This is a genomic window from Nocardioides sp. NPDC057767 (assembly GCF_042798275.1).
Taxonomy (GTDB): Bacteria; Actinomycetota; Actinomycetes; order Propionibacteriales; family Nocardioidaceae; genus Nocardioides.
Window position 1 is genome coordinate 1 of the sequence record NZ_JBHVKJ010000050.1, and the last position, 42,885, is coordinate 42,885.

The following is a 42,885-nucleotide window of genomic DNA, read 5'->3' on the forward strand; positions in this document are numbered from 1 at the left end:
CAGGTGGCACACCGGTGCCACCTCGGCCGACGTAGCCGACGCCTCGGCTGGACGGGGTCAGTCGTCCTGCGTCTTGCCCGGGAGATCGAGCATCCGCTGGAGAGCCAGCTTGGCGTAGTGCTCGGTGTCGGCGTCGACCTCGATGCGGTTGACGACCTGCCCCTCGACCAGGGACTCCAGCGCCCAGACGAAGTGGGGCAGGTCGATGCGGTTCATCGTCGAGCAGTAGCAGACGGTGCGGTCGAGGAAGACGATCCGCTTGTCGGGATGGGCGGCGGCCAGACGCTTGACCAGGTTGAGCTCGGTGCCGATCGCCCAGGCCGAGCCGGCAGGAGCGGCCTCGATGGTGTTGATGATGAACTCGGTCGAGCCGACCAGGTCGGCCTTGAGGACGACCTCGTGCTGGCACTCGGGGTGGACCAGGATCTGCACGCCCGGGATCTCGGCGCGCAGGTCGTCGATGGTGTCGGGGGAGAAGCGGCCGTGGACCGAGCAGTGGCCCTTCCACAGGATCACCTTCGCCGCCCTGAGCTCCTCGGGGCTCACGCCGCCGCCGGGCTTGAGCGGGTCCCACACGACGCAGTCGTCCAGCGACATGCCGAGCTTCAGGACCGCGGTGTTGCGGCCGAGGTGCTGATCGGGGAAGAAGAGGACCTTGGCGTCGTCCTTCTGCTCGAAGGCCCACTCCAGCACCGCCTGAGCGTTGGACGAGGTGCACACGACGCCGTCGTGGCGGCCGCAGAACGCCTTGATGTCGGCCGAGGAGTTCATGTAGGTCACCGGCACGACCTGCTCGGCCACGCCCGCCTCGGAGAGCGCCTCCCAGGCCTTCTCGACCTGGCCCAGCCGTGCCATGTCGGCCATCGAGCAGCCGGCGGCGAGGTCGGGGAGGATGACCGCCTGTGACGGCGAGGTGAGGATGTCGGCCGACTCGGCCATGAAGTGCACGCCGCAGAAGACGATGTACTCCGCGTCCGGACGGGCGGCCGCGTCGCGCGCGAGCTTGAAGGAGTCGCCGGTCACGTCGGCGAACTGGATGACCTCGTCGCGCTGGTAGTGGTGTCCGAGGACGAACACCTTCTCGCCCAGTTTCTCCTTGGCGGCGAGAGCGCGCTTGACCAGGTCGGGGTCGGAGGCCGCCGGCAGGTCGCCGGGACACTCGACGCCACGCTCGGAGTTCAGGTCGGTGCCGCGCCCCAGGGGGAGCAGCGGGAGGTCGACAGTCGTCATGATGACGATAATACATGTCGAGGGCTGGGACCCCTGGTGGCGTGGGTCACATCGTGGTCGGGGCGGTGTGGTCGTCAGGCGCGCAACGGGCGGACGGCTTCCCAGGCCGGGTCGGTGTCGACCCGGGTGATCACATCGCCGTGGGCCCAGCCGCCGACCGTCTCCTCCAGCCGCTGCGGGGCAGAGGTGGTGGGGTCGACGTAGGCGTGCAGAAGGCGTACGCCGTTGGTGGTCTCGTGAGCCACGACCCGGCCGTCGGCGCCGAGGGTCGTGGCGAGCCGGTCCTCGAGCTGACTCAGCTCGTGCAGCGCGTCGGCCGAGGGGAGGCCGCGCTCGGCGAAGCCGACGTAGGGCACCATCACGCCGACGTGGTGGGTCAGGTTGGGCGCCGTCACCGGGTGCAGCGGCACGACCGCGCTCGCGATCACCGGACCCTGGGGGCTCTCCCCGTGGAGCAGCACCCAGGCCGGGTTGCCGTCGGGGTCGACGTACTCCTTGCGGAGGTTCCGCACCGCTGCCCGCAGCCCGTCGAGGCCGAAGCCGTCACGGGGGCGGGCGGTGGTGGTCTCGACCTCGCCGATCCACAGCTCGGTGCTGGACTCGCCCAGCGTGGTGTCGAGGGCGTGGAAGGCGACCTGCAGCCGGGCGTCCTCGGCGAGTTCGGGGAAGGCCGGGTGGAAGAGGGTGAGATCGAAGTGGGCGCCCTTCTGGCGGGCGCCGACGAGCACGTCGGCGAGCCGGAGCGCGTCGCCCCCGGGTGTGGTGAGCACGGCCTCGACCGGATCGTCGACCGGCGGGCGCTGGTCGCTGAACTCCCAGGGCGAGACGCCGTCGGGCTCGGGCGCGGCGAGCAGCCAGCGGCGCGCGAGCGCGCGATGGTCCGGGTTGCCGCCGGCCGAGACGACCAGCAGCCGCCCGCCCAGGGGGCCGGGGCCGACCTCCCAGCTCAGGCCCGCCTCCATCGCGTCGACCCGTCGTGCCAGCAGGGTGACCAGGGCGTCCTGGTCGTCGGCATCGAGCGCGGCACCGCAGGCCAGAGAGCCCTTCTGGGCCCACCAGGTCCAGAAGGCACTGATCCGCCTGCTCTCTGAGTCCCTGGCGCCGCGTCGCCCGAAGATCCGCACGAAACGACCTTAACGCGACGCATGTGCGTTGGTTACGACATCGACAACGGTCCTGGAGCGCCCCTCGGCTTCCGTACGCGGGTAGGTTTCGGCCATGCGAGTGCTGATCGCCCCCGACAAGTACGCAGGCACGCTCACCGCCTCCCAGGCCGCCTCCGCGATCGCGGAGGGATGGCGGCGTACGGCTCCCCGGGACGAGCTCTCGCTGGCCCCGATGGCTGACGGAGGACCGGGATTCCTCGAGCTGCTGCACGACGTGCTGGGCGGCGACCTCCGGGAGGTCGAGGTCAGGGGGCCGCACGGCGAGCCGGCGTCGGCGCAGGTGCTGGTCGACGGCGGCACCGCCTATGTCGAGTCGGCTCAGGCCGCCGGTCTGCACCTGACCGGCGGGAAGGGCGCCGAGCAGGCGACCTCGTACGGGGTGGGGCAGCTGCTCCTCGCCGCCCGCGACGCCGGGGCGAGCACGGTCGTCGTCGGTCTCGGCGGCTCGGGCACCAGCGACGGCGGAGCGGGACTGCTGGCCGCCCTGGGCGCCACCGCGGACCGGCCGCTCGACGCCGGTGTCGCCGGGCTGGAGGGCGTCACCGAGGTCACGCTGCCCGAGCCGCTGGGCCTCGACATCGTCGTCGCCAGCGACGTGGACAACCCGCTGACCGGACTCTTCGGCGCGGTCAAGGTCTACGGCGCGCAGAAGGGGCTGGCCGAGGAGACCATGCCGCGCTGGGACGGCGCGCTCCAGGACCTGGCGGCGGCGACCTCCCGCAAGACCGCGACCGAGAAGGGTGCCGGCGCAGCCGGCGGGATGGGATTCGCGCTGCTGCTCCTCGGGGCCACCCGCCGGTCCGGTTTCGACGTCGTCGCCGACCTGCTGGGGCTGCCCGAGCTGGCCGCCCGGGCCGATCTGGTGATCACCGGCGAGGGGTCCTTCGATCCGCAGAGCGCCGCCGGGAAGGTGCCGGCCGGAGTGGCGAGGCTGGCCGAGCAGGCGCTGCGGCCCTGCATCGTGCTGGCGGGGAAGGTCAGCATGAGCGGTCGGGAGATGCGTACGCTCGGGGTCGATGCCGCCTACTCGCTCGTCGACAGCGTCGGGGAGGAGCGGGCACTGAGCCAGGCGTACGACTCACTGGTCCAGGTCGCCGCCCGGGTCGCCCGGACGTGGTCCGCCGACCACCGGGAATAACCGCGGATGTGCGACGATTGACCTTGAGACACAACCCGCACCCACGCACAGGGAGCCCAGCTACATGACCGAGCAGACGACCGAACGCCGCGCCGACTCCATCAACCTGAGCGACGTTGCCGCCGCGAAGGTGAAGAGCCTCCTTGAGCAGGAAGGCCGCGACGACCTGAGCCTGCGCATCTCCGTGCAGCCCGGTGGCTGCTCCGGCCTGCGCTACCAGCTCTTCTTCGACGAGCGCACCCTCGATGGTGACGTCGTCACCGACTTCGACGGCGTGTCCGTCGTCGTCGACCGGATGAGCGTCCCTTACCTCAACGGCGCGATGATCGACTTCGTGGACAGCATCGAGAAGCAGGGGTTCACCATCGACAACCCCAACGCCACCGGATCATGCGCCTGCGGCGACTCCTTCCACTGATCTGAGGCGCCCGGCACGCACGCTGGCCGCGTTGCGAGCGCTTCGACGACCGCTTCGCTCCAAGGTCGCCTTCGCGCTCGCGCCTTGCCATCGCACGCACCGGACACCTCAGATACGTACGAAGTACGTCAGCAGCCCCTGCCTCACGGCAGGGGCTGCTGGTATTTGGTGGCCCCGCTCGAGGGGCCGAGACCGGTCAGGTCAGGGCGAGATCGTCGGCGACGTGCCCGATGGCCTCGAGCATGGCGGCGTCGCGCGGCTCGCGGGACTGCATCCGCACCGCGGGCGCAGGCCGGGCGGTCTCGCGTGCCCGTGGCGCGGGTAGCCGCAGCGCGCTGTCGGCGGCGGCGCAGTCGGCGCAGAGCTGCGCGGGGCTGTCGAGGTCGTCGTACGGAACGCGCATGTCTGTCATGCAAACGACGGTAAGCACTACCAACGGGTAGCAGAAGGCCGACTCGGCGGTAATATTCATCTCCCGTCCACGGTCGAGCCTTAACGTCGCCCGACGCCTCGCCGGTAGGGTTCCGCGCATGTCCGGTTCACTCCTGATCGCAGGCTCCATCGCCACCGACCACCTGATGAGCTTCGGTGGAAAGTTCGCCGACTCGCTGGTCGCCGACCAGCTCGACAAGCTCTCGGTGAGCTTCCTGGTCAACGACCTCGAGATCCGCCGCGGTGGGGTCGGTGCCAACATCTCCTTCGGCCTGGCCAACCTCGGCCTCTCGCCGGTGCTCGTGGGTGCGGTCGGTGAGGACTTCGCCGACTACCGCTCCTGGCTCGAGCGCCACGGCGTCAACTGCGACCACCTGCGCGTCTCCGAGACGCTGCACACCGCGCGGTTCGTGTGCACGACCGACACCGCGATGGCGCAGTTCGCCAGCTTCTACCCGGGCGCGATGGCCGAGGCCCGCGAGATCGAGCTCGGCCCGATCGCGGAGAAGGTCGGCGAGCCGTCCTTCGTCCTGGTCGCTCCCGACGACCCCGACGCGATGAAGCGTCACACCGAGGAGGCCCGCCAGCGCGGCTACACCTTCATCTCCGACCCGAGCCAGCAGCTCGCCTTCGGCGACGGTGAGCTGATCCGCGAGCTCGTCGACGGCGCCGCCTACCTGTTCACCAACGAGTACGAGTCGCACGTCCTCGAGCAGAAGACCGGCTGGTCGGCCGAGGAGGTCCTGGCCCGGGTCGGCACCCAGGTCACCACGCTCGGCAAGGACGGCGTACGCATCCAGCGCAAGGGCGAGGACCCGATCCAGCTGCCGGCCGCGAAGAACGTGAACGCGATCGAGCCCACCGGCGTCGGCGACGCCTTCCGTGCCGGCTTCCTGGCCGCGCTGGCCTGGGACTGCGAGCTCGAGCAGGCCGCCGAGGTCGGTTGCGTCCTGGCCGCCTACTGCGTCGAGACCGTCGGCCCGCAGGAGTACTCCTTCACCGCCGAGGAGTTCGTCGCCCGCGTCCGCGAGTCCTACGGCGACACCGCCGCGGACCAGATCGCCTCGCACATCAAGGCCTGAGCCTGCGACCCTGCGAGCGCGGGTCGAGATCCGGGCCTCGCGAAGCAGCCCTCAGCTAGCTCAGACGGCGTATCCGATACACGGGTACGCCGTCTTCTGCCTCCACCTCGCCGACGAACTCCTGCCCGCGCATCCGGGCCCAGGCGGGCACGTCGTGGTGGGCGGCGACGTCGTCGGCCGCGACCGCGATGACCTCGCCGACCTCGACGTCGCCGAGGTGGCGGCCGAGCTCGATGATGGGCCGCGGGCAGGCCTGGCCGCGGCAGTCGAGAGTGACGACCGGCGCGCTCACAGGCCGGCCTCGGCGCGTAGGTCCTTGACGATCTCGGGCAGTGCGTCGAGCACGCGCTCCACATCCTCTCGCGTCGTGTCGCGGGTCAGCGACAGCCGAACGTTACCGTGTGTCAGCGCTCCCATGGCAGCAAGCACGCGAGAGGGCTCGCGGGTGTCGGAGGTGCACGCCGAGCCGCTGGCGACACCGGCGCCGAGGCGGTCCAGCGCGGTGACCAGCGCCTCGCCGTCGACGTACAGTGCCGAGAACGTCACCAGGTGGGGCATCCGGTCCTCGTCGGGGCCGGCGACGTCCACGTCGGGGATCTCCGCCCTGACCCGTTCCCGGACCAGCGAGATCAGCTCGTGCTGGCGCGCGTTGACCTCCTCGCGCTCGGCGACGACCGCCTGGAGCGCCGCCGCAGCGGCCAGTGCCCCGGGGATGTTCGTGAACCCCTGATCCGTACGCGACCACTCATCGCCCGGGAACGGCCAGCGCCACCGCGCCGACCTGCGCACGACCAGCACACCGACGCCACCGGGCCCGCCCCACTTGTGGGCGGAGCCGGCGATCGCGTCACCGACCGAAGGCAGCGGCAGCCGCCCCATGGAGGCGCAGGCGTCGACGAAGAGCGAGACCGGGGCGGCGGAGGCGACGTCGTCGAGCGGCTGCAGCGTGCCGACCTCGTGGTTGGCCTGCTGCACGGCGACCACGTCGATCTCTCCGGTCGCGGCCGCGTCTCGCACCGCGGCCACCTCGACCCGGGCCTCGCCGTCGACGGCCAGCTCGATGACGGGGGAGCGTTGCGACCAGCGCGCGGCGTCGATGACGGCCTGGTGCTCGACGGCACTGTGACCGATGCCACGTGATCCGAGCCCCAGCAGGCCGGCATGCACGGCGGCGGTGCCCGAGGATGTGAAAAGCACCTCATCGCGACGTACGCCCAACGCCTCGGCCACGACCTCGCGGGCGTTCTCGAGCAGCAGACCCGCGTTACGGGCCGGCCGGTGGAGGCGGCGGGGGTCGGCGTACCCCTGCTCGGCCGCGGCCAGGAGCACGTCGCGGGCCGCCGGATGGAGCGGTTCGGCCGATGCGGCGTCGAGGTAGGTGAAGCTGTCGGTCACAGAACCCAACGGTAGCCATACGCGACATGAGGAACCCCTGAAGATGAATCCAGAGGCGCTCGCGGTAGTCTGCCGACATCTGAGTGTTCGCATGAGAGAGAGGCTCGTAGTGGGTCTGCACTTGCCAGGGGCCGGATCGACTCCGTCCCACTCCCGCGCCCGACGTGGTGCGCTGGTGGCGACGCTGACGGCCGGCGCCCTCCTGCTGAGTGGTTGTTCGGACGAGGCGGCGCGTTTCGGCTTCCCCGAGCCACGTTCTGAGCAGGGGGAGCACAACCTCGCCCTGTGGCAGGGCGCATGGATCGCCGCGTTGATCACGGGTGTCCTGACCTGGGGGCTCATCTTCTGGGCGATCTGGCGCTACCGGCGCCGCAGCGACGCCGACATCCCGGTCCAGACGCGTTACAACCTGCCGCTGGAGATCTTCTACACGATCGCTCCGGTCCTGATGGTGATCGTGTTCTTCGACCACACCGTCAAGGTCCAGAACGAGATGCTGGACGACGGGTCGCCGACCAACGTGATCGAGGTCACCGGCCAGCAGTGGCAGTGGACCTTCAACCACGGCATCGGTGAGCTGGACGCGAGCGCGGACGACAACCTCGTCGACGACGAGTTCCCCTACGACAGCTACGGCTACGTCGTGGGCACCGGCTCGCACATCCCGACGCTGGTCCTCCCGGAGAAGACCACCACGCGGTTCAACCTGCGCTCGGCGGACGTCATCCACAACTTCGGTGTCCCGGACTTCGGCATGAAGATGGATGTCGTCCCGGGTCGGGTCAACCACTACTCGATCACCACGAAGGAGGCCACGGCCACCTTCAACCCGGGTGCCAACGACCTCATCGAGGGCAAGACCTTCCGCGGCGCCTGCTACGAGCTCTGCGGCGTCTACCACGCCCGGATGATCTTCAAGGTCGCGATCCTCTCCGAGAGCGACTACAAGTCTTACGTCGACGAGCTGGCGCAGAAGGGCTTCGAGGCCGAGCGCCCGCTGCTCGGTGGTGGCAAGTCCACCCGCACCACCGACGACATCGCGAGCCACAACGAGGAGGAGGGCGAGTGACCGCCACAGCTGCGCGCCCGGTCACCGGGGGCCCCAAGCCGCTCGGTAAGCACATCTACCAGCTGCTGACCACCACCGATCACAAGCTGATCGGCAAGATGTACCTGGTCACGTCGTTCGTCTGGTTCCTCGTCGGCGGCCTGATGGCGCTGCTGATGCGCTCGGAGCTGGCCTTCCCGGGTCAGCAGGTCGTCAACGACGAGCTGTTCAACCAGCTGTTCACCATGCACGGCACGATCATGCTGCTGCTGTTCGCGACGCCGCTGTTCTTCGGCTTCGCCAACGTGATCATGCCGCTCCAGATCGGCGCCCCTGACGTCGCGTTCCCGCGACTCAACATGTTCAGCTACTGGCTCTACCTCTTCGGTGGTCTGATCGCGGCCAGCGGCTTCTTCACCCCGACGGGCGCGGCCGATTTCGGATGGTTCGCCTACACGCCGCTCTCCAGCGCGCAGTACTCGCCGGGTGTCGGTGGCGACCTGTGGATCATGGGCCTCTACATGGGTGGTCTGGGCACCATCCTGGGCTCGGTCAACTTCATCACCACGATCATCTGCATGCGTGCGCCGGGCATGACCATGTTCCGGATGCCGATCTTCACGTGGAACGTGCTGATCACCGCCCTGCTCGCGCTGATCGCGTTCCCGATCCTGGCCGCCGCGCTGCTGATGCTCGAGTCCGACCGCCAGTTCGGCTCCCACGTCTTCGACGCCGCCCACGGCGGCCCGATCCTGTGGCAGCACCTGTTCTGGTTCTTCGGTCACCCCGAGGTCTACATCATCGCGCTGCCGTTCTTCGGCATCATCTCCGAGATCCTCCCGGTCTTCAGCCGCAAGCCGATCTTCGGCTACGTCGGCCTGGTGGCCGCGACCCTCGGTATCGCGATCCTCTCGGTCGCGGTGTGGGCGCACCACATGTTCGTCACCGGCGCGGTCAACCTGCCGTTCTTCTCCGGCATGACGTTCCTGATCGCCGTCCCGACAGGTGTGAAGTTCTTCAACTGGATCGGCACGATGTGGGGCGGATCGGTCAGCTTCGACACCCCGATGCTGTGGTCGATCGGCTTCCTGACGACCTTCCTCTTCGGTGGTCTGACCGGCATCATCCTGGCGAGCCCGCCGCTCGACTTCCAGGTCTCCGACTCCTACTTCGTGGTCGCGCACTTCCACTACGTCGTCTTCGGCACCGTGGTGTTCGCGATGTTCGCCGGCTTCTACTTCTGGTGGCCGAAGATGACCGGCCGGATGCTCGACGAGCGCCTCGGCAAGGTCCACTTCTGGCTGCTGTTCGTCGGCTTCCACGCGACCTTCCTGGTCCAGCACTGGCTCGGTGTCGAGGGCATGCAGCGGCGTATCGCCGACTACCTGCCCAGCGACGGCTTCACCTTCCTCAACCAGTTCTCGACCGTGGGCGCGTTCCTGCTGAGCCTGTCGATGCTGCCGTTCTTCTACAACCTCTACGTCTCGCGTCACGCGCCGATCGTCGAGGTCGACGACCCGTGGGGCTGGGGCCGTTCGCTCGAGTGGGCCACCGCCTGCCCGGCGCCGCGCCACAACTTCGTCTCCATCCCGAAGATCCGCTCGGAGTCCCCGGCCTTCGACCTCCACCACCCGGAGATCGCCGCGCTGGAGCACGATGACGACGATCTCGTCTCCAACAAGGAAGGCTGAGCCCGATGAAGTCTGAAGCCTGGATCTTCGGGGTCTGCACCGCCTTCATGGTGCTGGTCACCCCGGCCTACTGGTTCGTCACCGCGGCCTCCGAGGAGGGTGGCGACTGGACCGGCACCTCGGCGCTGGTCATGTGCACGCTCCTCTTCCTGATGATCTGGATCTACCTCGGCTTCCACGCCATCCGGATGGATCCGCGGCCCGAGGACCGCGAGGACGGCGACATCGCCGAGGGCGCCGGCGAGTACGGCTTCTTCCCGCCGTTCTCCTGGTGGCCGCTGTGGGCCGGTCTCACCTTCGGCCTGGTGGTCCTCGCGGTCGCGATGGCCGCCTGGTGGCTGGTCATCATCGCCGCCGTGCTCGGCATGCTGGCCACCGCCGGCTGGAACTTCGAATACTACCGAGGCGAGTTCAAGCACTGAGCCGTGCACGTTCGCGGGGCCCGATCCGAGACCGGATCGGGCCCCGCTGCCGTTCTTGGGCGGCTCTTGGCAATGCCCGATAGGGTTATCGCGCCCGCGTCCCGGTTCAGAGCGCTGGGTTCACAACTTCAGGTCTGGAGCAGTCTCACCGTGTCAACGCAGTCACCGTTTCGCCGCCCGTCCCTGCTGGCCCGCCGCGGGGTGCTGTTGACCACCGCGACAGCGGTCCTGACCCCCGTGCTCGCCGCATGCGGGGCCGACCCGGCCTCGAAGGAGCCGAAGAAGCCGGCCGAGCCGACGGTGCAGATCACGCCCAACGTCGAGAACGAGGCCACCGGCGTCGCGGTCGACAAGGTGGTCAAGGTCGACGTGGCCAAGGGACGTCTCGACGAGGTGATGCTGAAGGGTGCCAAGGGCACGAAGGTGCGGGGCACCATCACCGAGGACGGCCTCAGCTGGAGCGCCGGCGAGGTGCTCGAGCCGACCGCCTCCTACACCCTCTCGATCACCGCCACCGGCGACGACGGGCTGGAGAAGAAGAGCCAGATCACCTTCTCCACCGAGGACCTCGGCCTGGACCGCCAGACCTACCCGTCGATCGCACCGCTCGACGGCGAGACCGTCGGTGTCGGGATGCCGATCATCGTGACGTACGACCTTCCGGTGAAGAACAAGGCCGCCTTCGAGAAGAAGATGGTGGTCGAGTCGACGCCCAAGCAGGAGGGGTCGTGGTACTGGGTGAGCGACAAGGAGGTCCACTACCGTCCGCGCACCTACTGGCAGGCGAACTCCACGATCAACGTGAAGCTCAACATCAACTCGGTCCCCGCCGGTGGCGGCATCTTCGGCCAGAAGAACCGCGAGATCACGTTCAAGACCGGAGATGCGCACATCTATCGGGCCAACGCGAAGACCTACCAGATGGAAGTCTTCAAGAACGGCCAGAAGATCAAGACCATCCCGATCACGACCGGTAAGGAAGGGTTCATCACCCGCAGCGGCGTGAAGGTGATCATCGAGAAGTTCAAGCGCAAGACCATGAACTCCGAGACCATCGGGATCAACCAGGGCGACCGGGAGTACTACAACATGGAGGGCGTGAAGTGGGCCATGCGGCTCACCTTCTCCGGTGAGTTCATCCACGGCGCGCCGTGGTCGGTCGCGCAGCAGGGCAAAGCCAACGTCTCCCACGGCTGCACCGGCATGAGCGACGAGAACGCCAAGTTCCTCTACGACATGACCCGTCGCGGCGACGTCGTCGAGACCGTGGGCACCAACCGCGAGATGACCTTCAGCAACGGCTGGGGCGACTGGAACACCTCCTACGACGAATACCGGGCGGGGTCTGCGCTCGCCTGACCGGGCGCCACCACCGCGCAGCCTCGGTCCGCTGCGCGGCCTGAGTCGATGTTCTGCACTGCACGAAAAAGCGCGCGACATCAGGCGGTCGCTGCTTGCCTGCGGCAGCGTCTTTACCTACGTTCCACATACACGTAATCGCGTTGCGAAGGGCTGACCCCACCGGCCCGTATCTGGAAGGTGGACTCGTTGCCTCGGCCGGTGTTGGTGCTCGACCTGGACGGCACGGTGTGTCTCGGAGACACGCCTGCTCTTCTCTACGCCGAGAGGGTTGCGGGCCTCACCAAGGCCCCTGAGGCCCTCCTGGAGACCGCTGTGGCCTTTCTGGGGCAACGGCTGCCCGAGAGCGCGCCGAAGACGCTCACGGGCGCTCAGGACGGCTATGAGGCCGTCAAGATCCTCGGTCTGGCCGCCGGTGTCACCGAGGAGGAGTTGAGCGCTGCGTACGTCTGGAGCAGAGCGGAGATGAGCGCGAACCCCGGGGACATCCACACGCCCGAGGGGCTGGTCGACCTGCTCGCCGGGATCGACGCGCACCGGGTGATCCTGACCAACTCGCCCGGCAGCGGGCTGGACGCGGTCCTGGACCACCTCGGCGTGCTCGACGTGGTCGACGAGGTGCGCACCGACGCGCTCAAGCCGACCCGGATGAAGGGGCATCTGGACACCTTCCTCGACCACGTCGGTGCCGCCGACACGCCGGAGTGGTTGATGTCGGTCGGCGACATCTGGCGCAATGACCTTGCTCCGGCCGTCGAGCGTGGTTGTGTTGCTGCGTACGTTGACGCCTTCGACCGCCGGCAGGGACCGGCACATGTTCGTGCAGGATCGTTCGTCGATCTGTACTCCGCGGTCTCGGACTGGTCGAATGACCCTTCGTCCTTCATCGCAGCTCATCCCCTCAAGGAGTCTGTCCAATGTTGAGAACCCCCAGGAACCGGTTGCTGGCGGTCGGTGCCGCCGCATCGCTCGCCCTCTCGCTCGCCGCCTGTGGCGGCGGTGAGGACAGCGCCGCGCCCGCGGAGGATCCCGATGAGATCGTGCTGTCGCTGGTGCCCTCCGGCGACGTCGACTCGATCACGCAGAGCGCGAAGGGCCTGGAGTCGTTCCTCAGCGACAGGATCGGGATCCCCGTACGCGCCGAGGTGACCGAGAGCTATGCCGCCGCGATCGTGGCGATGAAGGCGGACCAGGCCCAGGTCGCGATGCTCGGCCCGATCGGCATGGTCCAGGCCGAGGATCAGGCCGGCGCGGTGCCGGTCCTGCAGTCGGTGCGCTACGGCTCGGGGACCTACCACACGCAGTGGTTCACCAACGACCCCGAGACCTACTGCACCGACGAGGTCAAGGTGGTCGAGGGCTTCAAGTACTGCAACGGCACCGATTCCGCCGAGACCGGCCCCGCCGGCGAGGAGGCGATCGCCAAGCTGAAGCCCGGCACGTCGATCGCCTTCGTCGACCAGGGCTCCGCCTCGGGCTACTACTACCCGGCCACCCAGTGGAGCCAGGTCACCGGTGGCGACGCGCTGGTCGACCTCGACGCGCAGTTCGCCGGCGACCACGACGCGGCGGTGCTGGCCGTTGCCCGCGGTGACTACCCGATCGGGGTCAGCTTCGACGATGCCCGCGAGGAGGTCGCGGTGGACGAGCCGAAGGTCGCCTCCGAGGTCGTGGTCTTCGCCTACTCCACCGAGATCCCCAACGACGGCATCGTCGTCGCCGGCGGGCTCTCCAAGGAACTGCGTGGCAAGGTGACCGACGCGTTCATCGCGATGGCGAAGGACCCCAAGGGGCTCAAGACGCTGGAGGCGGTCTACGAGATCGAGGGTCTCGAGAAGGTCGACACGGCAGCCCTGAAGAAGGCGAAGTCCGTGGAGGAGAACTTCGGCGAATGAGCGGCTCGAACCCCGGAGGCGGGCCCGCTGGTGGTCACAGCATCGTCTTCGACGATGTCTCGGTGGTCTACCCGAACGGCACCCGGGGCCTGGACCAGGTCTCTCTGACCATCCCGGCGGGGGAGTTCGTCGTGGTCGTCGGGCTCTCCGGGGCGGGCAAGTCGACGCTCATCCGCACGATCAACGGCCTGGTCCCGGTCACGTCGGGCTCGCTGTCGGTGGGCGGGACCGAGGTGGCCACGGCACGCGGCCGCCGGCTGCGGCGGCTGCGCGCCGAGATCGGGATGATCTTCCAAGGGTTCAACCTGGTGACCCGTCGCTCGGTCATGGGCAACGTGCTCACCGGTCGGCTGCACGCCCAGTCGTGGCTGCGCTCGGCCGTCGGGCTGCACACGAAGGCCGACAAGGAGATCGCCTTCGAGGCGCTCGAGCGCGTCGGGATCGTCGAGAAGGCTTGGGTACGCGCCTCCGAGCTCTCCGGCGGCCAGCAGCAGCGGGTCGCGATCGCCCGGGCGCTCGCGCAGCAGCCCTCGGTGGTGCTCGCCGACGAGCCGGTCGCCTCGCTCGACCCGCCGACGGCCAACCTGGTGATGCGCGACCTGCAACGGATCAACCGTGATCTCGGTATCACTACCGTGGTCAACCTGCACTTCCTCGATCTCGCCCGACGCTACGCCGACCGCATCATCGGCATGCGCGCGGGACAGGTGGTGTTCGACGGCCCCGCGGCCGACGCCGACGACGCGATCTTCGAGAAGATCTACGGTCGCTCGCTGACCGCCGAGGACGTCTCGGCATGACCCTGGGCACTCTCGAGCGTCCGGGCGGCCGGCCTCGCCCGGCCCGCCCGGAGCAGCCGCCGCCGAGCCCGCTGCTCGTCGGTGGCGTTCTCGGCGCCGTCGCGATCACGGTGGTGGCGGGCTGGGCGATCGACTTCTCGCTCGCCCCGGTGATCGAGCAGTGGCCCAAGCTGACGATGATCCTCGAGGAGGTGGTCCGTCCCGAGTGGAAGGAGATCACCGACCCGTCCTCGCGGCTGTGGACCGCCCTCATGGAGACGGCAGCGATCGCGGTCATCGCGACGTTCGTGGGCTCGCTGATCGCTCTCGGGGTGGCGCTGCTGGGCTCCAAGGTCAGTGCGCCGCCCGCGGTCTACCGGGTCACCAAGTCGGTGATGGCGGTGATCCGGTCGCTCCCCGACATGGCCTACGCGCTGGTCTTCGTCGCCGTCGTCACCGGTCCGCTCCCCGGGATCCTGGCGCTGACCATCTTCAACATCGGCATCGTCGCCAAGCTGACCGCGGAGAGCATCGACGCCGTCGATCCAGGGCCCCTGGAGGCGCTCGACGCCGCCGGGGCGACCCGCTGGCAGCGGGCCCGCGCCGCGATCGTGCCGCAGATCCTGCCCAACTACGCCTCGTACGTCCTCTATGTCTTCGAGCTCAACATCCGCGCCTCGGTGGTGCTGGGTGCGGTCGGGGCCGGCGGGGTCGGGCAGCTGATCATGCTCTACTTCAACCGGGCCGACTACGCCCGGCTCGCGGCGGTCGTCATCGTCATCTTCGTGGTCGTCATCGCGATCGACCTGCTCTCGCAGCTCCTGCGCCGGAGGCTGGTGTGACCGCGGAGACGGTGACGCGGCCGACGCCACCACCGAAGTGGCCCTACACGCTGGCCGGGCTGACGCTGATCGGCATCGTGCTGGTCGCCGGCTGGTCGCTGGACGACGCCAAGTGGGAGCGGCTGCCGCAGTTCCCCGGGGAGATCCTGCAGTACGCCGGCCAGATGCTCGACGGCGTGCTCACCTGGCCGGGGGTTCATCCTGAGGGCCAGGCCGACCCCGAGCTGACCTACGGCGACTGGTGGCTGCAGGCGCTGAAGCTGATGGGGGAGTCGGTGGCGCTCGCCTGGATCGGCACCTGCGTCGGAGCGCTGTTCTCCTTCCCGCTGGCCTTCCTGGCGGCCTCCAACACCGCGCCGCTCGTCCTGCGGGTCCCGGTGCGGCTCTTCTTCAACGCCATCCGCGCCGTCCCGGAGATCCTGCTCGCGGTGATCGTGATGCTGCCGCTGTTCGGGCTCAACCCGATGGCAGGTGCGATGGCGATCGGCGTCCACTCGATCGGATCGCTGGGCAAGCTGACGCTGGAGAACATCGAGGCCGTCGATCCGCGCCCGGTCGAGGCGGTCGCGGCCGCGGGTGCGTCGTGGTGGCAGCGGGTCCGGACGGCGGTGATCCCGCAGATGCTTCCGGAGACGGTGGCCTTCTGGCTCTACCGCTTCGAGGTGAACATCAGGGCAAGCGCGATCCTCGGCGTCGTGAGCGCCGGTGGAATTGGTGCGTTACTAAACCGTGTCCTTCGGGGCCGGGAGTGGGAATGGGGTGGAATCATGCTAGCTGTGATCATCATCGTGACGATCCTGGTAGACCAGCTGTCCGCAGCGCTGCGTCACCGGATCCTGCACGGCGCCGAAGCCACTGTGGTGGCGGCATGACGAGTGCGCCGGTCCTTCCAGCCATCCGAGCCGCGATGCCGCGGCTCAACCCGTCCGAGCGCGCGGTCGCCGAGGTCGTGCTCACCCGCTCGGAGTGGGCCATCGAGGCGACGACCGCCGAGATCGCCGCCGAGGCCTCCGTCTCGACCGCGACCGTGGTCCGTGCCGCGCAGAGGCTCGGGTTCCGCGGCTTCCCGCACCTCAAGGTGCTGCTGGCGCGTGACCTGGGTTCGGCCAAGACCGAGACGACCGAGGGAGGCAGCCCGCTGACGGTGGTGCGCTCCTTCTTCGCCGACATCGCCGACTCCGCCTCCGACATGGTGGGGCTCCTCTCCGAGGAGCAGGTCAGCCGGGCCGTGGAGCTGCTCGCCGAGGCCCGCTTGATCCTTGTCGCCGGCACCGGGGTCTCCTCGCCGGTGGCTCAGGACATCGCGATGCGGCTGGGCTCCCAGGGGCTCAGCACGGTCGCGCCGAGCGACCACCTCGACCAGCTGATCCGGGCCCGACTGCTCCAGCCGGGCGACGTCTGCGTCGTCGTCAGCGGCACCGGCGCCACCGCGCCCACGATCCAGGTCGCCCAGGCGGCCGTCGCCGGGGGAGCGGCCGTGATCGCGCTGACCTCCTTCACCGGCACCCAGCTGACCAAGCTCGCCGAGGTCGAGCTGGTCACTCCACAGGGCGGCCGGGCGGGGTTCCGTCAGGAGCTCGACTCGATCATCCGGATCCCGCAGCTGATCCTCGGCAACGCCCTCGTCGCCGCCGTGGCGGCCCGTGACCCCGAGGCCGCGGCCAACGTACGCGCCCGGGTGCTCGAGGTCGTCGGCGGCGAGCTCGACCCGCAGGGCTGAGCCCCTCCAACCACGCCGAGTCGGCGCGTTAGAACGCGCCGACTCGGCATGCTTTCAGAGGTACGCCGCGAGCAGCTCCGCCTCGGCGCGGAGCTGCTCCGCCTTCTCGCCCGCGCCGTGGGACTCCAGGTCCGTCGCTGCGCTCAGCCGCTCGGTCTGCTCCGCGGAGATGATGCGCCGGACGTCGTCGTCGGTCAGGTCGCGTCTCGCGGCCTCGGTGGCGCCCGCACCGCTCGCGGCGCCGGCGATCGGTCCGTCGCTCGAGAGGGCGGCCTCTGCCACCGGTAGGGCCTCTGCATTGGCGATGGCCGACAGCGTCGAGCGGAGCACGGCTGTGGCCGCGGTGTCGCGGGCCTTGCGGGCGGACAGGAGGTCGGCTCGGAGTCGAGCCTGGAGGCCGGTCATGTGCCGGACCCTAGGGCTCGCCTCCGAGCCTGGGCAACCGGGTTTCCTGCGGCAAAACGCAGGTGGCGCCGTCCCCCGGAGGGAACGGCGCCACGTGGCGTACCAGCCGTGGTCAGTGGCTGAGAGGCTCCTCGATCGCCGAGTGGCGGTGATCGTCGAAGTCGTGACCGTCGACCTGGTGACCCTCGTGGGCGGCCAGCGCGTGGGCCTCGTGCTCGGCGTGGTGGTGTGCCTCGCTGAGCTCCTCGGGGGTCGGCTTGTCCACGTCGTGGTCGTAGTAGAAGGCGCGGAGCTTGGCGCGGAACGACTGCTTGCCGTTCTTCTTCAGCTCCGGCTCCTCGCCGGCCCGGCCGCGGTCGCGGACGGTCATGGCGTAGGCCTCGTCCTCGGGAAGCGGGAGGTGCTTCTCGTGGTAGGCGCCCTCCGGCGTACGGATGACCGTGCCGGTCTCGTAGCCGTGCAGCAGCTTCTCGTTGTCGTGACGCTGCAGCGAGATGCACCAACGACGCGTGATGATGAACGCCGCGATCGGACCCAGGAACACGAACGCCCGCAGGAAGTAGGTGATCTGGTTGATCGAGAGGTCGAACTTGATCGCGATGATGTCGTTGCCGCCCGCGGCCCAGAAGCCCGCGTAGAACGTCATCAGCGCGACGAACGTGGCGGTGCGGGTCGGAGCGTTGCGCGGGCGCTGGAGCAGGTGGTGCTCGCGCTTGTCGCCGGTGATCCAAGCCTCGATGAACGGGAGCATCAGCACGACCATCCAGGCCGCCATCGGCAGCACGATGACCGGGAAGAAGATGTTCCACGACCAGGTCGAGCCCCAGAAGTGCGACTCCCAGCCAGGCATGATGCGCAGCGCGCCGTCGGGCCAGCCCATGTACCAGTCAGGCTGCGAGCCGGCGGTGACCTTGGTCGGGTCGTAGGGACCGAACTTCCACACCGGGTTGAGCGAGAAGAAGGCACCGAGCAGGGCGGTCACACCGAAGGTGATGAAGAAGAAGCCGGTCATCTTGGAGATGTAGTTCGGCACCATCGGGTAGCCGACCACGTTCTTCTCGGTGCGGCCGGGTCCAGGCCACTGGGTGTGCTTGTGGTAGATCAGCAGGATCAGGTGGGCACCGATCAGCGCCAGCAGCAGCGCGGGGATCAGCAGCACGTGGATCGTGAACAGGCGCGGGATGATGTCATCGCCTGGGAACTCGCCTCCGAACAGGAAGAACGAGATGTACGTGCCCACGATCGGGATAGCCATCATGAACCCGTCCGCGGCCCGGATGCCGGTGCCGGAGAGCAGGTCGTCAGGCAGCGAGTAGCCGGTGAAGCCCTCGAGCGTGCCGAGGAGCAGCAACGTCGCGCCGATGACCCAGTTGATCTCACGCGGCTTGCGGTGCGCACCGGTGAAGAAGACGCGCATCATATGGATCATCATCGAGGCGATGAAGAGCATCGCGGCCCAGTGGTGGACCTGGCGCAGCAGCAGACCGCCGCGTACGTCGAAGGAGATGTCCAGCGTCGAGATCATTGCCTCGGACATCGGGATGCCGCGCAGCGGGGCGTAGGAGCCCTGGTAGACGACCTCGGCCATCGACGGCTTGAACCACAGGGTCAGGAAGACACCGGTGACCAGCAGGACCACGAAGCTCCACAGCGCGATCTCACCCAGCATGAACGACCAGTGGTCGGGGAAGATCTTGCGGGAGAGGAACTTGCTCAGGCCACCCAGGCCCAGGCGCTCGTCGGCCCAGTTGGCCGCCGCGCCCGCCTTGGTCGGCTTGCCTGCCGGGGCAGCGGGATCGGTGCCGTTACTGGCGGCAACCTTGGACGTGTCGGTGCTCACTGTCCGCCCTCCTTGTAGCCGTACTGCTCAGCATCGGCGGCGTGGTCCTTGGACCAGTCGTCGAAGATCTCGTCGATGTCGTAGGTGTTGCGCTCCCAGTAGCTGACGCCCACAGGCTCAGGGTAGTCGGAGAGGGCAACAAGGAAGCCGTCCGCGTCGACGCCCAGCGGCAGCTGGGGCAGGTGACGGCCGGCCGGACCGAAGATGACCTTGCCGTGGTCGGCGAGGTCGAAGGTCGACTGGTGGCACGGGCACAGCAGGTGGTGCGTGGTGCGCTCGTTCAGCGAGATCGGGCAACCGACGTGGGTGCAGATCTTGGAGTAGGCCACGATGCCGTTGACCGACCAGTTGCGGGTCACGTCGTTGGCGATGTCGTTGGGGTCCATCCGGAGCAGGATGGTCGCCGCCTTCGACTTGGCGATCTGCAGTGGTGCGCCGTGCAGGCTGCCGTCGAAGATCGTCGCCGGCTCGGCGTTGACCAGGTCACCGATCTCCAGGTCACCCGGGCGGATCGGGGTGCCGACCACGTCGCGTACGACCCGCACGCCGGCGTCCCAGACGGTGTGCTCGAGGCCGGCACCGGGGTAGGGCTGCTCCTCGGTGATCTGGGCGTTGGTCTGGCCCAGGTCCCTGAGGATGACGATCGCGGGCAGCCCCAGCAGGGCGGCCGAGCCGATCATCGCGTTGCGGATGAACGGGCGGCGAGCCATGCCGGACTCGTGGAGCGCGGCCTTGAGCTCGGCGACGGCGACCTCGCGGGTCGCGGGGGAGGAGGCGGCCGGGTGGCGGTCCTCCGCGTGCTCGATGTCGACGACGAGCTTGCGGGCCCACTGGATGACACCGATGCCGAGGAAGAGGAGCGCGAAGCCGAGGGCCGAGCCCAGTGCCAGGTTGGAGGCGCCGTAGCCCGCCCAGACGTCACCGTCGTAGCCGGGCTCGATGGTGAAGTAGGCGACCACGAACAGCACCGAGCAGAGCGCGGAGAGACCGAAGAAGAGGCTCACCTGACGCTCGGCGCGCTTCTCCGCCTTCGGGTCGACGTCGGTAGGACGCCAGTGATGCTCGTGCATGCCCGGGTCGGGCAGCAGCGCGTCCGTGTGCGCGTTGAGCTCGGGGTGCGAGTCGTCGTGCTTCTCGATCTCGCTGAGGTCGCTGCTCACTTGGCAGATCCCTTCTTGGTCTGGTTGGTGCGCGTGGTGTGCGAGGCGATCCACACTGCGAAGGCCACCAGGACGCCGAGACCGACGATCCAGGCGACGATGCCCTCGGTCACCGGACCGAGCGCGCCGTTGTTGAAGCCGCCGTAGTCGGGCTGGTCCCTCATCGACTCGACGTAGGAGATGACCGCCTTCTTCTCCTCCGGGCTGATGTTGCCGTCGGAGAAGGTGTCCATGGACTGCGGACCGGTCAGCATCGCCTCGTAGATGTGCTTCGGGTCGGTGTTGAGGATGCTCGGAGCCTCACCACCGCGCGGCATGGCGCCGCCGGCACCGGTGAAGTTGTGGCACGCGGTGCAGTTGGTCAGGAAGATCTGGCCACCGAGGGTGACCGCCTCCTCCTTCTCCTTCTCCGAGGCGTAGGTCTCCGGGTCGTACTGCTCCTCGTCCGGGATCGCCGGGCCGGGGCCGAGGCTGGCGACGTACGCGGCCATGGCGTCGATCTCGTCCTGGTTGAAGCTCGGGTCCTTGACCTCGACCTGCGCGCCGGGCTGAGCCATCGGCATCCGGCCGGTGCCGACCTGGAAGTCGACGGAGGCGGCACCGACACCGATCAGGGAGGGGCCGTAGAGCTTCCCGTTCTGGGTGGTGATGCCCTCACCGTTGGAGCCGTGGCAGGTGGAGCAGTTGATCATGAAGAGCTCTTTGCCCTCGGCGACGAGGGCGGCGTTGTCCTTCTCCTGCTCGGCCTGGGAGGCCGGGGCGAGAGCGGCGTACGCACCGCCGGTGCTCAACAGGGCGACCAGGAGCACGGCGGCACCGGCCAACGGGCGGCGACGGTGCCGCGACAGTCGACCGACGGAGCGGTTCAGTAGACGCACATTCAGTCCTTGGTCACTTGAGGAGGTAGATGGTCGCGAACAGGCCGATCCACACCACGTCGACGAAGTGCCAGTAGTAGGACACGACGATCGCGGAGACGGCCTGCTCGTGGGTGAAGCGCTTGGCGACGTAGGTCCGGCCGAGCACGAAGAGGAAGGCGATCAGACCGCCGGTGACGTGCAGGCCGTGGAAGCCGGTGGTCAGGTAGAAGACGGAGCCGTAGGGGTCGTCAGGACCGGTGATGCCCCGATTGAGGGCGATGCCTTCCTGGACCAGGGCCGCGTACTCCGTCGCCTGGCCGGCGATGAAGACCGCGCCCATGAGGTAGGTGAGGATGAACCACTCACGCAGACCCCACAGACGGATCGCGAGCAGGGAGCCCTTACGTCCGACCTGGCCGCGCTCGGCGGCGAAGACGCCGAACTGGCAGGTGAACGACGACAGCACGAGGATGGTCGTGTTGACCGCCGCGAACGGGATGTTGAGTCCCTCGGTGTTTGCCTCCCACACCTCGGGGCTGACCGCGCGGATCGTGAAGTAGGCCGCGAACAGCGCCGCGAAGAACATCAGCTCGCTTGCGAGCCAGATGATCGTCCCCACGCTGACCATGCTCGGACGGTCGTGATGCCCGTGCAGGCGGGCTGTTGGAAGAGTCGATACTGTCGCCACGCCCGCCATTATGTCCTGCCCCATTCCCAGAGTCTTCTTGGGACCCTGTGTGTCGTGTTCGAGGGTGCCTTCACAACCCTTGGACACCGCTCAGGTTCGGTGTGTGACATGTGGCCGTGGACCCTGGTGTTGGCGCTAGCATCGGGGTGTGACCGACACCACCTCGAATTCTTTGAAGATCCTCGTCTACAGCGACGACGTCGACGTACGCAAGCAGGTGATCCTCGCTCTCGGACGCCGCCCGCACCCCTCTCTTCCGGAGGTGGAGTACGTCGAGGTGGCGACTGAGCCGGCCGTGCGCGCGCAGCTCGACGCCGGTGGCCTGGCGCTGGCCGTGCTCGACGGGGAGGCCGCTCCGGCCGGTGGGCTGGGGATCGCCAAGGCGGTCAAGGACGAGGTGGCGGACGCTCCGCCGATCGTGGTCCTCATCGGTCGTCCTCAGGACGCGTGGCTCGCCACCTGGTCGCGTGCGGAGGCCACTGTCGCCCACCCGCTCGACCCGTTCGAGCTGGCCCGGACGGTCGTGGGACTGCTGCGGCCCGTTAACGTTGGCGCATGACGTCCGCCCCCAACTCCTGGCCCGAGGTCCTCACCACGCTGGTCGCGCGACGGTCCCTGTCCGCGCACCAGGCGGCGTGGGCGATGGGGGAGATCCTCTCCGGTGAGGCGACGAGCGCGCAGATCGCCGCCTTCGCGGTGGCGCTGCGCGCCAAGGGCGAGACCGTCGACGAGCTCGCCGGCGTCGCCGACGGGATGCTGGCCAAGGCCAACCCGATCTTCGTGCCCGGGCGCGTGCTCGACATCGTCGGCACCGGTGGTGACCGCTCGTTCTCGGTCAACATCTCCACGATGTCGGCGATCGTCGCGGCAGGGGCCGGCGCCAAGATCGTCAAGCACGGCAACCGGTCCGCCTCGTCCAAGTCGGGGTCGGCCGACGTGCTCGAGGCGCTCGGGATCCGGCTCGACCTCGATGTCTCGCGTGTCGGTGAGGTGGCCGAGGAGGCCGGGATCACCTTCCTGTTCGCCGCGGCGTTCCACCCCGCGATGCGTCACGCCGCCGCCGCGCGGCGTGAGATCGGCATCGCGACCGTCTTCAACCTGCTCGGCCCGCTGACCAACCCGGCGCGCCCCGCGTCCTCCGCGATCGGCTGCGCCGATGCCGCCGCCGCGCCGGTCATGGCCGGTGTCTTCGCCCGCCGAGGCGTCGATGCCTGGGTCTTCCGTGGCGACGACGGCCTGGACGAGCTGACCACCACGACGAGCTCCCACGTGTGGATGGTCTCGCAGGGCGTCGTGACCGAGGCGAGCGTCGAGCCGCTCGACCACGGCATCGCCCGTGCCACTGCTGAAGACCTGCGCGGTGACGACGCCGCCTACAACGCCTCCGTCGTCCGCCGTCTGCTGGCGGGGGAGAAGGGCGCCGTACGCGACGCCGTGCTGCTCAACGCCGGCGCCGCCCTCGCGGTGCACGACGCCGGTTCCGGCACTGTCGACGAGCGTCTCTCCGGCGGCATCGCCCGGGCCGCGGATGCCATCGACTCCGGGGCTGCGCAGGCTGTGCTCGACCGGTGGGTCGAAGCGACCTCGCGTTGATCTAGATGATCACGCGCCGAGTCGGCGGCACACGACGGGCTTGCGCCCGTTGCGGCCGTCAGTCCAGGCCGATGGAGAAGGCGGCTTCGAGGTCGACCTGGGAGTAGGTGCGGAAGGCGATGTGGGTCTCGGTCTCGAGCACGCCGGGGACCTTGTTGATCTTGTCGGCGACCACGGTGGCCACCTCCTCGTGGGCACGGACGCGCACCAGGGCGATCAGGTCGATCTGGCCGGTCACGGAGTAGACCTCGCTGACGCCGTCGATGGCGGCCACGGCCTCTGCCACCTCGGGGATCTGGGAGACCTCGGCATTGATGAAGACGATCGCTGTGATCACGCAGGTCACGTTAGCCGATCGGCCTAGAGGCTCGCTGCCCGCCGGCCCGCGCCACCGATCGGGCAGGTCCACTCACCCTCGATGTGGGCCAGGCGTACGCCCGGGGACTCCAGCCAGCGCAGCACCAGCTCGGTCTCCTCGGCGCTCGCGGCCGGCACCGGCCCGGGCGCGTCCAGGACCGTCTCCGCGCTGAGCTGGAGGTCGGCGACGTAGGCGTGCGCGTTGGCCTCGCGGGGGATCACCCCGGCCGCTGCGAGCCGCCCGTGACGAACGACGTGGACGGCCCAGCGGCCGTCGTCCTCGCGCCGGATCGCGGTCAGGTCGGGCAGCCGGGTCAGGCCGCTGAGTCGCTGGGTGCGCGCCGCGGCACGCAGATAGGAGGTGAGCCGGTCGCGGTGGACGGCCGCCTCTTCGAACCGCTCCTGCTCGGCCAGGCCGGTGAGCCGCTCGGTGATCGTCTCGACGACCTCGTCGGGCCGGTGGAGCAGCGACTCGCGGACCCGGGCCACCAAGGTCGCGTACGTCTCTGCAGGGACGCTCTGGTCGCACGGGCTCAGGCAGCGGTGGAGCTCGGCGAGGACGCACGGGGTCTTGCGTGGGAGCAGCGGGAGCCGGTCGGCGCACTGCCGGATCGGGAAGGTGTCGTGGAGCGCCTGGAGCGCCTTCTCGGCGACCTTCTTGGACCCGAACGGCCCGAGGTAGTCGGCGTCGTCGTCCAGCACCCGCTTGACCAGCGAGAGCCTCGGCCACGGCTCCTGGGTTAGCTTGACGAAGTGCATCTTCTCCGGCCGCCGTGAGCGGCGGTTGTAGGGCGGCTTGTGCTCGCCGATGAGTCGCAGCTCGCGCACCCCGGCCTCCAGCGCCGTGGCGCACTCGATGCCCTGCACGGTCGCCGCCAGCCCGACCATCTCGCCCATTCGGGAACGGGTCTCGGAGGCGGTGAAGTAGGTGCGTACGCGCGTGCGCAGATCCTTCGAGGTGCCGATGTAGAGCACCCGGTCCTGGCTGTCCTTGAACAGGTAGACGCCGGGCGCGTGCGGCAGGTCCTCGGCCAGGTGGCGCTTCTTGCGCTGGGCGGTGGTGACCTTGGCCGAGAACGCCGCCAGGTCCTCGAGGGTCAGCACGCCGAGGTTGCCGAGGCGCTCCATCATCCCGTGGAGGACGTCGACGGTCGCCCGGGCGTCCTGGAGCGCGCGGTGGTTGGGGGTCGTGGGGGAGCCGAAGACCCGGGCGAGCGAGCCGAGCTTGTGGTTGGGTGCCTCGTCGCGGGTGATCACCCGGCGGGCGATCTTCACCGTGTCGAGCACCTCGAAACGCGGCCACGGCCGCTCCTGCTTCGCAGCGAAATGCTTGAGGAACCCCACGTCGAAGGGGGCGTTGTGGGCGACCAGCACGCAGCCCTCGGCGAACTCGAGGAACGCCGGCAGCACCGACTCGATCGTCGGGGAGGAGGCGACCATCGAGTTGGTGATGCCGGTCAGGACGGCGATCGACGGCGGGATGCCGGTGTGCGGGTTGACCAGCGTCTGGAACTCGCCGAGCACCTCACCGCCGCGCACCTTCACCGCGCCGATCTCGGTGATCATGCCGCCGTTGTCGGGGCTGTTGCCGGTCGTCTCCAGGTCGACCACGCAGAAGGTGAGGTCGCGCAGCGGTCGGCCGAGCTCGTCGAAGCCGCGCTGCGCCTCCCAGCGGCCGGCGGTCTCCTGGTGCCGGCGTGCCACGGCTCGGGCGCGCAACTCCTTCCGCGCCTCACGAACCGCCGCACTGCTCATGTTCGAACACACTAGCGGGAGCCGCCGACAGTGTTGTTGGCGATTGCTTCGCAATTCGCGCAGCGCCTTCGCTTGATCCTCGTCTTCCTCCGCTTCGTTCGTCGCTGCGCTCCTCACTGCGCTGCGTCCAGACGAGGGGCGCTTCGGCGCTGGGTCGGATGCGATTGCTTCGCAATTCGCGCAGCGCCTTCGCTTGACCCTCGTCTTCCTCCGCTTCGTTCGTCGCTGCGCTCCTCACTGCGCTGCGTCCAGACGAGGGGCGCTTCGGCGCTGGGTCGTTGGCGATTGCTTCGCAGTTCGCGCGCAGTGCAGCGCGGTCAGCCCAGGAGCGGGGAGAGGGAGGAGAGGGGGACGGTGCGGGCGCCGGCGCGGCGTACGTCCTTGATGATCTCGGCGTCGTCGGTGGCGACGAGGACTATGCGGCCGGCGGGCTCGGCATCGACGAGGTCGCGGATGACGTCGTCGGCGATGACGCCCTCGGGGGAAAAGAGGACCTTGACGCCGCGGGGAGGCACGGCGGTGGGGCGTACGGATGCGGAGTGGGCGTCGAAGACGACGGTCGTCTCGGCGCCGGTGCGGGCCGCGATCGGGGCGATCGCGCGCAGCAGCCGCAGCCGCTGGGCATCGAGCGCGGAGTCGGGCCACAGGGCCTTGGAGACGTTGTAGCCGTCCACGATCAGCCGGACCCTGGGCATCGCCAGGAACTGCTCGAGGTGGGCGCTGCTGGTGACGCCGGCGCCCGCGGCGGCGTCGGCGGAGGCCAGCTCGGCCTCGACCCGCTCGCCCGGGGTGCCGGTGACCGGGGGCAGAGCGAGCTCGCGGCGGAGCCCTCCGGCCGCGTCGAGCAGGGTGTCGAGCAGGAACCGGGCCCGCAGCGAGGCGTCCTCGCGGTCCGTCTTCGAGGTGCGCCGCTCCGCGGCCGCCTCGCGCTCCAGCTTGTCGACCTGGCTGCGGAGCTGGCGCAGCTGCCGGTCGCGAGCGGCCAGCTCGTCCTGGGCACGGGCGAGCGCCTCGCGTGCCTCGGTCAGGGCCTCGTCCAGCCCGGTGCCGGCCTCGCGGGCGGCGGCGCGGGCCTCGCCGAGCTTGCGCCGCAGCGTGGTGTTGTCGGCCTTGAGCTCGTCGAGACGTGCCTTGCGGTCGGCGCGCACCTCACGGATCTCGTCCTCCGCGGCGGCGAGCTTGCCGCGCAGGCGCGCGACCTCGGCATCGACCGCCGGGACCGCGGCCGCGTCCAGCCGGTCCAGGGCCTCCTTGAGCGAGACCTCCCAGCCGTCGGGCCGGACGAGCCACACGACGGCGGCCGCCTCGGCCGGATCCTCGGGCAGGGTGAGGTCCTCGACCGAGCCCTCGGCGACGTACGCCGCGCGCAGCTGGCTCCCGACCTTCTCCCGCACCTCGTCGTCGGTCTCGAGCACCGAGGCGATCATCGCACCGCCGGCCTTGGCGCGCCGGGCAGGGGCGAAGTCGGCGATCCGCTTGAGCGCGGGCGGGAGGCGCACCACGTCGGGAAGCACCCCGGCCGTGAGCGCGACGATGCGTCCCCGGACCGTGTCGGGGAGCGTCGCGTACGCGGAGACCTCCATACGTCAAGTGTAGAGACCGGGCCGACGATCGCCGCGTCGAATACCGCGCTGCGATGGTGGTGACACGCCGCACGCAACCGTACGAAAGCAAAAATGTCGGTGGTCGGTGAGACCGTCGCAGCATGACGACGAGAATCGACTGTGACACCTGCCTCGTGCGCGGACTGGCGTGCCACGACTGCGTGGTCACCGTGCTGCTGGGCCCGCCCCCGGAGCTGACCATCGAGGACGAGGAGCGCCGGGCGCTCGACGTGCTCGCCGATGGTGGGCTGGTCCCGCCGCTGCGGATGGTGGAAGGGATGTAGCCGAACTTTTGGGCGTGGGTGGTTGGCAGGTGGGGGATCCGGTCGGCTAATGTGCGCAGGAACTTGGCGCTCGTGGGAGTGAGTCAACCGACTCACGCGAGTGTCGCGCTTAGTCCAGGCCCGCTTCGGGGCGGGCCAGGAGCCGGGGAACCACACCGGTCGTACGCCGCAACACGGAGTGCGATCACCTGGGGTGCATCCGCCGCAAGGGCGATCTGGGGGACCAGGTCGAGGAGCGGTGGTAGGGCAGGTCGTGCCTGAACCCGTCAGCTCACCCGGTAGGCGTTCAACGACTACACAAGGAGACCGTCCGCTCGTGACACGCGACCGGAAGCGACTCATTGCCGGAGCAGCCGGCATCGCCGCCATCGGTGTCGCCGGGATCATTCCCGCCGCGACCCCCGCCCAGGCCGAACCAGACATCGACGACGTTCGCAAGAAGGTCGACAAGCTCTACACGCAGGCCGAGGCGGCCAACGAGGACTACAGCAACGCCAAGCTGCGGCTGCAGGACCTCAAGGACCAGCTCGAGGACCTCAACGCCGACGAGAAGCGCCAGAGCAAGGAGCTCGACAAGATCCGCGCCGAGCTCCGCGACTCCGTGCTGCGGCAGTTCGAGGGCTCCGACGTCTCTGCCGTCGGCCAGGTGATCACCTCCGAGGACCCGCAGGAGTTCCTCGCCGGTCTCGCCACCGTCTCGTCCTACAACGCGCTGCAGTCCGACCTGCTGGCCCGCTACAACACCGAGGCCGAGGCCCTCCAGGTGCGTCGCGAGGCGACCGAGGACGCCAAGGACCAGATGGCCAAGGTCAAGACGACCATGCAGCAGAAGAAGAGCGAGATCGACGAGAAGTTCGAGGCGGCCCAGGCCGAGCTCGACGAGCTCGAGGCCGATGAGCTGGAGGCCATCCAGTCCACCGACACCAGCATCCCGTCCAACCTGCCGCCGCCCTCGGGCCGCGCCAAGGTGGCCGTGGACTACGCCCTCGCCCAGGTCGGCGACGCCTACGTCTACGGTGCCACCGGCACCGAGTCGTGGGACTGCTCCGGCCTCACCATGGGTGCCTGGGGCCAGGCCGGCGTCTCGCTGCCGCACTCCTCCTCGGCGCAGTACAGCAGCGGTCCCCAGGTCTCGCGCGACCAGCTCGCTCCCGGTGACCTGGTCTTCTTCTACAGCCCGATCAGCCACGTCGGCCTCTACATCGGCAACGGCCAGATGGTGCACGCGTCCAACCCGAGCACCGGTGTGAAGGTCTCGCCGATCGACGAGATGCCCTACACCGGCGCCGTCCGCCCGGGCTGAGTTGACCCAGGACCCCGAAGAGGCCGATCGTTCGCAGGTGCGAACGGTCGGCTCTCCTCTTTCCCGCCTCCAGGCCCGCCCCGCCCTCATCGGGGCCGTGCTGGTGCTGGTGATGCTGCTCGCCGGGTTCGTCGGGTGGCGGCTCACCGGCGGCGGCGAGTACGTCGCGCCCACTCCGACCACCGGGCCGGTGGTTCGCGCCGACACCGCGGGCGCGCGGGCCTCGCTGGAGCAGCTGGTCACCGGCGTACGTGAGGGGGCGGAGCCCGACGGCGAGGACACCGCCTCGGTCGCGGTGCGCAACGCGAACGCCATCGGCCTCGAGGACGTCACCGCGAGGTACATCGCCGAGGCGGGCAACGTGGCGCAGGACGGCTCCTTCACGGCCGATGTGGAGATGTCGTGGCGCACCCCGGGCGACCCGGCGCTGACCGAGGAGCTCAGGGTCGGCTTCGACGCCGACGGGGCGATCACCGGCTTCTCGGCGTCCCAGGGCACCCGGATGCCGTTGTGGCTGAGCGGTCCCGTCGAGGTGCGCCGCAGCGGCTCGAGCCTCGTGATCGTGCAAGCCTCGGCCGCGGTCGCCGACCGCTACGCCGAGCTGGCCGCCGCCGCGGTCACCCAGGTCCGCAAGGTGATCCCCTGGGACGAGCCCCGCCTGGTTCTCGAGGTGCCCACGACCGGCCTCGACTCCGCGCTGGGCGCCGAACAGGGCACCTACACCGCCGTCGCCGCCGTGACCGCGACCGTCGACGGGTCCACGAAGGCCGAGACACCCCTGCACGTGTGGGTCAACCAGGGCGTCATCGGCGACCTGGACGCGCCCGGCGCTCAGGTGGTCATCACCCACGAGGCCACGCACGCGGCCACCGACGCGGCAACCAACACCCGCCGGCCGATGTGGCTCACCGAGGGCTTCGCCGACTACGTCGCGCTGCGTGACACCAAGCTCCCGTTGAGCAAGACCGCCGGCCAGATCCTGGCCCAGGTCCGCGAGAACGGCGCCCCCGACCACCTGCCGGGCAAAGCCGAGTTCAACACCCGCTCGGAGCGCTTCGGAGCCGAGTACGAGGCCGCCTGGCTGGCCTGCGAGGTGCTCGCCGAGGCCGGCGGCGAGCAGGCTCTGGTCGACCTCTACGAGGAGACCGGCCGCGGCATCCCGCTGGAGAAGGCGCTCCAGGCGAGCTTCGGCTTCGGAACAGACGAGCTGACCGCCCGCTGGCGGGCCCGTCTGTCACACTCTGCGTCGTGATCAGCACGCGGCGTACGTCCTGGGTGGTTCTCGTCCTCGGCGCGGTGGCATTCGTGGTGCTCGCGTGGGTGTTGATCCCGTGGCATCCCTACCCGGGCGGCCCGCTCGACCTGCCCGACGAGCGCGACGTTTTCACTCCCGAGGAGCTGGAGCGGATGCTGGCCTACTCCGGCACCGCGCGCTGGCTCAGCCGGGCCTCGCTCGTCGTCTCCCTGGTGATCGCCTGCGTGCTCGGGTTCACCTCGCTCGGACGGCGCCTGGTGGCTCGGCTGCGCGGACCGTGGCTGCTCCGGGTCGTGCTCGCGGTCGCCGTGGTCACGCTCCTCGGCTGGATCGTGACGTTGCCGTTCGGGGTGGCGCTCCACCGTCTGCAGGTGCGCTACGGGCTCTCCCGGCAGGCGTGGACGCCCTGGTTGACGGACTCGCTGCTCAACCAGGTCGTCGGTGTCCTGATCACATCCCTGGCGCTGCTCGCGCTCTTCGCCTGCATCCGCCTCGGCCGGCGTTGGTGGCCGGCCCTCGCCGCCGGCGCGGTCGCGGCCCTGGTGGTGCTCGGCTCGTTCGTCTACCCGGTCGTCATCGAGCCGCTGTTCAACGACTTCGAGCCGCTGCCGCGCGGCCAGCTCCGCACCGACGTGATGGCGATCGCCGAGCGTGAGGGCGTCGATCTCGACGATGTCCTGGTGGTCGATGCCTCCCGGCGGACGACCTCGCTCAACGCGTACGTCACCGGTTTCGGCTCCACCCGCCGGGTCGTCCTCTACGACAACCTCGTCGACTCGCAGCGAGGCGCGGCGGCGCGTGGGGCGGTGCTCTCCGTCGTTGCCCACGAGCTCGCCCATGCCAAGCACGACGACGTCCTGGTCGGGACCGTGATCGGCGCCGCCGGGGCGGTCACCGGCGTCGGTCTGCTGGGCCTGCTGCTCTCCTACCGTCGCCCGGAGGAGTACGCCACCCCCGAAGGCATCCCGATGCTGCTGGCGGTCTTCGCGCTCGCGAGCGTGCTGGCGATGCCCGTGCAGAACGGGCTCAGCCGGCAGGTCGAGGCCCGCGCCGATGTCGACGCGCTCCGCGCCACCGGTGACCTGAAGTCGTTCACGCGGCTGCAGCACTCCCTCGGCGTACGCTCGCTCTCCGACCCGTCGCCGCAGGCCTGGTCGCACTGGTGGTTCGGGTCTCACCCGACGACCCTGCAGCGGATTGCGATCGCTCATCGGGTGCTGGACTGAGATAAGGCCGAGTCGGCGCATCCGACCCCTCTGGCTCGCTTCGCTTCGCCAGGCACGGGGTCAGATGCGCCGACTCGGCGCCACAGGAACAGCTTTTACTTTGCGTAGAGCGCGTCGACCTCGTGGCTGAACTCGCGCATGACCACGTTGCGCTTGAGCTTGAGGCTGGGGGTGAGCTGGCCACCCTCCTCGGTCCAGGAGTCGGGGATGATCACGAACTTGCGGATCGACTCGGCCTTCGAGACCGCCTTGTTGGCGTCGTCGACGGCGCCCTGGATGACGGCGCGCAGGTCCTCGTCCTCGACGAGATCCTCGATGCGGCCGGACTTGCCGTTGGCCTCGGCCCAGGTGGGCAGGGCCTCGGGGTCGATGGTGACGATGGCGCCGATGAACGGCTGGCCGTCGCCGACGACGATGCACTGGTCGACGAGCACGTGGGCGCGGAGGCGGTCCTCGAGGACGGCCGGCGCGACGTTCTTGCCGCCGGCCGTGACCAGGATCTCCTTCTTGCGGCCGGTGATCTTGACGAAGCCCTCGTCGTCGACCTCGCCGAGGTCGCCGGAGTGGAACCAGCCGTCGCCGGTCTTGGCCTCGGCGGTGGCGTCGGGGTTCTGCCAGTACTCCTTGAGCACCTGGCCGCCCTTGAAGAGCAGCTCGCCGTCGTCGGCGACGCGCACCGAGGTGCCGGGGATCGGTCGGCCGACCGTGCCGATCTTGAGCGCCTCGGGCAGGTTGACGGTGAGGGCGCCGGTCGTCTCGGTGAGGCCGTAGCCCTCCAGGACGGTGACGCCGATGCCTCGGTAGAAGTGGCCGAGGCGGTCGCCGAGCGGAGCACCGCCGGAGACGGCGTAGGAGCAGTTGCCGCCGAGCGCGGCGAGCAGCTTGCCGTAGACCAGCTTGGAGAACAGCTTGTGCTTGGCCGCGAGGAGCAGCGGCGCCTTGCCGGTCTCGGTGGCCCGGGAGTAGTTGATGGCGACCTCGGTCGCCATGTCGAAGATGCGGCCCTTGCCGTCGGCGACGGCCTTCTGCGAGGCGGTGTTGTAGACCTTCTCGAACACCCGCGGCACGGCCAGCACGAAGGTCGGCTGGAAGGTGCCGAGGTCGGCGACGAGGTTCTTGATGTCGGGGGTGTGGCCCAGCCGGGTGCGGGACTTGATGCAGCCGACCTGGATGATCCGCGCGAAGACGTGCGCGAGCGGCAGGAACAGCAGCGTGCTGCGGCCCTCGATGCTGAACAGGCCGTCGAGCGAGTCGACCACGACGCCGAGCTCGAACATGAAGTTGCCGTGGGTGAGCACGCAGCCCTTGGGCCGTCCGGTGGTGCCGGAGGTGTAGATCAGGGTCGCGGCGTCGTCGGGGGTGACCGCGCTGCGGCGGGCCTCGAGCTGCTCGTCGGTGATGTCGGTGCCGAGCTTGACCAGCAGGTCCACGGCGTTGTCGTTGATCGACCAGACGTTGTTGAGTTCGGTGCAGCTCGCACGGACCTCGCTGATCCGGCTCATGTGGCCGGCGTCCTCGGCGACGACCGCCACGGTGGCGGAGTCCCGGAGGATCCACTCGATCTGCTCGGCCGAGGAGGTCTCGTAGATCGGCACCGTCGTCGCGCCGGCGAACCAGATCGCGTAGTCGACCAGCGTCCACTCATAGCGCGTCTTGGAGAGCAGCGCCACCCGGTCCCCAGCACCGACGCCCGCCGCGATCAGGCCCTTGGCGACCGCCGAGACCTCGGCGAGGAACTCCGCGGAGGTCACGTCGACCCAGGTGCCGTCAGGGCCCGGGCGGCTGAGGACAGCCGCATCGGGCGCCTCGGCGGCGTTACGCACGACGTCGTCGCTCAGGTTGCCGGTGGGGGGAACAACGTACGTCGCGGGCGTGGAGAACTCGCGCACAAGGGCCTCCGCATACTGATGGTAGGTGGGTACGAACCGGAGGTTACCCCCGTCACAGCCCGACCATTTCACCGGGATGCTATCCGGTACGCTCCTAGCCACCTAGCAAGTCAGGGAGTGAGGACACCACCGATGGCCGATCAGACCACCTCGACGATCGTGATCGAGGCCGCGCCCTCGGCAGTGATGGCGGTGATCGCGGACTTCAAGTCCTATCCGGCGTGGGCCAAGGGCATGCAGGAGGTCAACGTCATCGAGACCGGCGTCGACGGGCGGGCCGAGCAGGTCCGCTTCGTGCTCGACGTCGCGCCGATCAAGGACGAATACACCCTGGCCTACGACTGGGACGGCGACCGCCAGGTGACCTGGTCGCTGGTGAAGGGCAACCTGCTGCGCTCGATGGACGGCGCCTATGTCCTGCGTGACCTCGGTGGCCGCACCGAGGTCACCTACCGGCTCGCGCTCGACCTGAGCATCCCGCTGATCGGCATGCTCAAGCGCAAGGGCGAGAAGGTCCTGATCGACACCGCCCTGCGAGGCCTCAAGCAGCGGGTGGAGAAGTAGGACATGCCTTCGTGAGAATCCTTCTCTTCACCGGCAAGGGCGGCGTCGGCAAGTCGACCGTCTCGGCCGGCACCGCGGCGATGTCCGCGGCCCGTGGGCTGCGCACGCTGGTCCTGTCGACCGACGCCGCCCACTCCCTGGGCGATGCCTTCGGGGTCGGTGCTGCGCTCGGCTCGGAGCCGGTCGAGGTCACCCAGCACCTCTGGGTCCAGCACGTCGACGCTCAGCGTCGCTTCGAGCAGTCGTGGGCGGAGGTGCAGGGCTATCTGCTGAGCGTCCTGGACACCATCGGGGTCGACCGGATCGCGGCCGAGGAGCTGACCGTCATCCCCGGTGCCGAGGAGGTCTTCGCGCTCCTGGAGCTGCGCCGGATGGCCGTGTCGGGGGAGTGGGACACGATCGTGGTCGACTGCGCCCCGACCGCCGAGACGCTGCGCCTGCTCGCCCTTCCCGAAGCCCTGGGCTGGTATCTGGAGCGCATCCTCCCGGTCCAGCGCAAGATGGTGAAGGCGCTCAAGCCCGTGCTCACCAAGGCTGCCGGGGTGCCGATGCCCGGCGACTCCGTCTTCGACGCGCTCGTCCGGCTCCACGACGAGCTCGCCGACGTCCGCGCCCTGCTGGCGGGCCCCGAGGCGTCCGTACGCATCGTGCTGACCCCCGAGCGGGTCGTGCTCGCCGAGGCCCGACGGTCCTGGACGACGCTCTCCCTCTACGGCTACCGCGTCGACGGTGTCGTCGCCAACCGGATCTTCCCGGCCGGCGGCTCCGACGACTGGCGGGCCGGCTGGGTCAAGGCCCAGGACGACGTGCTCGGCGACATCGGCGCCTCCTTCGAGGGGCTGCCGGTCTGGCGCTCGTTCTACCGGCCCTCCGAGCCCGTGGGCGTCGAGGATCTGCGTGAGGTCGCCGAAGCCGCGTACGCATGGACCGGCAGCGTCGACCCGCTGGCCGTCCCCGACACACCGGCGCCGTTCCGGACCGCGAGCGACGACGACGGCGAGACGACCGTGGTCCACCTGGCCCTGCCCGGGCTGACCCAGTGGGTCGAGCGCGACCAGGTCCAGCTGGGCCGCAACGGCGACGAGCTGGCGATCACCGTGGGGGCCTACCGGCGTCTGCTGACCCTTCCCACCGCACTCGCCCGTCTGCGCGTCAGCGGGGCGCGCGTCGAGGGTGGGGAGCTGCGAGTAACGTTTTCTCGGCAGACGACGAACATCGAGAGCGAGTAATCGTGAGCGAGCAGCGCCACGAGTGGGCCGACGAGCCGCTGGGGTCGACCGCCGAGGAGCTCGGCCGGCTGATGGAGGCCATCGGCGAGTGGGCCAAGGACTCCCGGATCGGCCACCTCGCCGAAGGGCTCGGAGACCATCTCGGAACGGGGGCACCGGAGTGCACCTACTGCCCGCTGTGCCGTACCGTTCATGTCCTCCGGGAGTCGAGCCCGGAGGTCAAGGTGCATCTGGCCAGCGCTGCCGCATCGTTGATGCAGGCCGCGGCCACGGTGCTCAACGCGGCGGCCACGAGTCCGGGTGCTGGCCCTAGTGAAGGCGAGGATGCTCACAGTGATGGCGTGCGGGCTGAGGAAGATGCGACCCGGGACTGGGCGCGACGCTCGGAAAAGGTCCAACGGATCGATCTCGACGGCTGGAGCTGAGGCATGACGACGAAGAAGCTGGCCTGCGGTGTCGACGTGGGCGGCACCAAGATCCTCGGCGGCGTCGTCGACCACGACGGCAACATCATCGAGGACCACCGGGTCGAGTCGCCGGCGAAGAGCCCGGAGGCCATCGAGGCCGCCATCGTGGAGGTGGTCCAGGAGCTCAAGACCAAGCACCCGATCGAGTGCGTCGGCATCGGCGCCGCGGGCTACATCGACAAGGGCCGGTCGACGGTTCTGTTCGCCCCCAACATCGCCTGGCGCGACGTGCCGCTCAAGGAGCGCCTGGAGAAGGTCCTCGAGCTGCCGGTCGTGATCGAGAACGACGCCAACGCGGCCGCGTGGGGCGAGTTCGAGTACGGCGCGGGGGCCGAGGTCGACAACATGATGCTGGTGACTGTCGGCACCGGTGTCGGCGGCGGCCTGGTGCTCGAGGGCGACCTCTACCGCGGTGCCTTCGGCGTCGGCGCCGAGATCGGCCATATGCGGGTCGTGCCCAACGGCCACCTGTGCGGCTGCGGCAACCGCGGCTGCTGGGAGCAGTACGCCTCGGGGTCGGCCCTGGTGCGCAACGTCCGCGCCGCGGCGCGCGGCGGGTCGCTGCTGGCCCGCGAGGTCCTGGACCGCGCCGAGGGTGACCTCGACAAGATCAAGGGCCCGCTGATCACCGAGGCGGCCCGTGACGGCGACGCCTTCGCGATCGAGGCGCTGACCGACCTCGGCATCTGGCTGGGCGAGGGGATCGCCTCGATCGCCGCGGTGCTCGACCCGGCTGTGGTGGCCATCGGCGGCGGCGTGGCCGAGGCAGATGACCTGCTCCTCGGGCCCGCTCGGCGTGCCTTCCTGGCGCAGCTGACCGGCCGCGGCCACCGTCCGATGCTCGACATCCGCAAGGCGACGCTGGGCAATGAGGCAGGCCTGATCGGCGCGGCCGACCTGGCCCGCAGGTGAGCCTGCACATCGGTGTCGACATCGGCGGCACCAAGGTGCTCGCGGCCGAGGTCTCGCCGGCCGGTGACGTGCTCCGCACCGCTCACCGCAGCACCCCGGGGCGCCGGGTCGAGCTCGAGCTGGTGGAGGATGCCCTGACCGACGCGGTCACCGAGGTGGCCGCCGGCCGGCCCGTCGCCGGGGTGGGGCTGGCCGCCGCCGGGTTCGTCGACGCGGCGGGAGAGCGGGTGATGTTCGCCCCGCATCTTCCCTGGCGCGGAGAGCCGACCCTGAGCCGGCTGTCCTCGCGCTGGGGCACCCGGGTGGCGCTCGACAACGACGCCAACTGTGCCGCCCTGGCCGAGCTGGAGCTCGGTGCCGCCCGCGGCGTCGACTCAGCCCTGCTCATCACGCTCGGCACCGGCATCGGCGGCGCGGTGATCCTGGACGGCAAGGTCGTGCGCGGTCGCAACGGCATGGCCGGGGAGTTCGGCCACATGCAGGTCGTGCCCGGCGGGCTGCCCTGCGAGTGCGGTCTCACCGGCTGCTGGGAGCAGTACTCCTCCGGCAACGCGCTGGTCGCCTTCGTGCGCGCCAGGGTGGAGACCGAGGAGCACGCCGGTGGCCCGCTCGACGAGCTGGCCGCGGGCGACCCGCTCAAGATCACCGGCCCGGCGGTCACCGCCGCCGCGGCCGACGGCGATGCGCTCGCGCTGGCTGCGTACGAGTCGGTGGGGTCGTGGCTGGGGGTCGGGCTGGCCGGCCTGGTGGCCGCCTTCGACCCCGAGCTCCTGGTCGTCGGCGGGGGAGTCTCGACCGCGGGCGACCTGCTGCTGGCGCCCGCCCGCACGGCCCTGGAGGCCTCGCTCGTCGGTCGCCTCCACCGCGAGGTGCCGCCGATCGTGGCGACCGCATTCGGCGCCGAGGCAGGGGTTGTCGGGGCGAGCATCCTGGCCCGCCGACTCACCTCCGGCCAGAGCTAGACGCGCGCGCCGTCGTCCCAGGGATCGCGGGGCTCGGACGGCATCGTCACCAGCAGGTAGACGAACCCGGCGATGAACGCCGTGACCAGCCCGCCGATGACCCAGCTGCTGAAGTGGCGGTCGGTGATCTGGGTGACCACGATCAGCACCAGCACGGCGACCGGTGCGCCGAGCACGCCGATCCAGGCCAGCAGGCGCGCCGGGGTCGGCTTCGGCAGCGGCGGCGGAGGCGGTGGGACGTAGCCCTCCTCGTCGTCGCGCCACATGTCCTCGTAGGGGTCCGGCTCGTCGACCGGCTCGACGATGTCGATCTTCTTCTCGAAGAGACCACGGGAGACGGGCTCCTCTTCGAGGGCGGGCCGGTCGCCGTAGTTCTCGACGATCTCGCGCCAGGCTTCCTCGTCCGACGACGGCCCGTCTGCAGGCACGGAGGCGTCGTCGGAGGCCCCGGTCGTGTCCTCGGGCCGGTCGTCTCGCTCGCTCACTCTTCCAGCCTAGCCGGATCTCATGACAGGGTGCGCGAGTACAAGTACCTGTCTCGTTATAGGCTCATCGGTCGAAGGCAATTTGGGAAGGCGATGGGGTGTCGACGAAGCTCTTCTACTCGTTCTTGAAGTGGGTCGCTGTCGGACCTCTGCTCCGGGCTGTTTTCCGCCCGACCTGGGAGGGTGTCGAGAACATCCCGCGCAAGGGCCCGGCGATCCTGGCCGGCAACCACCTCTCCTACGCCGACTGGCTCTTCATGCCGCTGGGCTCACCGCGGATGGTGCGGTTCGTGGCGAAGGCGGAGTACTTCACCGGCACGGGCGTGAAGGGTTTCCTGCAGCGTACGTTCTTCAGCGGCACCGGCAACGTGCCGATCGACCGGTCGGGGGCGACCGCGGCCGAGGGTGCCCTGATCGCCGCGAAGCGGGTGCTCGGCGACGGCGAGCTCTTCGGAATCTATCCCGAGGGCACGCGTTCCCACGACGGCAAGCTCTACCGGGGCCGCACCGGCATCGCCCGGCTGGCTCTGGACACCGGCGCTCCGGTGATCCCGGTCGCGGTGATCGGCACCGACGTGATCGCGCCCCCGGGCAAGAAGCTCGGCAAGATCGTCCGGCCGCGGATCGTCTTCGGCAAGCCGCTCGACTTCTCGCGCTACGAGGGCATGGCCAACGACCGCTACATCCTGCGCGCGATCACCGACGAGATCGTCTACGAGATCCTGAAGCTGTCCGGCCAGGAGTACGTCGACATGTACGCCACCGACGCCAAGAAGCTGGCCGACGGCGAGAAGCCGGCCAAGAAGCCCGGGAAGAAGAACTCCGCGCGGCCGACCAAGGACGTAGCCTGACGATCCACTCGTCCCACCCGTTCCCGACGCCGGAGGATCCGGTACGCCGGTGGCGCGGTCGTCTCGGCGGCCGGGTGTCGCTGTGGACCTCAGGGGCGGCCGGGCTCACGGTCTCCTCGCTGATGATGGCCAACGGGGCGCCCGGCGCCGTGCTCGGTCTGCTCGACCCCGACTCGGACCTGCGTGACGAGCTCGAGGAGACCGGCGTCGGGGTCGTGTCGCTGCTCCACTGGCGCCATCGCGACCTCGCCGAGGCGTTCGGAGGCACCGCGCCCGCTCCCGGCGGCGCGTTCCGGCTGGGGTCGTGGGAGACGACCGACTTCGGCCGCCGCCTCGCCGATGCCCCGACCTGGGCCGGCGTACGCCTGGTCTCGATGACGGAAATCGGCTGGTCAGTCCTGGCGACGTGCGAGATCGTGTCGCTCGAGGTCGGTGACGACGCCGACCCGCTGGTCCACCGGCACGGGAGGTACGAACGGTGATCGACGGCTACCTGCGACGGCTCGGCCTCGAGGGACGGCCGGAGGCGACGTACGAGACGCTCGTCGACCTTCATCACCGCCATCTCGACACGCTTCCCTACGACAACCTCTCGATCATGCTCGCCGCCATCGGTGCGGTGGGCGCGCCGGACTCCGTGGATCCGGTGGAGACGCTGGAGCGGGTCGCCGCCGGTGGCAACGCCGGCTACTGCTTCCACCACAACGGCCTGGTCTCGTCGGTCCTGGAGGAGCTGGGGTTCGACGTCGTACGCCGCCCCGGCCAGCTGATCGAGACGACCGGTCCGAGCGGTGAGCTGGACCATCTCGCCTTCGAGGTCCGTGGGCTGCCGACGGCGGACAACCCTGGCGGGCGGTGGTGGCCCGATCTGGGTTTCGGCGACGCCTTCCGGGAGCCGCTGCCGCTGGTCGACGGGCACTTCCGGCAGAACGGGTTCGTCTACCGGCTGGTGCGGGTAGGGGAGGACGGCTGGACGTTCCACCACGATCCTGCTGGCTCCTTCCACGGCAACCTGATCCGCGGCGTGGTGGACCTGGACGAGGTCGCGGTGCGGCATCCGGCGCTCTCGACGCCGCCGGGCCCCTATACGAGCAAGCTGGTCGTGCAGCGTCGCGATGCCACCGGGGCCGACACGGTCCGTTCCATCCGCTACAGCCGGATCGGTGAGGGTGCGACCGCACGAGACCTGCGTGACTTCGCCGAGTGGACGGCGGCCCTGGAGGGTCTTGGTGTCTCGTTCGCCGGGGTCGAGGAGGACGCGCTGCGCGAACTCCACAAGCGACAGGCCGCCGACTACGACGAGTGGTTGCTGACGCGGTAGTCGGCGACGTGCTGAGATGGCGGACATGAGCGACGACGCACCTGCCCCCGAGCTGCTCGACGTCGCGGCCGAGCTCTACGGGCTGCCGCTGGGCGACTTCACCCCTGAGCGCGACGCCAGTGCCAAGGGGCTGAAGGGCACGCCGCTCGCAGGCCCCGTCAAGGCGTTGAAGAAGCCGTCGACGGCGGCATGGGTGGTCAACCTGCTGGTGCGCTACGAGACCGAGCAGGTGGAGCAGGTGATCTCGGTCGGTGCCCTGCTGCGCGAGGCGCAGACCGGGATGGACGCCGCCCAGCTGCGTGAGCTCACCAAGCAGCGGCGGCAGCTGACCGCGGCGGTGACGACCCGCGCCCGCGGCCTCGCGCGCGAGCACGGTCTGCGGGTGACGGAGGCGGTGGCGACCCAGGTCGAGGCGACGCTGACCGCGGCGATGATCGACGAGTCCGCCGCCCAGGCCGTACGCAGCGGCCTGCTCGTCTCCGCGCTGTCGGCCACCGGCGTCGACGCCGTGGACGCGGCGTCCGTCGTCGCCCTCCCGGACGCGTTGGGCTTCGAGGTCCCCGAGGTCGTCCCGCCGCCTCCCGAGCCGCTGCGGGCCGTCCCGGACCTGCCCGACACCGCGGCGCTCGACGAGGCACGCGAGGCGCTCGAGGAGGCGGAGTCCGCCCTGTCCGGTGCCGAGGCTCATCGGGACAAGGCCGCCGCGGCGTTCAAGGACGTCGAGGCGAGGTCGCTCCAGGTGAAGTCCGAGATCGAGGACCTACGCCGCCGCCTGGCCGACCTGGAGGAGACAGCGCTCGAGGTCGAGGACGAGCTCACGGAGGCCGAGGAGGAGCGTGAGTCCGCCGAGGCCGCGGTCTCGGAGGCCGCTGCCACGCGGGACTCGGCAGCGGCCGAGGTCGAGCGTCTCAGCGGTTAGGCCCGTTCCGCCACGGGTCAGATGTCCTTGCGCATCCGGACCAGCGGGACCGGGGCGCCGCCGCGGTCGTCCTCGATCCGTTCGATCGCTTGGAAGCCGTACGCCTGGTACAGAGGTTCGCCCGACAGGGTGCCCATCAGCTCGAGGGTGGTGAAGCCTTCGGCCGCGGCTGCTTCCTCGCAGAGTTCCAGGATCAGCCGGCCGACGCCGCGTCGGGCGAAGGCGGGGTTGGTGTACATCGCTCGCACCCTGGCTGGATCATTCGCCGGGTCCAGCAAGGTGGGCTCGCGGCCGGGAGTGTGGTCGCCGCCGTAGAGCGTCGCCCTCCGGCTCCAGCCACCACAGCCGGCGATCCGGTCGCCCTCCTCGACCACGAAGTAGGTGCCGTCCTCGATCAGCTGGGTGTCGATGCCCATCACCATCCTGCTCGAGGCGATCTGGGCTTCGGTCAGGAAAGCCTTCTGGAGCTCCGCGATCGAGGTGTTCATGATCGCGTTCAGGGCGGGGATGTCGTCAGCTGTTGCTACACGGTGGGTGAAGGGCACGGGGCGAGCCTGCCAGGTGCTGTCGAGGAGCGCTTCGCTAAAGCAGGATTCCTGTGTGAGGAATGTCACCTGAATCTGCCGTGATCGCTTGACGCTATAAAACGATGTCGATAACGTTTTCGATCGAGTTCGCGCGAGCTCTGAGGTACCACCGACCACCGTTCAATCGAGAGAACAGGATCGATGATGACCCGAGTTCGAGTCAGACCCGTGGGTGCCCGGCTGGCCAGAGGTGCCGCCGTCGCCGCCACACTGATCGCCAGTGGCATCGCCGTCGTCGCCGTGGCCGCTCCGGCCCAGGCAGACGGCTCCACCCTGCAGGCCGCGGCCGCCGAGTCCGGCCGCTACTTCGGTACCGCGATCGCGGCCAGCCGGATGTCGGATTCGCAGTACACGACCATCGCGAACCGCGAGTTCAACATGATCACCGCCGAGAACGAGATGAAGATGGACGCGACCGAGCCGTCGCAGAACCAGTTCAGCTTCTCCGCCGGAGACCAGATCGCCAACTGGGCCATCCAGAACGGCAAGCGAGTCCGTGGGCACGCGCTGGCCTGGCACTCGCAGCAGCCGGGCTGGATGCAGAACATGGAGGGCAGCTCGCTTCGCAACGCGATGCTCAACCACATCGCCGGCGTCGCGGGCCACTACCGGGGCAAGATCTACGCCTGGGACGTCGTGAACGAGGCCTTCGAGGACGGCACCTCGGGGGCTCGCCGCAACTCCAACCTGCAGCGCACCGGCAACGACTGGATCGAGGCCGCCTTCCGTGCTGCCCGCTCCGCCGACCCCAACGCGAAGCTCTGCTACAACGACTACAACACCGACAACTGGAGCCACGCGAAGACGCAGGCCGTCTACAACATGGTCCGCGACTTCAAGTCGCGCGGCGTACCCATCGACTGCGTCGGATTCCAGGCCCACTTCAACTCCGGCAACCCGGTGCCGAGCAACTATCACGTCACCCTGCAGAACTTCGCCGACTTGGGCGTCGACGTGCAGATCACCGAGCTCGACATCGCCGGCTCCGGCACCTCGCAGGCCGAGCAGTTCCGCGGTGTCACCCAGGCCTGCATGGCGGTCACCCGCTGCACCGGCATCACGGTCTGGGGCGTACGGGACACCGACTCGTGGCGCGCCTCGGACACCCCGCTGCTCTTCGACGGCTCCGGCAACAAGAAGCTCGCCTATGGCTACGTCCTCGACCAGCTCAACACTGCCGATGGTGGGAGCACCACGCCGCCGGCGGGTAGTTGCACAGTGACCGTGACCCGGACCGAATCGTGGGGCGATCGGTTCAACACGGTCTTCGCCGTCAGCGGGACCAACAACTGGGTCGTGAGGATCAGCATCGGGTCGGGGCAGAGTCTGCAGAACTCGTGGAACGCCACTGTCTCCGGGACCTCGGGGACTCTCACTGCCACGCCGAACGGCAACGGCAACCAGTTCGGGATCACGCTCTACTCGGGCGGGAACACCTCGACTCCGACTGCTAGCTGTACGGCGGTCTGATCGTGAAGGGGCGGGGCCTTGGTCGTGGGTTTGCGGCCGGGGCCCCGCTCGGCTGTTCGTTGGGCTGCTGGCTTCGCTGGTCGAGCCGCGGCACACCGGTGGTCGAGCTTGTCGAGACCACCCGTGAGGAAACCTCGCTAGGTACTGTTTCTTCGTTTCAGGGTTCGCCGCCGACCCGTTCTTTGAGTGTTTCTCGATCGGGCACCGCGTCAAGGACGGGCTTCGCCCGCCGCTTCGCGGTGGCCTTCGGCCATCCTTGACCCGGCACCCGATCGAGAAAGA

General features: G+C 69.4%; 45 protein-coding genes and 1 riboswitch. Of the genes, 29 read left to right on the top strand and 16 right to left on the bottom strand.

Going from position 1 to position 42,885, the window contains the following annotated elements; all coding sequences use genetic code 11:
• Window positions 1–57: 57 nt before the first annotated feature.
• Window positions 58–1,230, bottom strand: coding sequence for a quinolinate synthase NadA (gene nadA, locus ACFVDI_RS22120; protein WP_378910247.1), 1,173 nt, complete (start codon window positions 1,228–1,230; stop codon window positions 58–60).
• 74 nt (window positions 1,231–1,304) lie between these two features.
• Window positions 1,305–2,354, bottom strand: a complete 1,050-nt coding sequence (locus ACFVDI_RS22125) for a DUF695 domain-containing protein (protein ID WP_378910249.1) — start codon at window positions 2,352–2,354, stop codon at window positions 1,305–1,307.
• Between the two features lie 94 nt (window positions 2,355–2,448).
• On the opposite strand from ACFVDI_RS22125, the gene ACFVDI_RS22130 reads away from it, so the two are divergent.
• Together ACFVDI_RS22130 and erpA are read left to right on the top strand one after the other, a co-directional pair.
• The gene (locus ACFVDI_RS22130; protein WP_378910253.1) at window positions 2,449–3,534 is read left to right on the top strand and encodes a glycerate kinase; all 1,086 of its coding nucleotides are present in this window, start codon (window positions 2,449–2,451) and stop codon (window positions 3,532–3,534) included.
• A 64-nt stretch (window positions 3,535–3,598) separates the two neighbouring features.
• Complete coding sequence (gene erpA, locus ACFVDI_RS22135) at window positions 3,599–3,952, top strand: iron-sulfur cluster insertion protein ErpA (RefSeq protein ID WP_008363173.1); 354 nt, start codon at window positions 3,599–3,601, stop codon at window positions 3,950–3,952.
• A 196-nt stretch (window positions 3,953–4,148) separates the two neighbouring features.
• Here the strand turns inward: erpA and ACFVDI_RS22140 are convergent, their stop codons facing one another.
• Entirely contained in the window at window positions 4,149–4,364 is a 216-nt protein-coding gene (locus ACFVDI_RS22140) for a hypothetical protein (RefSeq protein WP_328531616.1), read from the bottom strand.
• A gap of 118 nt (window positions 4,365–4,482) precedes the next feature.
• On the opposite strand from ACFVDI_RS22140, the gene ACFVDI_RS22145 reads away from it, so the two are divergent.
• Window positions 4,483–5,466 (top strand): carbohydrate kinase family protein, encoded by a 984-nt coding sequence (locus ACFVDI_RS22145; protein WP_378910257.1) that lies wholly within the window; start codon window positions 4,483–4,485, stop codon window positions 5,464–5,466.
• A gap of 55 nt (window positions 5,467–5,521) precedes the next feature.
• Here the strand turns inward: ACFVDI_RS22145 and ACFVDI_RS22150 are convergent, their stop codons facing one another.
• Window positions 5,522–5,758 (bottom strand): sulfurtransferase TusA family protein, encoded by a 237-nt coding sequence (locus ACFVDI_RS22150; protein WP_008363166.1) that lies wholly within the window; start codon window positions 5,756–5,758, stop codon window positions 5,522–5,524.
• Window positions 5,755–6,861, bottom strand: a complete 1,107-nt coding sequence (locus ACFVDI_RS22155) for a cysteine desulfurase family protein (protein WP_378910262.1) — start codon at window positions 6,859–6,861, stop codon at window positions 5,755–5,757. Before ACFVDI_RS22155 ends, ACFVDI_RS22150 begins: the two co-directional genes overlap by 4 nt.
• 175 nt (window positions 6,862–7,036) lie before the next feature.
• On the opposite strand from ACFVDI_RS22155, the gene ACFVDI_RS22160 reads away from it, so the two are divergent.
• The 10 genes from ACFVDI_RS22160 to ACFVDI_RS22205 all read left to right on the top strand — a co-directional run bounded on the left by ACFVDI_RS22160 (window position 7,037) and on the right by ACFVDI_RS22205 (window position 16,617).
• Window positions 7,037–7,930 (top strand): cytochrome c oxidase subunit II, encoded by an 894-nt coding sequence (locus tag ACFVDI_RS22160; RefSeq protein WP_378910265.1) that lies wholly within the window; start codon window positions 7,037–7,039, stop codon window positions 7,928–7,930.
• Window positions 7,927–9,600, top strand: a complete 1,674-nt coding sequence (gene ctaD / locus ACFVDI_RS22165; RefSeq protein WP_378910268.1) for a cytochrome c oxidase subunit I — start codon at window positions 7,927–7,929, stop codon at window positions 9,598–9,600. Before ACFVDI_RS22160 ends, ctaD begins: the two co-directional genes overlap by 4 nt.
• Before the next feature lie 5 nt (window positions 9,601–9,605).
• On the top strand, window positions 9,606–10,022 hold the full coding sequence (locus tag ACFVDI_RS22170) for a cytochrome c oxidase subunit 4 (RefSeq protein ID WP_378910270.1): 417 nt from the start codon (window positions 9,606–9,608) through the stop codon (window positions 10,020–10,022).
• A 150-nt stretch (window positions 10,023–10,172) separates the two neighbouring features.
• Window positions 10,173–11,381 (top strand): Ig-like domain-containing protein, encoded by a 1,209-nt coding sequence (locus ACFVDI_RS22175; protein ID WP_378910272.1) that lies wholly within the window; start codon window positions 10,173–10,175, stop codon window positions 11,379–11,381.
• Window positions 11,382–11,570: 189 nt separating this feature from the next.
• Window positions 11,571–12,305 carry an HAD family hydrolase gene (locus ACFVDI_RS22180; protein ID WP_378910275.1) on the top strand — a complete coding sequence of 245 codons (735 nt, stop codon included), beginning with the start codon at window positions 11,571–11,573 and terminating at the stop codon, window positions 12,303–12,305.
• Window positions 12,299–13,276 carry a phosphate/phosphite/phosphonate ABC transporter substrate-binding protein gene (phnD, locus tag ACFVDI_RS22185; protein WP_378910278.1) on the top strand — a complete coding sequence of 326 codons (978 nt, stop codon included), beginning with the start codon at window positions 12,299–12,301 and terminating at the stop codon, window positions 13,274–13,276. Before ACFVDI_RS22180 ends, phnD begins: the two co-directional genes overlap by 7 nt.
• On the top strand, window positions 13,273–14,076 hold the full coding sequence (phnC, locus tag ACFVDI_RS22190; RefSeq protein WP_378910281.1) for a phosphonate ABC transporter ATP-binding protein: 804 nt from the start codon (window positions 13,273–13,275) through the stop codon (window positions 14,074–14,076). The genes phnD and phnC overlap by 4 nt, the downstream gene beginning before the upstream one ends.
• Window positions 14,073–14,897: a phosphonate ABC transporter, permease protein PhnE gene (gene phnE, locus ACFVDI_RS22195; RefSeq protein ID WP_378910283.1), complete on the top strand. Its 825-nt coding sequence runs from the start codon at window positions 14,073–14,075 to the stop codon at window positions 14,895–14,897. Before phnC ends, phnE (ACFVDI_RS22195) begins: the two co-directional genes overlap by 4 nt.
• Window positions 14,894–15,769, top strand: coding sequence for a phosphonate ABC transporter, permease protein PhnE (phnE, locus tag ACFVDI_RS22200; protein WP_378910286.1), 876 nt, complete (start codon window positions 14,894–14,896; stop codon window positions 15,767–15,769). The genes phnE (ACFVDI_RS22195) and phnE (ACFVDI_RS22200) overlap by 4 nt, the downstream gene beginning before the upstream one ends.
• On the top strand, window positions 15,766–16,617 hold the full coding sequence (locus tag ACFVDI_RS22205) for a MurR/RpiR family transcriptional regulator (RefSeq protein ID WP_378910290.1): 852 nt from the start codon (window positions 15,766–15,768) through the stop codon (window positions 16,615–16,617). The genes phnE (ACFVDI_RS22200) and ACFVDI_RS22205 overlap by 4 nt, the downstream gene beginning before the upstream one ends.
• Window positions 16,618–16,671: 54 nt before the next feature.
• Here the strand turns inward: ACFVDI_RS22205 and ACFVDI_RS22210 are convergent, their stop codons facing one another.
• The 5 genes from ACFVDI_RS22210 to ACFVDI_RS22230 form a co-directional block, all read right to left on the bottom strand.
• Window positions 16,672–17,022 (bottom strand): hypothetical protein, encoded by a 351-nt coding sequence (locus ACFVDI_RS22210; RefSeq protein WP_378910293.1) that lies wholly within the window; start codon window positions 17,020–17,022, stop codon window positions 16,672–16,674.
• Window positions 17,023–17,134: 112 nt separating this feature from the next.
• Window positions 17,135–18,862, bottom strand: coding sequence for a cytochrome bc complex cytochrome b subunit (locus ACFVDI_RS22215; protein WP_378910295.1), 1,728 nt, complete (start codon window positions 18,860–18,862; stop codon window positions 17,135–17,137).
• Entirely contained in the window at window positions 18,859–20,022 is a 1,164-nt protein-coding gene (locus ACFVDI_RS22220; RefSeq protein WP_378910298.1) for a Rieske 2Fe-2S domain-containing protein, read from the bottom strand. Before ACFVDI_RS22220 ends, ACFVDI_RS22215 begins: the two co-directional genes overlap by 4 nt.
• Window positions 20,019–20,900 (bottom strand): c-type cytochrome, encoded by an 882-nt coding sequence (locus tag ACFVDI_RS22225; protein WP_378910302.1) that lies wholly within the window; start codon window positions 20,898–20,900, stop codon window positions 20,019–20,021. The genes ACFVDI_RS22220 and ACFVDI_RS22225 overlap by 4 nt, the downstream gene beginning before the upstream one ends.
• Window positions 20,901–20,913: 13 nt before the next feature.
• Window positions 20,914–21,579, bottom strand: coding sequence for a heme-copper oxidase subunit III (locus ACFVDI_RS22230; RefSeq protein WP_328531600.1), 666 nt, complete (start codon window positions 21,577–21,579; stop codon window positions 20,914–20,916).
• Window positions 21,580–21,718: 139 nt separating this feature from the next.
• On the opposite strand from ACFVDI_RS22230, the gene ACFVDI_RS22235 reads away from it, so the two are divergent.
• Both ACFVDI_RS22235 and trpD read left to right on the top strand, forming a co-directional pair.
• Entirely contained in the window at window positions 21,719–22,129 is a 411-nt protein-coding gene (locus ACFVDI_RS22235; protein WP_378910304.1) for a hypothetical protein, read from the top strand.
• A complete protein-coding gene (trpD, locus tag ACFVDI_RS22240; protein ID WP_378910306.1) occupies window positions 22,126–23,163 on the top strand; it encodes an anthranilate phosphoribosyltransferase in 1,038 nt (345 codons plus the stop codon). Before ACFVDI_RS22235 ends, trpD begins: the two co-directional genes overlap by 4 nt.
• 58 nt (window positions 23,164–23,221) lie before the next feature.
• Here the strand turns inward: trpD and ACFVDI_RS22245 are convergent, their stop codons facing one another.
• The 3 genes from ACFVDI_RS22245 to ACFVDI_RS22255 form a co-directional block, all read right to left on the bottom strand.
• Window positions 23,222–23,500 carry an Lrp/AsnC ligand binding domain-containing protein gene (locus ACFVDI_RS22245; RefSeq protein WP_328531597.1) on the bottom strand — a complete coding sequence of 93 codons (279 nt, stop codon included), beginning with the start codon at window positions 23,498–23,500 and terminating at the stop codon, window positions 23,222–23,224.
• A 23-nt stretch (window positions 23,501–23,523) separates the two neighbouring features.
• Window positions 23,524–25,275 (bottom strand): DEDD exonuclease domain-containing protein, encoded by a 1,752-nt coding sequence (locus tag ACFVDI_RS22250; RefSeq protein WP_378910310.1) that lies wholly within the window; start codon window positions 25,273–25,275, stop codon window positions 23,524–23,526.
• Between the two features lie 317 nt (window positions 25,276–25,592).
• Window positions 25,593–26,858, bottom strand: a complete 1,266-nt coding sequence (locus ACFVDI_RS22255) for an NYN domain-containing protein (RefSeq protein WP_378910314.1) — start codon at window positions 26,856–26,858, stop codon at window positions 25,593–25,595.
• Between the two features lie 122 nt (window positions 26,859–26,980).
• Here ACFVDI_RS22255 and ACFVDI_RS22260 point away from each other — a divergent pair, with 122 nt between their 5' ends.
• The 4 genes from ACFVDI_RS22260 to ACFVDI_RS22275 all read left to right on the top strand — a co-directional run bounded on the left by ACFVDI_RS22260 (window position 26,981) and on the right by ACFVDI_RS22275 (window position 30,947).
• Window positions 26,981–27,163, top strand: a complete 183-nt coding sequence (locus ACFVDI_RS22260; protein ID WP_378880029.1) for a hypothetical protein — start codon at window positions 26,981–26,983, stop codon at window positions 27,161–27,163.
• A 96-nt stretch (window positions 27,164–27,259) separates the two neighbouring features.
• A riboswitch (cyclic di-AMP (ydaO/yuaA leader) is annotated at window positions 27,260–27,464 on the top strand.
• Between the two features lie 15 nt (window positions 27,465–27,479).
• Window positions 27,480–28,466 (top strand): NlpC/P60 family protein, encoded by a 987-nt coding sequence (locus ACFVDI_RS22265; RefSeq protein WP_378910317.1) that lies wholly within the window; start codon window positions 27,480–27,482, stop codon window positions 28,464–28,466.
• 37 nt (window positions 28,467–28,503) lie between these two features.
• Window positions 28,504–29,718: a hypothetical protein gene (locus tag ACFVDI_RS22270; protein ID WP_378910319.1), complete on the top strand. Its 1,215-nt coding sequence runs from the start codon at window positions 28,504–28,506 to the stop codon at window positions 29,716–29,718.
• Window positions 29,715–30,947: a M48 family metalloprotease gene (locus ACFVDI_RS22275; RefSeq protein ID WP_378910321.1), complete on the top strand. Its 1,233-nt coding sequence runs from the start codon at window positions 29,715–29,717 to the stop codon at window positions 30,945–30,947. The genes ACFVDI_RS22270 and ACFVDI_RS22275 overlap by 4 nt, the downstream gene beginning before the upstream one ends.
• A gap of 95 nt (window positions 30,948–31,042) precedes the next feature.
• On the opposite strand, the gene ACFVDI_RS22280 is transcribed toward ACFVDI_RS22275, so the two are convergent.
• Window positions 31,043–32,836, bottom strand: coding sequence for an AMP-dependent synthetase/ligase (locus tag ACFVDI_RS22280; protein ID WP_378910323.1), 1,794 nt, complete (start codon window positions 32,834–32,836; stop codon window positions 31,043–31,045).
• Between the two features lie 132 nt (window positions 32,837–32,968).
• On the opposite strand from ACFVDI_RS22280, the gene ACFVDI_RS22285 reads away from it, so the two are divergent.
• Genes ACFVDI_RS22285 through ACFVDI_RS22305 form a run of 5 tightly spaced genes read left to right on the top strand, consistent with a single transcriptional unit; the run spans window position 32,969 to window position 36,970 of the window.
• Entirely contained in the window at window positions 32,969–33,400 is a 432-nt protein-coding gene (locus tag ACFVDI_RS22285) for an SRPBCC family protein (protein WP_378910326.1), read from the top strand.
• An 11-nt stretch (window positions 33,401–33,411) separates the two neighbouring features.
• Complete coding sequence (locus ACFVDI_RS22290) at window positions 33,412–34,629, top strand: ArsA family ATPase (protein ID WP_378910328.1); 1,218 nt, start codon at window positions 33,412–33,414, stop codon at window positions 34,627–34,629.
• Window positions 34,630–34,631: 2 nt separating this feature from the next.
• Window positions 34,632–35,054 (top strand): hypothetical protein, encoded by a 423-nt coding sequence (locus ACFVDI_RS22295; protein WP_378910331.1) that lies wholly within the window; start codon window positions 34,632–34,634, stop codon window positions 35,052–35,054.
• Between the two features lie 3 nt (window positions 35,055–35,057).
• Entirely contained in the window at window positions 35,058–36,008 is a 951-nt protein-coding gene (locus ACFVDI_RS22300) for an ROK family glucokinase (RefSeq protein ID WP_378910335.1), read from the top strand.
• Entirely contained in the window at window positions 36,005–36,970 is a 966-nt protein-coding gene (locus tag ACFVDI_RS22305; RefSeq protein ID WP_378910338.1) for an ROK family protein, read from the top strand. Before ACFVDI_RS22300 ends, ACFVDI_RS22305 begins: the two co-directional genes overlap by 4 nt.
• Here the strand turns inward: ACFVDI_RS22305 and ACFVDI_RS22310 are convergent.
• The gene (locus tag ACFVDI_RS22310; protein ID WP_378910341.1) at window positions 36,967–37,455 is read right to left on the bottom strand and encodes a hypothetical protein; all 489 of its coding nucleotides are present in this window, start codon (window positions 37,453–37,455) and stop codon (window positions 36,967–36,969) included. The two genes, ACFVDI_RS22305 and ACFVDI_RS22310, sit on opposite strands and share 4 nt — an antisense overlap.
• A gap of 98 nt (window positions 37,456–37,553) precedes the next feature.
• Between ACFVDI_RS22310 and ACFVDI_RS22315 the strand changes: the two genes are divergently transcribed.
• From ACFVDI_RS22315 to ACFVDI_RS22330, 4 genes are read left to right on the top strand one after another with little or no spacing between them, the layout of a single operon-like run.
• Window positions 37,554–38,306 carry a lysophospholipid acyltransferase family protein gene (locus tag ACFVDI_RS22315; RefSeq protein ID WP_378910344.1) on the top strand — a complete coding sequence of 251 codons (753 nt, stop codon included), beginning with the start codon at window positions 37,554–37,556 and terminating at the stop codon, window positions 38,304–38,306.
• Window positions 38,307–38,308: 2 nt separating this feature from the next.
• Window positions 38,309–38,788 carry a flavin reductase family protein gene (locus tag ACFVDI_RS22320; RefSeq protein ID WP_378910359.1) on the top strand — a complete coding sequence of 160 codons (480 nt, stop codon included), beginning with the start codon at window positions 38,309–38,311 and terminating at the stop codon, window positions 38,786–38,788.
• On the top strand, window positions 38,785–39,627 hold the full coding sequence (locus ACFVDI_RS22325; protein ID WP_378910347.1) for an arylamine N-acetyltransferase: 843 nt from the start codon (window positions 38,785–38,787) through the stop codon (window positions 39,625–39,627). Before ACFVDI_RS22320 ends, ACFVDI_RS22325 begins: the two co-directional genes overlap by 4 nt.
• 25 nt (window positions 39,628–39,652) lie before the next feature.
• Window positions 39,653–40,546, top strand: coding sequence for a hypothetical protein (locus ACFVDI_RS22330; protein ID WP_378910350.1), 894 nt, complete (start codon window positions 39,653–39,655; stop codon window positions 40,544–40,546).
• A 17-nt stretch (window positions 40,547–40,563) separates the two neighbouring features.
• Here the strand turns inward: ACFVDI_RS22330 and ACFVDI_RS22335 are convergent, their stop codons facing one another.
• Window positions 40,564–41,091, bottom strand: a complete 528-nt coding sequence (locus tag ACFVDI_RS22335) for a GNAT family N-acetyltransferase (protein WP_378910353.1) — start codon at window positions 41,089–41,091, stop codon at window positions 40,564–40,566.
• Between the two features lie 186 nt (window positions 41,092–41,277).
• Here ACFVDI_RS22335 and ACFVDI_RS22340 point away from each other — a divergent pair, with 186 nt between their 5' ends.
• Complete coding sequence (locus tag ACFVDI_RS22340) at window positions 41,278–42,603, top strand: endo-1,4-beta-xylanase (RefSeq protein WP_378910356.1); 1,326 nt, start codon at window positions 41,278–41,280, stop codon at window positions 42,601–42,603.
• The last annotated feature ends 282 nt before the right edge of the window (window positions 42,604–42,885 follow it).

Coding starts and splice junctions, on each gene's coding strand:
- ACFVDI_RS22170 (WP_378910270.1), top strand. CDS start 9,606: ATGAAGTCTGAAGCCTGGATCTTCGGGGTCTGCACCGCCTTCATGGTG.
- nadA (WP_378910247.1), bottom strand. CDS start 1,230: ATGACGACTGTCGACCTCCCGCTGCTCCCCCTGGGGCGCGGCACCGAC.
- ACFVDI_RS22210 (WP_378910293.1), bottom strand. CDS start 17,022: ATGACCGGCCTCCAGGCTCGACTCCGAGCCGACCTCCTGTCCGCCCGC.
- ACFVDI_RS22260 (WP_378880029.1), top strand. CDS start 26,981: ATGACGACGAGAATCGACTGTGACACCTGCCTCGTGCGCGGACTGGCG.
- ACFVDI_RS22130 (WP_378910253.1), top strand. CDS start 2,449: ATGCGAGTGCTGATCGCCCCCGACAAGTACGCAGGCACGCTCACCGCC.
- ACFVDI_RS22255 (WP_378910314.1), bottom strand. CDS start 26,858: ATGGAGGTCTCCGCGTACGCGACGCTCCCCGACACGGTCCGGGGACGC.
- ACFVDI_RS22140 (WP_328531616.1), bottom strand. CDS start 4,364: ATGACAGACATGCGCGTTCCGTACGACGACCTCGACAGCCCCGCGCAG.
- phnD (WP_378910278.1), top strand. CDS start 12,299: ATGTTGAGAACCCCCAGGAACCGGTTGCTGGCGGTCGGTGCCGCCGCA.
- erpA (WP_008363173.1), top strand. CDS start 3,599: ATGACCGAGCAGACGACCGAACGCCGCGCCGACTCCATCAACCTGAGC.
- ACFVDI_RS22145 (WP_378910257.1), top strand. CDS start 4,483: ATGTCCGGTTCACTCCTGATCGCAGGCTCCATCGCCACCGACCACCTG.
- ACFVDI_RS22340 (WP_378910356.1), top strand. CDS start 41,278: ATGACCCGAGTTCGAGTCAGACCCGTGGGTGCCCGGCTGGCCAGAGGT.
- ACFVDI_RS22285 (WP_378910326.1), top strand. CDS start 32,969: ATGGCCGATCAGACCACCTCGACGATCGTGATCGAGGCCGCGCCCTCG.
- ACFVDI_RS22250 (WP_378910310.1), bottom strand. CDS start 25,275: ATGAGCAGTGCGGCGGTTCGTGAGGCGCGGAAGGAGTTGCGCGCCCGA.
- trpD (WP_378910306.1), top strand. CDS start 22,126: ATGACGTCCGCCCCCAACTCCTGGCCCGAGGTCCTCACCACGCTGGTC.
- ACFVDI_RS22205 (WP_378910290.1), top strand. CDS start 15,766: ATGACGAGTGCGCCGGTCCTTCCAGCCATCCGAGCCGCGATGCCGCGG.
- ACFVDI_RS22300 (WP_378910335.1), top strand. CDS start 35,058: ATGACGACGAAGAAGCTGGCCTGCGGTGTCGACGTGGGCGGCACCAAG.
- phnE (WP_378910283.1), top strand. CDS start 14,073: ATGACCCTGGGCACTCTCGAGCGTCCGGGCGGCCGGCCTCGCCCGGCC.
- ACFVDI_RS22330 (WP_378910350.1), top strand. CDS start 39,653: ATGAGCGACGACGCACCTGCCCCCGAGCTGCTCGACGTCGCGGCCGAG.
- ACFVDI_RS22230 (WP_328531600.1), bottom strand. CDS start 21,579: ATGGCGGGCGTGGCGACAGTATCGACTCTTCCAACAGCCCGCCTGCAC.
- phnC (WP_378910281.1), top strand. CDS start 13,273: ATGAGCGGCTCGAACCCCGGAGGCGGGCCCGCTGGTGGTCACAGCATC.